This window comes from Candidatus Binataceae bacterium, from assembly GCA_035650475.1.
Taxonomy (GTDB): domain Bacteria; phylum Desulfobacterota; class Binatia; order Binatales; family Binataceae; genus JAKAVN01.
Genome location: DASRHP010000012.1, coordinates 111,814 through 167,905, shown reverse-complemented (window position 1 = coordinate 167,905; position 56,092 = coordinate 111,814). Strand labels below are relative to the sequence as shown.

General features: G+C 66.9%; 52 protein-coding genes and 1 pseudogene (2 of these 53 running past the window's edge). 14 read left to right on the top strand and 39 right to left on the bottom strand.

What is annotated here, in order from left to right; genetic code table 11:
- A protein-coding gene (locus tag VFB33_12330) for a hypothetical protein (protein HZO82471.1) crosses the window boundary here: on the top strand, nucleotides 1-456 show its 3' portion. Its footprint begins 147 nt before the window's first position; the window shows 456 of its 603 coding nt (coding positions 148-603); the start codon falls outside the window, past its left edge; the stop codon is at nucleotides 454-456.
- A gap of 18 nt (nucleotides 457-474) precedes the next feature.
- Here VFB33_12330 and VFB33_12325 read toward each other — a convergent pair whose 3' ends face one another.
- Nucleotides 475-1,296 carry an enoyl-CoA hydratase-related protein gene (locus VFB33_12325; GenBank protein ID HZO82470.1) on the bottom strand — a complete coding sequence of 274 codons (822 nt, stop codon included), beginning with the start codon at nucleotides 1,294-1,296 and terminating at the stop codon, nucleotides 475-477.
- Between the two features lie 154 nt (nucleotides 1,297-1,450).
- On the opposite strand from VFB33_12325, the gene ggt reads away from it, so the two are divergent.
- The 3 genes from ggt to VFB33_12310 are packed head-to-tail and all read left to right on the top strand — an operon-like array spanning nucleotide 1,451 to nucleotide 5,964.
- Nucleotides 1,451-3,154: a gamma-glutamyltransferase gene (gene ggt / locus VFB33_12320; GenBank protein ID HZO82469.1), complete on the top strand. Its 1,704-nt coding sequence runs from the start codon at nucleotides 1,451-1,453 to the stop codon at nucleotides 3,152-3,154.
- A gap of 55 nt (nucleotides 3,155-3,209) precedes the next feature.
- Complete coding sequence (locus VFB33_12315) at nucleotides 3,210-4,964, top strand: glycosyltransferase family 39 protein (protein HZO82468.1); 1,755 nt, start codon at nucleotides 3,210-3,212, stop codon at nucleotides 4,962-4,964.
- On the top strand, nucleotides 4,954-5,964 hold the full coding sequence (locus tag VFB33_12310; protein HZO82467.1) for a lysylphosphatidylglycerol synthase transmembrane domain-containing protein: 1,011 nt from the start codon (nucleotides 4,954-4,956) through the stop codon (nucleotides 5,962-5,964). The genes VFB33_12315 and VFB33_12310 overlap by 11 nt, the downstream gene beginning before the upstream one ends.
- Nucleotides 5,965-6,009: 45 nt before the next feature.
- Here the strand turns inward: VFB33_12310 and VFB33_12305 are convergent, their stop codons facing one another.
- The 4 genes from VFB33_12305 to VFB33_12290 are packed head-to-tail and all read right to left on the bottom strand — an operon-like array spanning nucleotide 6,010 to nucleotide 11,985.
- Nucleotides 6,010-9,285 (bottom strand): efflux RND transporter permease subunit, encoded by a 3,276-nt coding sequence (locus VFB33_12305; GenBank protein ID HZO82466.1) that lies wholly within the window; start codon nucleotides 9,283-9,285, stop codon nucleotides 6,010-6,012.
- Complete coding sequence (locus tag VFB33_12300; protein ID HZO82465.1) at nucleotides 9,282-10,379, bottom strand: efflux RND transporter periplasmic adaptor subunit; 1,098 nt, start codon at nucleotides 10,377-10,379, stop codon at nucleotides 9,282-9,284. Before VFB33_12300 ends, VFB33_12305 begins: the two co-directional genes overlap by 4 nt.
- Nucleotides 10,380-10,381: 2 nt before the next feature.
- The gene (locus tag VFB33_12295; GenBank protein HZO82464.1) at nucleotides 10,382-11,740 is read right to left on the bottom strand and encodes a TolC family protein; all 1,359 of its coding nucleotides are present in this window, start codon (nucleotides 11,738-11,740) and stop codon (nucleotides 10,382-10,384) included.
- Between the two features lie 11 nt (nucleotides 11,741-11,751).
- On the bottom strand, nucleotides 11,752-11,985 hold the full coding sequence (locus VFB33_12290; protein ID HZO82463.1) for a DUF2892 domain-containing protein: 234 nt from the start codon (nucleotides 11,983-11,985) through the stop codon (nucleotides 11,752-11,754).
- 429 nt (nucleotides 11,986-12,414) lie between these two features.
- On the opposite strand from VFB33_12290, the gene VFB33_12285 reads away from it, so the two are divergent.
- Entirely contained in the window at nucleotides 12,415-12,660 is a 246-nt protein-coding gene (locus tag VFB33_12285; GenBank protein ID HZO82462.1) for a hypothetical protein, read from the top strand.
- Between the two features lie 41 nt (nucleotides 12,661-12,701).
- Here the strand turns inward: VFB33_12285 and VFB33_12280 are convergent, their stop codons facing one another.
- From VFB33_12280 to VFB33_12225, 12 genes are all read right to left on the bottom strand, one after another.
- Nucleotides 12,702-13,508 carry a Crp/Fnr family transcriptional regulator gene (locus VFB33_12280; protein ID HZO82461.1) on the bottom strand — a complete coding sequence of 269 codons (807 nt, stop codon included), beginning with the start codon at nucleotides 13,506-13,508 and terminating at the stop codon, nucleotides 12,702-12,704.
- A 760-nt stretch (nucleotides 13,509-14,268) separates the two neighbouring features.
- Nucleotides 14,269-15,693: a pyridoxal-dependent decarboxylase gene (locus VFB33_12275; protein ID HZO82460.1), complete on the bottom strand. Its 1,425-nt coding sequence runs from the start codon at nucleotides 15,691-15,693 to the stop codon at nucleotides 14,269-14,271.
- A gap of 69 nt (nucleotides 15,694-15,762) precedes the next feature.
- The gene (locus VFB33_12270) at nucleotides 15,763-16,248 is read right to left on the bottom strand and encodes a cytochrome c (protein ID HZO82459.1); all 486 of its coding nucleotides are present in this window, start codon (nucleotides 16,246-16,248) and stop codon (nucleotides 15,763-15,765) included.
- A 14-nt stretch (nucleotides 16,249-16,262) separates the two neighbouring features.
- A complete protein-coding gene (locus tag VFB33_12265; GenBank protein HZO82458.1) occupies nucleotides 16,263-16,688 on the bottom strand; it encodes a cytochrome c in 426 nt (141 codons plus the stop codon).
- Between the two features lie 56 nt (nucleotides 16,689-16,744).
- Nucleotides 16,745-17,272 (bottom strand): methylamine dehydrogenase (amicyanin) small subunit, encoded by a 528-nt coding sequence (mauA, locus tag VFB33_12260; GenBank protein HZO82457.1) that lies wholly within the window; start codon nucleotides 17,270-17,272, stop codon nucleotides 16,745-16,747.
- Nucleotides 17,272-17,946, bottom strand: a complete 675-nt coding sequence (mauD, locus tag VFB33_12255) for a methylamine dehydrogenase accessory protein MauD (protein ID HZO82456.1) — start codon at nucleotides 17,944-17,946, stop codon at nucleotides 17,272-17,274. The genes mauA and mauD overlap by 1 nt, the downstream gene beginning before the upstream one ends.
- Nucleotides 17,939-18,487: a MauE/DoxX family redox-associated membrane protein gene (locus VFB33_12250; protein ID HZO82455.1), complete on the bottom strand. Its 549-nt coding sequence runs from the start codon at nucleotides 18,485-18,487 to the stop codon at nucleotides 17,939-17,941. Before VFB33_12250 ends, mauD begins: the two co-directional genes overlap by 8 nt.
- A 4-nt stretch (nucleotides 18,488-18,491) precedes the next feature.
- Entirely contained in the window at nucleotides 18,492-19,631 is a 1,140-nt protein-coding gene (locus tag VFB33_12245) for an amine dehydrogenase large subunit (GenBank protein ID HZO82454.1), read from the bottom strand.
- A 109-nt stretch (nucleotides 19,632-19,740) separates the two neighbouring features.
- Nucleotides 19,741-21,615 carry a DUF1302 family protein gene (locus VFB33_12240; protein ID HZO82453.1) on the bottom strand — a complete coding sequence of 625 codons (1,875 nt, stop codon included), beginning with the start codon at nucleotides 21,613-21,615 and terminating at the stop codon, nucleotides 19,741-19,743.
- A 96-nt stretch (nucleotides 21,616-21,711) separates the two neighbouring features.
- On the bottom strand, nucleotides 21,712-24,117 hold the full coding sequence (locus VFB33_12235) for an MMPL family transporter (GenBank protein HZO82452.1): 2,406 nt from the start codon (nucleotides 24,115-24,117) through the stop codon (nucleotides 21,712-21,714).
- Entirely contained in the window at nucleotides 24,114-25,235 is a 1,122-nt protein-coding gene (locus tag VFB33_12230; protein HZO82451.1) for a YCF48-related protein, read from the bottom strand. The genes VFB33_12235 and VFB33_12230 overlap by 4 nt, the downstream gene beginning before the upstream one ends.
- Before the next feature lie 85 nt (nucleotides 25,236-25,320).
- On the bottom strand, nucleotides 25,321-26,691 hold the full coding sequence (locus VFB33_12225; GenBank protein HZO82450.1) for a DUF1329 domain-containing protein: 1,371 nt from the start codon (nucleotides 26,689-26,691) through the stop codon (nucleotides 25,321-25,323).
- A gap of 392 nt (nucleotides 26,692-27,083) precedes the next feature.
- Here VFB33_12225 and VFB33_12220 point away from each other — a divergent pair, with 392 nt between their 5' ends.
- The 3 genes from VFB33_12220 (at nucleotide 27,084) to VFB33_12210 (ending at nucleotide 28,930) form a co-directional block, all read left to right on the top strand.
- Nucleotides 27,084-27,749, top strand: coding sequence for a hypothetical protein (locus VFB33_12220; protein ID HZO82449.1), 666 nt, complete (start codon nucleotides 27,084-27,086; stop codon nucleotides 27,747-27,749).
- Nucleotides 27,746-28,375 (top strand): hypothetical protein, encoded by a 630-nt coding sequence (locus VFB33_12215; GenBank protein ID HZO82448.1) that lies wholly within the window; start codon nucleotides 27,746-27,748, stop codon nucleotides 28,373-28,375. The genes VFB33_12220 and VFB33_12215 overlap by 4 nt, the downstream gene beginning before the upstream one ends.
- A 78-nt stretch (nucleotides 28,376-28,453) precedes the next feature.
- On the top strand, nucleotides 28,454-28,930 hold the full coding sequence (locus tag VFB33_12210) for a hypothetical protein (protein HZO82447.1): 477 nt from the start codon (nucleotides 28,454-28,456) through the stop codon (nucleotides 28,928-28,930).
- Here VFB33_12210 and VFB33_12205 read toward each other — a convergent pair.
- The 6 genes from VFB33_12205 to VFB33_12180 form a co-directional block, all read right to left on the bottom strand.
- Entirely contained in the window at nucleotides 28,927-29,676 is a 750-nt protein-coding gene (locus tag VFB33_12205; GenBank protein HZO82446.1) for an iron-sulfur cluster assembly protein, read from the bottom strand. The two genes, VFB33_12210 and VFB33_12205, sit on opposite strands and share 4 nt — an antisense overlap.
- Nucleotides 29,677-29,693: 17 nt before the next feature.
- Nucleotides 29,694-30,707, bottom strand: coding sequence for an amidohydrolase family protein (locus VFB33_12200; protein HZO82445.1), 1,014 nt, complete (start codon nucleotides 30,705-30,707; stop codon nucleotides 29,694-29,696).
- Nucleotides 30,708-30,767: 60 nt separating this feature from the next.
- Nucleotides 30,768-31,808: an NAD(P)-dependent alcohol dehydrogenase gene (locus VFB33_12195; GenBank protein ID HZO82444.1), complete on the bottom strand. Its 1,041-nt coding sequence runs from the start codon at nucleotides 31,806-31,808 to the stop codon at nucleotides 30,768-30,770.
- 132 nt (nucleotides 31,809-31,940) lie between these two features.
- Nucleotides 31,941-33,251 (bottom strand): MFS transporter, encoded by a 1,311-nt coding sequence (locus VFB33_12190; GenBank protein ID HZO82443.1) that lies wholly within the window; start codon nucleotides 33,249-33,251, stop codon nucleotides 31,941-31,943.
- Nucleotides 33,252-33,342: 91 nt separating this feature from the next.
- Nucleotides 33,343-34,422 (bottom strand): LLM class flavin-dependent oxidoreductase, encoded by a 1,080-nt coding sequence (locus tag VFB33_12185; GenBank protein ID HZO82442.1) that lies wholly within the window; start codon nucleotides 34,420-34,422, stop codon nucleotides 33,343-33,345.
- 134 nt (nucleotides 34,423-34,556) lie between these two features.
- Nucleotides 34,557-35,342 (bottom strand): class I SAM-dependent methyltransferase, encoded by a 786-nt coding sequence (locus tag VFB33_12180; protein ID HZO82441.1) that lies wholly within the window; start codon nucleotides 35,340-35,342, stop codon nucleotides 34,557-34,559.
- Between the two features lie 132 nt (nucleotides 35,343-35,474).
- Between VFB33_12180 and VFB33_12175 the strand changes: the two genes are divergently transcribed.
- On the top strand, nucleotides 35,475-36,476 hold the full coding sequence (locus tag VFB33_12175) for an ATP-binding cassette domain-containing protein (GenBank protein ID HZO82440.1): 1,002 nt from the start codon (nucleotides 35,475-35,477) through the stop codon (nucleotides 36,474-36,476).
- Entirely contained in the window at nucleotides 36,476-37,267 is a 792-nt protein-coding gene (locus VFB33_12170; GenBank protein ID HZO82439.1) for an ABC transporter permease, read from the top strand. The genes VFB33_12175 and VFB33_12170 overlap by 1 nt, the downstream gene beginning before the upstream one ends.
- A gap of 18 nt (nucleotides 37,268-37,285) precedes the next feature.
- On the opposite strand, the gene VFB33_12165 is transcribed toward VFB33_12170, so the two are convergent.
- From VFB33_12165 to argS, 14 genes are all read right to left on the bottom strand, one after another.
- Nucleotides 37,286-37,939, bottom strand: a complete 654-nt coding sequence (locus VFB33_12165; protein ID HZO82438.1) for an NUDIX domain-containing protein — start codon at nucleotides 37,937-37,939, stop codon at nucleotides 37,286-37,288.
- A 22-nt stretch (nucleotides 37,940-37,961) separates the two neighbouring features.
- Nucleotides 37,962-39,035, bottom strand: coding sequence for a phosphotransferase family protein (locus VFB33_12160; GenBank protein ID HZO82437.1), 1,074 nt, complete (start codon nucleotides 39,033-39,035; stop codon nucleotides 37,962-37,964).
- A 138-nt stretch (nucleotides 39,036-39,173) separates the two neighbouring features.
- Complete coding sequence (lptD, locus tag VFB33_12155) at nucleotides 39,174-41,558, bottom strand: LPS assembly protein LptD (GenBank protein ID HZO82436.1); 2,385 nt, start codon at nucleotides 41,556-41,558, stop codon at nucleotides 39,174-39,176.
- Nucleotides 41,559-41,580: 22 nt separating this feature from the next.
- The gene (locus tag VFB33_12150) at nucleotides 41,581-42,891 is read right to left on the bottom strand and encodes a folylpolyglutamate synthase/dihydrofolate synthase family protein (GenBank protein ID HZO82435.1); all 1,311 of its coding nucleotides are present in this window, start codon (nucleotides 42,889-42,891) and stop codon (nucleotides 41,581-41,583) included.
- A 109-nt stretch (nucleotides 42,892-43,000) separates the two neighbouring features.
- Nucleotides 43,001-43,867, bottom strand: a complete 867-nt coding sequence (gene accD, locus VFB33_12145) for an acetyl-CoA carboxylase, carboxyltransferase subunit beta (GenBank protein HZO82434.1) — start codon at nucleotides 43,865-43,867, stop codon at nucleotides 43,001-43,003.
- 32 nt (nucleotides 43,868-43,899) lie between these two features.
- Nucleotides 43,900-44,793: a tryptophan synthase subunit alpha gene (gene trpA, locus VFB33_12140; GenBank protein HZO82433.1), complete on the bottom strand. Its 894-nt coding sequence runs from the start codon at nucleotides 44,791-44,793 to the stop codon at nucleotides 43,900-43,902.
- Between the two features lie 10 nt (nucleotides 44,794-44,803).
- Entirely contained in the window at nucleotides 44,804-45,997 is a 1,194-nt protein-coding gene (gene trpB, locus VFB33_12135) for a tryptophan synthase subunit beta (GenBank protein ID HZO82432.1), read from the bottom strand.
- Nucleotides 45,978-46,589, bottom strand: a complete 612-nt coding sequence (locus VFB33_12130) for a phosphoribosylanthranilate isomerase (GenBank protein HZO82431.1) — start codon at nucleotides 46,587-46,589, stop codon at nucleotides 45,978-45,980. Before VFB33_12130 ends, trpB begins: the two co-directional genes overlap by 20 nt.
- 12 nt (nucleotides 46,590-46,601) lie before the next feature.
- Entirely contained in the window at nucleotides 46,602-47,435 is an 834-nt protein-coding gene (gene trpC / locus VFB33_12125; protein HZO82430.1) for an indole-3-glycerol phosphate synthase TrpC, read from the bottom strand.
- Nucleotides 47,432-48,481: an anthranilate phosphoribosyltransferase gene (trpD, locus tag VFB33_12120; GenBank protein HZO82429.1), complete on the bottom strand. Its 1,050-nt coding sequence runs from the start codon at nucleotides 48,479-48,481 to the stop codon at nucleotides 47,432-47,434. Before trpD ends, trpC begins: the two co-directional genes overlap by 4 nt.
- Entirely contained in the window at nucleotides 48,478-49,056 is a 579-nt protein-coding gene (locus tag VFB33_12115; GenBank protein HZO82428.1) for an aminodeoxychorismate/anthranilate synthase component II, read from the bottom strand. The genes trpD and VFB33_12115 overlap by 4 nt, the downstream gene beginning before the upstream one ends.
- Nucleotides 49,057-49,061: 5 nt before the next feature.
- Nucleotides 49,062-50,564 carry an anthranilate synthase component I gene (gene trpE, locus VFB33_12110; protein ID HZO82427.1) on the bottom strand — a complete coding sequence of 501 codons (1,503 nt, stop codon included), beginning with the start codon at nucleotides 50,562-50,564 and terminating at the stop codon, nucleotides 49,062-49,064.
- A 235-nt stretch (nucleotides 50,565-50,799) separates the two neighbouring features.
- Entirely contained in the window at nucleotides 50,800-51,660 is an 861-nt protein-coding gene (locus VFB33_12105; protein ID HZO82426.1) for an SPOR domain-containing protein, read from the bottom strand.
- A 9-nt stretch (nucleotides 51,661-51,669) separates the two neighbouring features.
- Nucleotides 51,670-53,334, bottom strand: a complete 1,665-nt coding sequence (argS, locus tag VFB33_12100) for an arginine--tRNA ligase (protein HZO82425.1) — start codon at nucleotides 53,332-53,334, stop codon at nucleotides 51,670-51,672.
- Between the two features lie 326 nt (nucleotides 53,335-53,660).
- Between argS and VFB33_12095 the strand changes: the two genes are divergently transcribed.
- From VFB33_12095 to VFB33_12085, 3 genes are all read left to right on the top strand, one after another.
- Complete coding sequence (locus VFB33_12095) at nucleotides 53,661-54,014, top strand: EthD domain-containing protein (GenBank protein ID HZO82424.1); 354 nt, start codon at nucleotides 53,661-53,663, stop codon at nucleotides 54,012-54,014.
- 50 nt (nucleotides 54,015-54,064) lie between these two features.
- The gene (locus tag VFB33_12090; GenBank protein HZO82423.1) at nucleotides 54,065-54,349 is read left to right on the top strand and encodes an SDR family NAD(P)-dependent oxidoreductase; all 285 of its coding nucleotides are present in this window, start codon (nucleotides 54,065-54,067) and stop codon (nucleotides 54,347-54,349) included.
- A 70-nt stretch (nucleotides 54,350-54,419) separates the two neighbouring features.
- Nucleotides 54,420-54,899: a VOC family protein gene (locus VFB33_12085; GenBank protein ID HZO82422.1), complete on the top strand. Its 480-nt coding sequence runs from the start codon at nucleotides 54,420-54,422 to the stop codon at nucleotides 54,897-54,899.
- A gap of 9 nt (nucleotides 54,900-54,908) precedes the next feature.
- Here VFB33_12085 and VFB33_12080 read toward each other — a convergent pair whose 3' ends face one another.
- Nucleotides 54,909-55,214 (bottom strand): glutathione binding-like protein, encoded by a 306-nt coding sequence (locus VFB33_12080; GenBank protein ID HZO82421.1) that lies wholly within the window; start codon nucleotides 55,212-55,214, stop codon nucleotides 54,909-54,911.
- Nucleotides 55,215-55,292: 78 nt separating this feature from the next.
- A pseudogene (locus VFB33_12075) lies at nucleotides 55,293-55,481 on the bottom strand (glutathione S-transferase N-terminal domain-containing protein).
- 183 nt (nucleotides 55,482-55,664) lie between these two features.
- Between VFB33_12075 and VFB33_12070 the strand changes: the two are divergent.
- On the top strand, nucleotides 55,665-56,092 hold the 5' portion of the coding sequence (locus VFB33_12070) for a hypothetical protein (GenBank protein ID HZO82420.1). 22 nt of this gene lie beyond the right edge of the window; 428 of the gene's 450 nt are visible here — the first part of the coding sequence; its start codon is at nucleotides 55,665-55,667; the stop codon falls past the right edge of the window.

The following is a 56,092-nucleotide window of genomic DNA, read 5'->3' as shown; positions in this document are numbered from 1 at the left end:
TGTGCGCGCTGCGGCGCGATGTATATGCGCAAGACCTGGCGCCACGACCACAACCTGACCGAGGACATGCTCGAGCGCCGGCGCTGGGGTTTCTGCCCCGCCTGCGAGCAGGTCAGCCGCCTTGAAGCGCAGGGCCGGCTGATAATCCGCGGCGCCGCCGCAGCCGCCCATCGCGACCTGATCCGCCGCCGGATCGAAAACGCCGCCCGCTACGGAATGAAGACCCAGCCCGAGCGGCGAATCGTCTCGATCGACACCATCGAGTCCGACGGCGAGGCGCTCGAGGTGCTGACCACCTCGCAGAAGCTGACCCATCGGATCGCCCACGAGCTCAAGAAGCTCTTCGGCGGACGGACCTCGTACAACTGGAGCGACGATGGCACACTGTTCGCCACCTGGGAGCTGGAGCAGCTCAAGGGCAGGAAGGCGAAGAAGCCCGCGGCCGCTGCCCGCTGACGGTGCGGCGCGCGCGCGCTAGCGTCCGGTGAAGCGCGGCGCGCGCTTTTCCTGGAAGGCGCGGATGCCTTCCTTGAAGTCGTCCGAGTGCGTCATCACCCCGATCGACTCGTTCTCCTCGACGATCGCGGTGGTCAAATCGGTCAGCAGGTGATGGTAGATCAGCCGCTTGGCGTGGGCGACGCCCAGCGGGGAGCAGCTCGTCGCGATCTCGCCCGCCATCTCCAGCGCCGTCGGCATCAGTTGCTCGTGCGGGACAACTTTGTTGACCAACCCGATGCGCAGCGCCTCCTCGGCGTCGAGCAGGCGGCCGGTGACCGCCAGTTCAAGCGCGTTGGCCAGGCCCACGATCCGCGGCAGCATCCAGCTCGCGCCGTGCTCGATCGCCAGCCCGCGGCGCACGAAGATGAGCCCCATGCGCGCGCGCTCGGAGGCGATCCGGAGGTCGTGATAGAGCGCGGTGGTGAAGCCCATCCCCACGCACGCGCCGTTGATCGCGCCGATCACCGGCTTGTGCAACCCCACGATCCATGAGAAGCGCTGGCGGAAGTCGGTGCGCGTCTCGCCGGTGCCGGCGACCTCGCCCGAGACCGCCGCGCCGGCCGTCTCGCTGCCCTCGGCGATGCGATTGAGCGCGCCCATATCGGCGCCCGCGCAGTACGCCTTGCCCGCGCCGGTGACCACGATCGCGCCGACGTTGTCGTCGCGGTCAGAATCGAGCATCGCTTCGCGCAGCTCGGCTTCCATCCGGCCAGTCCACGCGTTGAGCCGGGCCGGGCGATTGAGCGTGATCACCGCGACCCGGTTGGCTTTCTCATAGATTATCTCTTCGAAACTCATCGGCTTGTCCTCCGCCGGCGATGCGGCCGGGACCGATCAAAGCACTTCATGCGAGCGAAATCTAACGCGCCGAGCGAGGCGCGCGCTTTGCCGATCGCGCCGCCCTGCGCGCTCAGCTTTCCTTGCGTAGATGACGCTGTTAGAAAGGCGGAGCATGTCGTCCGCAAACGTCCGCTCCGTCGCCGCGACCAGACGCCGCGTGCGCGCGTTGATGCTCGGCGCGCTGCCGCTTGTATTCGTTCTCTTCGCGCCCGCCGCGCGGCCCGCGCGCGCCGCCCGGGCGCGCCACGCGATGGTGGTGGCGGAGAGCGCGCTCGCCGCGCATGCCGGGGTCGAAATCCTCGCCCGCGGCGGCAACGCGATCGACGCCGCCGTCGCCACCGAACTCGCCGTCGGCGTCACCAACGCCGCCTCGTGCGGGATCGGCGGCGGCGGCTTCATGCTGATTTACATCGCCAAGACTCACCGCTTCTACGCGCTCGACTACCGCGAGCGCGCCCCGATGGCGGCCAGCGCCGCGATGTACGTGCGCAACGGCAAGGCCGACGAGGAGCTGGCGCGCACCGGGCCGCTGGCCGTCGCCGTCCCAGGCGAAATCTACGGCCTGGACGCGGCGCTGAGGCGCTTCGGCACGATGAATTTCTCGACCGTCGCGGCGCCCGCGATCCGGCTCGCCGAGCGGGGCTTCCCCGCCTCGCCGCTTATCGTGCGCGACGTAACCCGCGTAGCGCCGGTGATCGCCAAGGACCCCGGGCTCAAGGCGACCTTCATGAACGCCGCCGGCGAACCGCCCAAGGTTGGCGACATGTTGCGCGAAAGGGCACTCGGCGCGACGCTGCGCTCGCTCGGCGACGATCCGGTGGCGCATTTCTATCACGGCAGGGTGGCGCGCGAGCTCGTCGCGTGGATGAAGGAACACGGCGGGATCATCACGGCCGACGACCTCGCGCGCTACCGGCCGGTATGGCGCACGCCGCTCCACCGCGGCTACCGCGGCTACGACGTCTGGACCATGCCGCCACCCGCGTCGGGCGGGGTCGTGCTCGAGATGCTGGGGATGCTCGGCGCGGCGCCGCTCGCCGGGCTGGGGCTCAACTCACCGCCCTACCTCGCGCGGCTGGTCGAAGTGATGCGCGAGGGCTTCATCGATCGCGCGCACTACGCCGACCCCGCATTCGTCCATGTGCCCATCGACGAGCTGCTCTCGCAACGCCATATCGACGCAGCGCTCCAGCGCGCGCTGCATCGCGGCGCCCAGCCGCATCTGGCGCCCGCCTCCGATCACGGCACCTCCAACCTGCTGGTCGCCGACAAGGACGGCAACGTGGTCGTCGCGACCACCACGATCAATACCATCTTCGGGGCCAAGGTGATGGTCGCAAAGCTCGGCCTCGTCCTCAACGACGAGATGGACGACTTCGCCACCGCGCCGGGCGTCGCCAACGTGTTCAAGCTGATCGGGGTCAAGGCTAACGAGATCGCGCCCGGCAAGCGTCCGCTCTCGAGCATGTCGCCGACGATCGTGACGCGTGGCGAGCGGCCGGTGCTCGCGCTGGGTGGATCGGGCGGCCCGACCATCATCACCGGCGTGCTCCAGGTCGCCCTCGACGTGCTCGACTTTCACCTCGCGCCGACGGCGGCCGTCGCCGCGCCGCGCGTGCACCACCAAGCGTCGCCCGCAACCGTGTTGGTCGAATCCGCGATGCCGGAGGCGACACGCCAGGCGCTCGCGCAGATGGGCTATCGGCTCAAGGTCCTGCCCCAACTGTACAGCGCGGTGGGTGTGATCACGCTCGCGCCCGGCGAAATGCACGGAGCCTTCGATCCGCGCAAGGGCGGCGGCGCCGAAGGGATGTAGGCGGCGCCGCGCAATGGGCTGCGCGGCCACGCGCCCCACGGTACACTTGAGCCCCGTGTCCGAGCCCGCGACCATCGAGACCGCCTCACCCGCGCCCGCTGCGCCGTTTTGGCACGGAGCGCCCGCGACGCTGTGGCACTCGCCGCTAATCCAGGCGCTCGCGTTGGTCACGCTGGCGGCGGCGATTTTCTTCTTCCATCTCGGCAGCTACGGCCTGTGGGAGCCCGACGAGGCGCGCTACGCCGAGATCGCGCGCGAGATGCTCGCCGGGGGCGGATGGGTCGTGCCGCATCTCAACTACGTCCCCTACGTCGAAAAGCCGCCGCTGCTCTATTGGACGGGGGCGCTGTGGATGGCGCTGCTTGGAGTCAACGAGTTCGCCGCGCGCCTGACGCCGGCGCTCGCGGCGATTTTCGGCGTGATCGCGACCTGGGGCTTCGTGCGGCGCACGATGGGTGCGGCGCGCGCGTTCCTGGCCGGCGCGATCCTCGCCACCTCGGCGCTGTACGCGGTGATGGCGCAAGTGCTTACGACTGACATGCTGCTGAGCGCGACGGTCACGGCGGCGATGTTCGCGCTGTACCTGCATTGGCGCGAGGGCGGCCGATGGTGCTGGCTGGGATATGGCGCGATCGCGGCGGGAGTTCTGACCAAAGGCCCGGTCGCCATCGCGATTCCCGTGCTCGCGTTCGCCACCTTCCTGTGGTGGGAGGGCGAGCTGCGCGGCGCGCTCGGCCGTTTCCACGCTCTGTCGGGCGGCGCGATGGTGGCGGCGCTCGTCGCCCCGTGGTTCGCCGTGACGGCGGTGCGCGAGCCCGGCTTTATCGACTTCTATTTCGTCGGCGAGCATCTGCGACGCTTCTTCCAGCCCAGCTACAGCCACGGCGAGCCGTTCTATTACTACCTCCCGGTGGTGTTGGCCGGGATGATGCCGTGGACACTGTTCGTTCCATTCATCGCGTGGCGCGAGCTGCCGCGCACGCCGGTCGGCCGCTTTTGTATCGTGTCTGCCGCGGTCGTGCTCGGGTTGTTTTCGGCGGCAAGCGCCAAGCTCATCCCGTACATCCTGCCCGCGATGGCACCGATCGCGGTGCTGCTCGCCGACGGAATTGTAACGCGTATCTTCGCGAACGACTCCGCCGCCGCACCCGCGTCGGAGCGCGCACCGGCGGCGCGAGCGCCGCGCTCGTTTGTTGCGGTGGGCGCGGCGTTGATCGTCCTGGGAACCGCCGCGATCGGCGCTGGATTGCTGGCGCCGATCTTCAAGAGCCCCTACGTCGCGCTCGCACGCCCCGCGCTCTATGCACTGGGCCTCGTCGGAGTCGCCGGCGGCGCGCTGGTCGGCGAGTTGTTCCAGCACCTGCGAGCCGAAGCCGGGTTGGCGGCACTCGTGCTCGTGGCCGCGTTGGGGCTCGGCGCCGGCAGCTACGCCCGCCTGGAAGCGGAGCCGTTACGCTCGTACGCCGCGCTCGCGCGCAAGGTTGCCGCGCACGCTCCCGACGCGACGCTGATCTGCTATCCGCGCTACGTCCAGGCATTGGCGTTTTACACTCATCGCCGCGTGATCCTGGTCGGCGCGCAGACCGAGCTCGCCTTCGGCGCCGCGCACGCCGCCGATGCGGACCGCTTTTTCTTCCATAACGAGAACGACGTGCTGCGCTTGTGGAATATGCCGGGCCCGGTGGTGCTGGTGATCGACGAGCGCGAGCTGCACCGGCTGCGCGAACGGCTCGGCGACTACGTGATGATCGGCGCCGAATGGCACAAGCGCGCGATTCTCAAAATCGCGGAGCCGCGCTATGCAAGCTGAACCCGCCGCCGGTCAGGCGCGAACTTCGCCCGGCGCGCCCACACCTGATCTCGCGGGAGCGCCGCCGCGCGCCAAGCAGCGACGCCATCCCGTGTTCGGCTTCGCGCTGCGCATCGGCGCGGGCGCCGCCATCGTCGCGCTGCTGCTTTGGCACTACGACGCGCGCCCGATCCTGCATCAGCTCGCGCGCGAGCGGCTCGGTTTCTTCTGCGCCGCGATCGCGCTGTACGTCGGCGGGCAGGTGATGTCGACTTTCCGATGGCAGCTGCTGGGCTCGCTGCTCGCCATCCCGTCGCCGTTCATCGAATACCTCGCCTACTACTTCATCGGGATGTTCACCAATGTATTCGTGCCCGGACTGGTCGGCGGCGACGCGCTGCGCGCGCTCTATCTCGGCCGGCGCCATCAGCGCCTCGGTGAGGCGGTCGCCTCCGTGATCGCCGACCGCGGAGTTGGGATGGTGGGACTGTTCTGGCTATCGGCAGCGGCCGCGGCCGGGCTGAGCGCCGCGGTGCCGCCCGCCGTGCGCGGGCCCACGATCGCGGTCGGAGTGCTTGCGCTCGTCGGCTACGCCGCCCTGCCGCTCGTCGCAAAGCTGGCCCGGCGCATGCCCGAGCGAATCGCGGCGGTCGCGCTGACGGTCGAGCCGTATCTCGGCCGGCCGATGGCGATGCTGCCGGCTGTAGGGTTGTCGGTCGCGCTCCAGCTCTCGCTTGCGGTTTGCCAATGGCTGCTCGCGCGCGGGCTGGGGCTCGACGCGCCGCTTGCGCTGTTCGTGCTCTGCGTACCGATTGCCAACGTCTTCGCAAGTCTCCCGCTGACCCTCAACGGGCTCGGCCTGCGCGAGACCGCCTACCTGATGCTGTTCGCAAAGGCGGGGCTCGGCCATTCCGATGCGATTGCGCTGGGGCTGCTATGGTTCGCGGCGACCGCGCTCGGCAACCTGACCGGGGTGATCGCCTTCGTCCTGACCGAAACGCCGCCGCTGCGCGCAAGCTGAGGACTCGTCGGTTCGACGGGAGGCGCTCGACGGGCGCCCGCGGTGTCAACCGTCTGCGCCGGCGGCGCCTTGGCCGGGCGCGCCGCGCCGATGATAGACGAGGTAGTAGAGTAGCGGCACGACGATCAGCGTGAACGCGGTCGAGGCGAAGATTCCGAAGATGAATGACCATGCGAGCCCGGAGAAGATCGGATCGAGCGTGATCACCGCCGAACCGAGCATCGCGGCGCCCGCGGTCAGCGCGATCGGCCGCAGGCGGATCGCGCCGGCCTCCAGGATCGCCTCCTCCAAGCTGAGCCCGCGCGCAAGGCCGTGATGGATGAAGTCGATGAGGATGATCGAATTGCGCACGACGATTCCGGCCAGCGCGATCATCCCGATCATAGCGGTCGCGGTGAAAAACGTGGGATCCGGGTAGCCCGCCACCGGCCGGTTGGTGAGCAGGTCGAGGATGAAGAAGCCGGGCATGATCCCGACCATGGTCAGCGGAATCGCAGCCATGATGATGAGCGGCATGGCGAGCGACTCGGTCTGCGCAACCAGCAGCACGTAGATGAAGAACAGCGCGGCGCCGAAGGCGATTCCAAGATCGCGAAAGACGGTCAGCGTGATGTTCCATTCGCCCTCGCCGCTCCACTCGATGGTGTAGCCGGCCGGCAGCAGCGACGCGGTGTGGCGCTGGAGCCACAGGACTTCGTTGACCGGGCTCACCCCCGCCGTGTCCGCCATCACCATCGCGACCGGCCGCAAATCCTTGCGGTAGATCGGCTGCTCCTCGAGCGTGCGGCGCAGCCCGCCGAGTTCGCCCAGCGGCACCATCGCGCCGTCCGCGCCACGCACCCTGATCGCGGCGAGGCTTTCGAGGCTGGAGCGCGCCGCGCGCGGCATGCGCAGTTCGATCGCCAGCGGATTGCGCTCGGTCGCAGTATGGACGGTCGCGACGGCGTCACCGCCGAGCATCAGGCCGAGCGTCCGCGCGACCGTCGCGGTGCTGACCCCGTGGAGCGCGGCCTTCTCGCGGTCGAGCACGAACAGCACGCGCGGCTGCGCGGCGACCGAAAAGTCGTCGGTATCGACCAGGCCGCCGGTGCGAGCGAAGATGCGGCGCAGCGCGCGGCCGTAGGCGATAAGCTGCGCGTATTCGGCCTCGGGCGGACCGTAGATCTCGGCGACGATGGTTTCGAGCACGGGCGGCCCCGGGGGCATCTCGACGATCTTCAGCTTGGCGCCGTGTTCGCGCGCGATCGCCTCCAGCGGCGGCCGGATTCTAAGCGCGATCTGATGCGAGGACTGCGCGCGCTCGCCCTTGGGCGCCAGGTTGACGCGGATATCGGCCTGCCACGGCGCCCGCCGCAAGTAGTAGTGGCGCACCATCCCATTGAAATCGAACGGCGACGGTTCGCCGCTGTAAGACTCGAAGCTGGTGACTTCGGGCACGCGCGCGAGCAGCGCGTCGAAGTCGCGCACCGCGGCGTCGGTCGCCTCCAGCGGCGTCCCCTCGGGCATGTCGATCACCAGTTGGAGCTCGTTCTTGTTGTCGAACGGCAGCATCTTGACCGGCACCAGACCGGACACCACCAGCAGGATCGAGAGGGCGAACGCGCCGCCCATCGCGAACAGGAACAGCCGCGCGCGCCGGCGACTTTCGAGCAGCGGGCGCAGGATGGCGCCGTACCATCGGCGGACCGTCGCACCCTCGTCGGCGCGCTGCTGGCCGTCACCGCCGGGCGCGTATTCGCGGCGCAGCAGGCGATAGGCGGCCCATGGCGTGATGGTGAAGGCGACAACCAGCGACATCAGCATCGCCAGCGGCACGTTGAACGGCATCGGCCGCATGTACGGCCCCATCATCCCGGTCACGAACAGCATCGGGATGAACGACGCGATTACGGTGAAGGTCGCCAGGATGGTCGGCGGGCGGACCTCGTCAACCGCGATCAGCGTCGCCTCGCGCGGGGGATGGTCTCCGAGGCGGAAATGGCGATGGATATTCTCCACGTCGACGATCGGGTCGTCCACTAGCAGGCCCAATGACAGGATCAGCGCGAACAGTGTAACCCGATTGATGGTGTAGCCGGCGAGCAGGTTGCCAACCAGCGTGATCGCCAGCGTGATCGGCACCGCAATCGCCACGATCAAGGCCTCGCGCACGCCCAGCGAAAAGGCCAGCAACCCGACAATGATCGCAACCGCGATCATCAGCTCGCGCACCAGCTCGTTGACCTTCTCGTCGGCGGTCTCGCCGTAGTTGCGGGTCACCAGCACACCGACGTCCGAGGGGATGGCCACGCCCTTGAGCGCCTCGACCCTGGCGATCAAGCCCTCGGCGACGGCAACCGCGTTGGTGCCGTGGCGCTTGGCAAACGCTAGCGTGACCGCCGGGTAAAGCCGTCGCGGCTCGCCGACCGACGTCAGCTTCAACTGGCCGCGTTCGGTGAGCAGCCGCTCGCGCGCGGGGCCGAAACCGATCGCGGTATACGCAGCGGGCTCGGCGGGGCCGTCCATAACCTGCGCAACCTCCCGCAGATAGACCGGATGGCCGTTGCGCACCGCGACCACCAGGTTGGCGACCTCGCGCGAGCTGGTGAGGAACGGACCACTGTCGAGCACGTACTCGCGGTTGCCATGCGCAAAGCTGCCGGCGCGCAGATTGGCATCGGCGCCGCGCAGCGCCCGCGCGATCTCGAGCGGAGCCAGCCCGTGGCCGGCCAGCCGCTCGGGGTCGAGCAAGACCCGGACCTGGCGCGGCCGCCCGCCCACCACGAACGAGCGCCCGGTGTCCGGCACCTCTTGCATCCGATGGAGAATCTCGTCGGCGACGCGGCGCAGCGCGGCATCGCTGTGAGTCGCGCTCCACAGCGTCACGGTCAGAATCGGCACGTCGTCGATCCCCACCGGCTTGACGATCCATCCGCTCACGCCGGGCGGCACCGCGTCGCGGTTGGATTCCAGTTTGTTATAGATCTGGACGAGGCTGCGGATCTTGTCGTAGCCGACGCGAAACCGGACCGTGACCAGCGCCATCCCCGGCCGCGAGACCGAGTAGAGGTGGCGCACGCCCTCCATCTCCCACAGGCGCTTCTCAAGGTTGCTGGTAACGAGGTTTTCGACCTCGGCCGCGCTCGCCCCCGGCATCTGCACGATGATGTCGGCCAGCGGCACCGAGATCTGCGGGTCCTCCTCGCGCGGCGTGACCCACAGCGCGACCACCCCCGCCGCCAGCGAGGCCAATAGCAGCAGCATCGAAAGGTTCGAGCCCAGGAACAGATCGACGAAGCGCGCCGTCAGCCCGAGCTTCTCCGCACCGCCGCTCGTGTTCATCGGACCGCCGCTTGGGTGTGATCGAGGATGACACGGTCGCCCTCGTGCAATCCGGCCAACACCTCGACGCGCGCGCCGAGCCCGCGCCCGAGCGAAACCATCCGGGTCTGGATCGTCCCGTCAGCATCGACCCGAACGGTGTCGAGCTGGCCGATCCGCTCAACCGCCGCGCGCGGCACCGTGAGCAGCGTCTGGCTGCCCGCGGCGAACGACGCCCGTGCGAACATCCCGGGGCGCAGATGGCCTCTGCCGGCCAGCGGGGCGCGCACCAGGAAGCTGCGGCTGGCTGGGTCGGCCGCGGGAACGATTTCGCTCACCTGCGCATGATAGACAGCGCGGGCGGCGTCGACCCTGACGTCAAGCGGCGTACCGACCGCCAAATAGCGCGCGAGATCCTCGGGCACTGCCAGTTCCACGCGCAGCGCATTGTTGTCGTATAGCCGCACCAGCGGTTTGCCCACGAGGGCCATGTCGCCCGGCTCGACCAACCGCTCGACGACCACGCCCTCGACCGGCGAGCGCACAACGGTGTAGACAAGCGCCGCGCGCGCCGCGCTGACGGCGGCCGCGGCCTGCGCGGCCCTGCCCGCGGCGCTTCGGTAGGCGGCTTCGGCCGCGTCGCGCTCGTGCGCGGTAACTGAACCGCGGCTGAAAAGCGCCGCGAAACGCTGGTGATCGGCGGTGGCGCGCGCCAGTTCGGCCCTGGCCGCCGCAAGCTCGCCCTCGGCCTGCGCGACTTTGGCGCGGAGCTCCGCGGCGTCGAGCGCAACCAGTATTTGGCCCCGGCCTACGCGGTCGCCGGCGCGAACTTTCACTTCGGTCACGCGCGCGGCCACGCGGCTTGCGGCTTCAACCGGCATCCGCGACTGGACCGAACCGACCACCTCGTGGCGCAGCGTTATCCGCTCGCGCGTCACCGTGCCGAGCGGCCGGTTGGGCGTCTGGTCGGCTTGTCGGCTGAGCAATCCCGGCTGAAGCTTGCCGCCTTGGACCACGCGCAGCGCGATCCACAGCAGGGCAAGGCAGGCCGCGGCTGTCGCGGCCAACCACCAGCGGCGGCGGCTGAAGCGCACGATAGCCAGCCGATTCGTCATCGTCAGCGTTCCGTCGCTCTTTGCGGCTCGGCGCCGACGGCGAGGTTGAGCGCGGCGCGATCGACCGCCACTGCGACCCGCGCGCTCACGAGCCGAAGGTCGGCCTCCTCACGCGTCGTCTGCGCATCGAGCACCGCAACGTTGGTGGCGAGCCCAGAGGCATAGCGGTCTTCGAGGATCTTGAGCGCGGAGTCGGCATACGCGGTATTGCGCCTGGCCACCTCTAGGGCTTTCGTCGCCGCGGCAAGCCTGCGCCATGCGCTTTCGACCTCGAGCGCCACCGCATGGCGCAGCTCCTGGCCGAGCACTCGCGCACGTGCAAGCCTGTCCTCGGCCGCGTCGACTTTCGAACGCGTGGCCATCCCGTGGAACAGGTTAAGCCGTCCGGTGACGAGCAGTGCGCCGTTGTTGCCCGCGCGCAGCAGGCGTTCGGAGTCGTTTTCGTACACGCCAGCGACTTCGATCGTGGGCAGATAGTCGGAACGCGCAACCGTCACCGCCTCGTCGGCCTCCTTGACGCGGGCGTCGACAACCTTGATCTCCGGCCGGCGCGCAAGCGCCTGCTTGACCAGGGCATCGAGCGGGCTGGCGGCCTGGGCGACGGCCTGCAGCTCGACGGGATTGCGAAGCGGCGCTATCCGCTCGTCCTCGTCGCCCAGCGCATGCGCGAGGGCGGCCCATCCAACGTGCATCTCGCTTTCGGCTTCGATTCGCTGCTCTTCGAGGCTGCCGACCATCACCCGCGTCCGCAGGACGTCAGAATTGACCGCCATCCCGTGGCCGAATAGGTCCTCGGCCTGCCTGAGATGGGCCCGCGCAGCGGCGAGCGCGCGGTCAACCATGGCGATCCGCTGCTCGGCGAGCACTGCCGCGTAGTAGGCCTCGACGACGGCGAATTCCACGCGCTGACGGGCCTCAATCGCCTGCCAGCGCATGGCGTCGGCGACAAACCCTGCCCCGCGGTAGGCGGCGAGCAGGCGACCGCCGGCAAACAGCGGAAACGACAGCCGCACCTGGCTCTGAAAGTTTGCCAGGAAACCCGGATGGTTGAGCCGGCTGGGCGCGAAGTCGGCCTGGGCGAACTCCTGCTGGAGCAGAAGGTCGGAAAAGGCCTGGACCGGATTGTCGGTGTACGAGAGGTTCTCGCCCGCATCGAGCCGCGGCAGCATCGCGCCCCGCGCAACACCGGCGTCCGCCTGCGCTGCCGCATGGTCGAGCACGGCGGCCATCAGGGTGCGGTTTTTACGCAGCGCGATCGCGATCGACTCGTCCAGCGAGAGCCTGCGCGGAACGCTGTCGGCGGCAAGCGCCGCGGTGCACAGGGCTCCGAGCAGGGCAAGCACCATCGTCTGCCGCAGCATCACGCGCTCGCTCAGGAGGCGGCGCCGGCCGGTCGCGACGGCGGGCCGGCGGGCGCCGGCACGCCCACGCCGAGCTTGCGCAGGATATCCTCCATCAGGCACCAGCGCGTCAGGGCCGACTGGAACAGGTTGAGACCGACGAACAGCGTGAACCACAGCCACAGGCGGCTGTGAAAATAGCTCAGCGCCACGCTGGCAACGATGAAGCTGCCCGCGATCAGCCGAATCCAGCGTTCAACGGACATATGCAGGCCTCCAGGGGCTGCGTTCTCCCGCGATAGCGCGACGCGCCCCTTGCGAAATGTGCAACTGAGGGGCCACGGAAAAGAATGGCGCTCCGTTACCCGCCGACAGCAACGGTGGCGCCGGCGGATGCAGAGTTGGCCCCAAAGGTCACAACTTTTCCGGTCTTAATCACCGCCTCGCCTCTCACAGCGGGAGGACCACTCGACGTGTATGCGACGCGTACGCGCGAAGCGGTTCCGCCGCCTATGCGTCGCGCGAGGAAGGGTTGTCTGCGGCGGTCGCTCTTTGCGTATCAAGGCAGAGCAGGTGGTTGTCTCAAGATGCACGCCCTCGGGGGAATATGCGAATTGCGCTGCAGCATGCGGGCGTTTGATGCGGGTATACGTCTTGCGTCATCAAGCGTGCGGCTGCGATCTGCGCAACGTGTGATGGCGAACGATTACCCCAGGCGGGCCTTTTCCAGGCCTTCACGGGCGAAGAGCGGAAGCCCGACCCGCGCGCTCGCCGCACGGCCGCTCGCGCCCGGTCTCTTTCCCCTGCTGCGTTATGCGGTGGAATACGGGCTGACCATCCTGGTCGTGACCCTCTTTATCGCCCTCCTGATGCACATGCTGGCCGGCACTCTTCTGCGCCTGATCACGGTGCCGGGCTGGCCCGGCCGCGCCGCGCTGTAAAACTTTTACGGCGCAAAGCCTTGTCGGGTCAGTGCTCCGGTTTAGGACGAAAGACGCGCCGGACGAAGGGCGGAACGATCCAGCTTGTGCATCGGACTGCGCCTGCCGGCCGTTTCCGCCTCCGCGCGCGGCAGTTGGAAGCTCGGCTTGTCGAGTCCCTGATGGCCGAGCAGGATGTAATGCTTGCCTTCACGCGCGAGTACAGTGTTCTCGATCATTTCGGCGATAAGCCTGCTCACCATCGGGCGCGAGCTGCCGATCATGTCGGCCCAATCGTCGTGGCCCAATTCCAGGGTGAGCATCGTGCCGCGGGCGTCACGCACGCCAAAGCGCGAGGCGACCTCGGCGAGCTTGGCTTCCAGCCGTTCACGGTAGGACAGGGTCATGAGCGAGGCGTAGTGATGGACGGTGGCAGCCCAGAAGCTGTTGAGCCGCTCGAACAAACTGACCAGCAAGCTATGGTCGGCAGCTTCGATCAGCTTGAGGATTCGCTGACGCGTAATTAGAGCCACAGCGCAGTTGGTCAAGGCCTGGGCTTCGAATGCTTGGCAATGGCGGCCGCGAGCGTCGAGCAAATCGACGTAACCGATGAGGTCGCCGGGTCCCGCCAGCTCGACCATGAATCTGCGACCGTCGGGCTGCGTACAATGGACCTTGACCACGCCGTTGATGATCAACATCAGGACGTCGGCCGGCGCACCCTGAAGAAACAGCCGAAACCGTTTCGCATAGCGCGCGATAAGGTTGTCGCCGATGAGTTCATCGACGAACTCCGCGGGCAGGCCGGCTTGCCTGATCCGCCACAGCGCACGGTTGCCTTCTTCGGTCAACGAATTGAGTACGGCCATGACGATCCCCCCGGCAGAGTGGCGCCGCCTGCCTACCTGCCTGCAAATGGCCCGGCCTTTGACGATCCGCTCGCGTTGCCCGGGCCGGGCGCCTTACCAATGACTGGGTTCACCCCCTCAGCCTCAACTTCCTGGCCTCGTGGGCTATGGCGGACGGCTTCGCTGAGGAACGCCGTAGCGAACTAAGCCCTCTTGCCCCGTATTAAGCGATAGCGGCCGACTGTCAATATGCCCTGTCTTAATTACTTGAAATCGTCAGATTAGTTCCCTATTGACTCATTTTTCGCCATCCGGCATGGGCTTGAATCTTAAATAATCCGCTGCTTTACAGGGGTGACGTTTATCTCTAACCCGATAGGATTAGGGCGAGCGCTCAAAGGGCTCGAGCGGTGCGAACGAGTCAAGTAAGTCGCACTGCCATGCTCGAATACTCGGATTAATGCTATACGCTCCAATTTTGCCGCGGCGCCGGCTTTGCAGAGAAGCTCTCGCCTAATCTCTGTTCAACTCTCCGAACCCTGGTTGAGTAACCAGATCGAGCATCGCAAAACCATCCGGAACGTCCGAAACAGCCCGGATGAAGCTGTAGAACCTAACGGTTCGCGCGAATTCTGAAGACGCTCTTGGTTCATTTTCATCGAACTAGACCTCGTTTCGCCTATGATTTCACCAAATAGGCAAAGATCGCGGCTATTCCTCACCATAATTTCCCCTGACTTTCCCAACCGCTGTTAAACCGGAGCCGTAACCAGCGCGGCTTTCAAACGACGGCGCGGGCGGTGCGCAGCACGAGCGCCCAGGTCTCGCGCACATCCTCGCGCGTGGTGCGCGCGTTGCCGATCGCGAACCGGATCGCGAGCCGCCCGCCGAGCCGCGTGGTCGAGAGATAGGCGAAGCCGCTGCGGTTGATCTCTTCGACCACCCGCTGATTGTGCTCGTCAAGCGCGGCGTCGCCGTCGCCCTTCAATCGTTCCGGCAGGTGGCGGAAGCAGACCACCGAGAGCGGATGCGGCGCGAGTAGCTCGAAATCGCCCGCCGCCTCGATCCATTGCGCCAGCTCCTGCGTCCACGCGACGTGGTTGCGCAGATGCTCGACGATACGGCGTCTGCCGTAGGCGCGCAGCACGAACCATAGTTTCAGCCCGCGAAAGCGCCGGCCGAGCTGAACTCCGTAGTCCATGTAATTGCGCACATCGCTCTCGGGCGTCTCGAGGTAGGCGGGGACGAGGCTGAAAGCGCGGCGCAGCAAGGCCTCGTGGGGCGTGTAAAGCACCGACAGATCGATCGGCACGAACATCCACTTGTGCGGATTGACGACCACCGAATCGGCCCCCGCCGTGCCGTCCAGCAGCCATCGCAGCTCCGGCACAATTGCCGCCGGGCCGGCATAGGCGGCGTCCACGTGCATCCATACGCGATGCGTGCGGCAGACCGCTGCGATCGCCGGAACCGGATCGACCGAGGTGGTCGAGGTCGTGCCGACCGTCGCCACAACCGCCATCGGCAGAAATCCGCGCGTGCGGTCTTCGACCAGCGCGCGGTCGAGCACCGCCGGATCCATCCTGAAAGCCCTATCGGTTGCGACCTTGACTACATTGTCACGTCCGACGCCGAGCAGGATCGCGTCCTTCTCGATGTGCGAATGGGTCTGGTCGGTGCAGTAGACGCGCAGCCGCGGCAGCTCGCGCCCGGCGATGCCGGCGTTGCGTACGTCGAGGTCGAGAGCCTCCCGAGCGGCGGCAAGCGCATGCAGGCCTGAAACGCTGGCGGTGTCATAGACGACGCCGAAGAAGTTGCGCGGCAGGCCAAGCGCGTCGCGCAGCCATCCGAGTGCGACCTCTTCGATCTCGGTCGCCGCCGGCGACGTCCGCCACAGCATCCCGTTGACGTTGAGCGCCGCCGCCAGCAGTTCGGCCAACACCGCCGGCTCAGAGCCGGTGATCGCAAAGTAGGCGAAGAAGCGCGGATGGTTCCAGTGCGTGATACCGGGCAGGACTACGCGCTCGAAGTCGTCGAGCAGGGCGTCGAAATCCTCGCCCTCCTCGGGCATCGCGGCCGGCAGCATCGCGGCGACCTCGCCCGGGCGGACCCGCGAGAGCACCGGATAGTCGCGCGTATGCTCGAAGTAGCGAGCCACCCAGGCACAGGCACGCCCGAGAGCAGCGGCAAATTTGGCTTCGTCCATGGCCCGATACTGACGCGCGCGCGGGCTTGGCTTCAACCGCGCCGCCTGCGCCCGGCCGTAAACGTGGCGCTACGGCTCGGCGGGCGTGGCAGCCGCGGGCTCGCCGGAAATGCGATCGTCGGGGACCTCGATTCCCTTGGCTTTCAACTCTCTGACCAGCGCGTCACGGGTCTCGACCACGCGAATCAACTGATGGGTGCGGTAGCGCGCGACCTCATCGGCCGTGTAGGGCTTGAAGTCCTCGGGCAGTTCGTCCTTGTTGAAGGTAACGAGCAGCCAGTTCAACACCTTGGCGATTTCGGCGTCGTTCATCGCCGCCGTCGCCACGCCCGGCACCTGAACGAGATAGGCGCGTCCCCCAGGCACGTGAAGGAAATCGCCCATCGAATGCGCCAAGCGCGGCACCGTACCCGGAATCCCCTCGGCATGCGGCTTATGGCAACCCCAGCAGTTGAGCGTGTACAACTCAGCGGGCGAACCGCCGGCGAATACGGGAGCCCCGACGGCGAGCATTGCGAGCACGGCGACAGCGGCGGCGCGCGCGCGGGGCTTCATCGAATCCTGCACGGTCACCTCGCCGCCTTGGCGCCGAGCGCCTTGAGCAGCGCGTCTCGCTGCGCATGGAGCTGCTCTGAGGAGAACTGTTTGGCGCGTTCGGCGTGCACCTCAGCGGCGGTAATCGGCTTGAAGTCCTTGGGCAGCAGTTTGGCGTTGAGCCCGGTCAGCACATAGTCGAGCACATCGGCCATCTGCTGGTCGTTGAACTGCGGCCAAGGAGGCATATCGCCCTCGAAGCTTTCGCTGCCGACCTGGATTTTGCCGCCCATCCCGTTGGAGAGCACATGGATGAGGTAGGCGCGGCCACCCTTGAGCGTCACGTAGCGGCCGACCGAGCCGGCCAGCGGCGGATACACCCCCGCAACGCCGTTGCCGTCGGCTTGATGGCATACCGCGCAGTTGCTGACGAAGATGCCCTGCCCGTCGGCGCGCGCCACGCTCGCGACCGCCGTCGTCGCGAGCGCCGCAAGCGCAACGAGCCATGCGCGGCGGTTCAGGTCTTGAGCCCGAGTTTGACCGCGGTCGTGCAGTTGACGACGTAGCTTGAAGGCTTGGTTCCGAAGCACCAGACGACTCCGTTGTCCAGTTGGGTGCGGTAGATGGGCATGTCGCCCTTGTTATTGTTGCAGTAGCAGCGCCCGCAGACGTCTTTGCCGCAGCAATCGCGGTAGCCGATGATGTACTCCTTGCCGTCGGCGGGATCTTTGCAGGTGCCGACCCACGACGTAGGCGACATAATCGTGCCGGCGGGGCATTCGGTATGGCTGCCGCCGCAGCAATCGCACAGGTTGCCGTCAAACCCGCAGTAGCGCCAGTAATCGCAGGTCAATGGATCGTCGGTACGGCCGGTGCCGCTCGGCGCCATCGTCATCTGCGCATGGGCGTCGCCGACCACGCGGTCGACCGGCAGCAGCGGCAGCACCGCCGCGCCCAGCATCAGCTTGCCCATGCAGGCAAGGAAACCGCGGCGAGAGGTGCGCTGGGCAACGCTGCGGCTCAGCCGTTCCATCAGGGCGTCCATCACTTGCCTCCTCGCTCGCTTGCGATGGCAAGCGGCTGCGCCTCGGCGCCGGGCACCGCCTTCGCTTCGTCTCCGACGTCCTGCATCGCGGTCTTGATGTACTGCTGGATCGACGGCACTCCCATCTGCTTGGCCTCGATAAGGCTTTCGAGGTGCTCGCGCGTGTTGATAAGCCCCTTGGCGCGGATGACGCCCTCCTCGTCGATCAGCACGGCGTAGGGCAGCTTGCCGATCCGGTAAGTCATCCCAACATCCGCCGAGAGCACGTAGGGGAAGGCTTCGAGGTGCTGCGCGCGGATAAACCGCTCGTGCTCGGTGGGCTCGCCATCACTGGTCAGGACCACGTCGAGCCACGGCGCCTCGGCCTGGGCGATCGATTTGACGACCGGCAGCAGCTTCTTGCACACCGGGCAGGTCGGCGAGAGAAAAAACAGGAGCGTGCTCCGTGCACGCGCGCCGCCGATCTTGAGCGGCGCACGGCGGCGCAAATCGGTCACGTCGAAGATTGGAGCGTGCTCGCCCTCCTTGGGGCCGCGATCGAGCGTGAGCGCGCCCATCGGGGCGATCCGCTCGTGCAGCACTCCGACCTGGCGCAGCAGCGCGAGCATCATCAGCGCCATCGCCAGCGTCAGCACCCACAGCAGGATCTGCGATATCACCAGAGCTTCAAGCATTGAGCGCCCTCAGCCCGCGAAGCCCGGGAGCATTCGCGATCAGGTAGTTGGCCGCGACGTAGAGCACTACCACGGTCGCCGCGGTAAAGCCCACCGTGGCGCCGTCGAGCAGTCCGAGCGCGCGCCCGTCCGCGGGCATCAGCGCAATCGCAAGCAGCGCGAACAGGGCGCCGTTGCGCGCGAGCAGCCACCAGCTCAGGCGCTGGCGCAGCGCCGGGCCGAAGCATCCGCAATCGATATCCGTCCGTCCGCGGGCGAGGTTGATTGCGACCGCGGCGGTGAACGCGCCGAGCAGCGCGACCAGCGCGAGCGCCGCGCGCGCCCGGCAGGCCGGCAGCAGCAGGCCGAACGCGGCCGTGCATTCGACCAGCGGAACCGCCCATGCGAACGGAAACTCCAGCCATTGCGGGAGAATACGGTAATTGGACGCCGCGGAGCGAAACGCTGCGAGGTCGTAGAGTTTCAGCGCACCCGAGGCGGCGAAGATCGCCGCCGCCGCGGTGGCCGCCGCCCATCCCAGCACCGGATCGACCTTCAACATCGACTTACAGCCCGAAAATCTCGAATGGCACGCCGGCAAGGTCCTTGATCGCGCCTAGGTACCTGCCGCCAATCGCCGAGAACTCCTGCATCATCGCCGGCTGCGACGTGAGCGTGAAAAGCACCGGCGCGCCGTCCTGGCTGACCAAAATGGAGTTGGCCGCCACCGGCAGCGCGATCCGGTCAACGCGCTTGTGCTCGCGCACGTTGAATACCCATACTTCGCTGCCCGGGTCCTTGTGCGACCATTCGCCGCCCCGATGCATCAGGACGTATAGGAGTCCGCCCCTGCCGTAACCCCAGATCGGCTGCCACCCTCCCGGCAGCCAGCCCTGCTTCCTGTCGGCGTCGCTCAGCAGCGACCACGGCTGGCCGGGCCGCGCGGGGCTCGCCGCAAGATCCACCGGGTAAGCCATCCCGTGGTAGCTGACGAAGCAGGCTTCCTTGCCAATCCTGGCGGGCACCCCGAAGACGGGATCCTTCTCGACGTCGAAGAACGGCCTGGCCGTGCGCTTCTGCGAAGTCATCTTCGCGTTGTCGTCGAACTGGGTGGTCATCACCGAACCGTCGCCGCAGAGCGAGGCGAACTGGCGCGGCCCGCTGACCAGGATCTCGGCGCATCCGGGAATCGCGATCTCGCCGGCAAGCTTGCGGCTTTGCGTATCAACCACGCTCACCGAGGTCGCCGGTGTCATGTTCGCGATCAGGACGAAGCGCCCGTCCGGCGTCACCCCCATCGAGGAGCTGTCGGGAATCGAAAGCTGGCGCTTGGCGGGGATGGCGGCTTCGGCGGCGGGGGCGAGCTTGCGCGCGTCGTACACAGTGAGCACGTCGGTTCGGTCGCCCCGCGCGCCGCGCGAATAGTAAGTATCGGCCATATAGATCTGCTTATGGTCGGGCGCCACCGCGAACGCGCTTACTAATCCACCCGTTAGCTGGCCCAGCACTTTGCGCGAATCGCCGTCGATCGCGACCACGCTCGTCACCTCGAGCGTGCCGCTAAATGGCGCCATCACGAATATCCAGTGCGGTCCCGCCGGCGGCAGTTCACGCACCTTGACGCCTTCTTCGGGCGGTGCCTGTGCAAACAGACGCGCGCCGCCGCACAGAAGGAGGAGCGCAAGGATCGTCGCTGCACGTTTCATCATCTGGATTCTCCCGCTGGATTCTCCCCCGCGCGGGGCGCGCCGGGCGGGCGGCGCACGCCGCCGGCCGACGCGCGCTGCCGTCTGCAAGTCCCGCGCTCCCTCCGCCTCAGGTACGCCCCTTGACCAACGAAAAGTTGTACTGGAACTGCATCAGCAGGATGCTTTTGCCCTTGAAGATGCCGCCGGCGAACGAATTGAACCTGTCGTTGCCGAGGATGCCGATATACTCCAGCGTGGTGAAGTACTTGTTGGTCCACGGCGGCGTCAGCGTGAGCGTCGGGAACAGCAGCGTGGTGTTGCCCGACGGGTTCCAGATCATCGTATAGGTCGGCAGGATTGCGCCCCACCACCAGTTGGTATTGACGCTGAACAGGATTTGCTCTTCGTTATGGCGCCAGCGCTCGGCGTAGAAGGTATATACAAGGTTCCTGCCGTAACCGAGGATCGAAAAGTTGTTCCACTCGAGGTTGGCCGACAAGGTACCGGTCTTGGTCAACCACGGCACGTACAAGCCGTCGAGATCGAGTGCGACCAGCGTGTTGATGGTGTTCTTGTCAACCACCCCGTTGGGTACTCCCAGGTCGGTGGTATTGAGCGGCGTCCTGTCCTGCCATATTGCCTCGGTTCGGAGCACCAGCGGGACGCTGGAGAGAAGCTCGCCCGGCAGATAGAGCGGCCGGTTCATCGTGATGCCGACATCGTTGAACTGCGGAAAGAAGACGCGCAGAACCTGTCCGGTGGCCTGGCTCCCGTCGACGTAGAAGGGCGCGCCGGGAGTGCCGGCCTCGTTGAACTGATGGCCATGCCAGTAGATGGCTGTGATCTCCGAGTTCCACAGCAGCGTGTGCAGCCGGAAACCTTCGACTGAATTGCCCAGGGTGTCACCCGGCAGGTGATAGCCAAAAAACGGTGGCGCTGGGTTGAACAGTTGCGGAAAGGCGAACATGCGTGCCTGGTTCTGGGTCAGGCTCGGGATGCCCAGAAAGCCCGGAGCAACCAGCGGATAGGGCTGAGTCTGGAAGCGCGCCTCGGACACCAGCGTGAACGGTGGAAGCAGCGAAACCGAGCCGCCGACGTCGTGCTGGCCGTCGTAGAAATTGCTGTGCGCAAAGGGCGCATAGCCGGGGCAGAGGGTTGGATTACACATGTTCGGGTAATCCATCTGCGTGTACATCGGCTGCCATGCCGGCGCCCACACGCCTTCGACAAAGTTCGAGGTCAGCGGCCCCAAGCGCGGCAACGAGAGAATCGGGTGCACCATGTACAGCGGCAGGCGCGACTGTTCGAGGTTGGCGAAGCCGAAATTCCAGGTGAAATCCTGCGGGTTGATAACGTCGCCGACGCGGAAGGCGAGCGACTCGCCCCAGGTCACTATCTGGCGGCCCAGAAACAGCGTCAGCGGCCCCATCGTGCTCTTCCAGTAGGCGTCGCGCACCGTGTACTGGTTGTAGAAGTCCTCCATATCGACCATGCCGGCGTCCTTCTCGAAGGGGTACGACGGCTCGTACACGCCCCACCAGCGGATGAAGAAGCGGTTGTTGCCGTTGAGCACGTAGTTGATGTCGAGTTGGAGCCAGTTGCGCTCGGTGGCCAGCGAATTCTTGCTCTTCTGGTAGCGGATGGCGCTGGAGTTGACCCACATCCCGGTGGTGTTGCTCACAAAGCCCGAAACCGACAGTCCCTGGAGCGGCCCCGGCGTCTCGCTCACGTCGACGAACGGAGCGTTACTGCCGACGAAGGGGCTCTTGTACCACGGCGTGCCCGCCTGCTGCGCGCCGGCCGCCTGCGCTAGCAGGCTGCCGCTGCCGGTCTGGGCGAGCACATCACCTTCGGTCTGCGCCGCGGAGGAATTGTCCGCCGACAGCGAGACGCTGCCGCCCGCTTGCGCCTGGGCGGGCCTCACGCCGAAGCCGAGCCAGGCCAGCACCGCGATCGCCACCACCGCCGAAGCCAGTCCACAACGTTCCCCCTGTGGTTTCATACGACCTCCCGAAAGCTGGCGGCCGCAGCCGCGCCGTGCCCGCCTTTGCGCCGGGGCGCTCCGCATCGGCGCCTGCAAGACGGGCGGTGGCGCCTGTCAGCTCGAAACCGCGGCCATCGTTTCCTTGCGTCGCTCTTCCTCCGTAAGCCCGCCGAAGACAAAGCGTGGGCGCGCCCACGCGACGTATGCCGGCAATATGAGCAATCCCACGAGCAGGTTGGTGAACATCAGGATGATCAGCAGAACGCTCATTTCGTTGTGGAACAGCACCGGCGAGAACACCCACGGCGCGAGTCCGCCCACGATCACCGAGAAAGTCGCGAGCACCGCTGCGCCGGTGCCCCGGAGCGCGGTGGTTATGGCTTCCTCGAGGCTGCGCCCCGCGGCGACCTCGTCGCACACCCGCGAAATCGTATAGATTCCATAATCAACGCCGAGGCCGATACCGAGCGAGATGACCGGGATGGTGTCGATCGTGATGCCGATATCGGCAATGCGCATGTAAATGAAAGCGGCGAAATTGGCCGCGATACACGAGATCACGAACAAAACGCCTGCCACCAGTGAGCGATAGGTAACCGCGCAGAACAGAAACACCACTCCAAGCACGAACGTGATATTGATGAAGTCGAGTTGATAGAGAACGTCGTTCGCGGCCGCGTAGAGACCGGCAATCCCGCCGAGGTATAGAATCTCGACTTTCTTAAGCGCAGGATCCCATTTCGCGCGCCGGGCCACGAACTCGCGCAGGTTCGTCTGGAGATCGGCCAGGGTCTGGTACGTATGGTCGGTGAGCAGCACCCGAAGAATAGCGTCGTTCTTGTTCATGTTGAGCCATAGATCCGCCTCACCGGGCGCGGTGCCCTGCACGAACAGGAAGAACAGGCCCAGGGCGTCGTCGGTGGTACGCGGAATAGCCAGATATTTCGGATTGCCGTAATGAAACATCTGGTTGTACGGCTCGATCACATCGGGCGCCACCGAGATTACACTGGTCACCTGCGGATCGTTCAATAGATAGCGTGCGAGGTCGCGCTGCAGACGAATCACGTCGGGCGAAAGCATGTCGGGCTCGTAGGACGACCTGACCACCTGGCTCCCGCTCGCACGCACGATGACCCACCCTTCATCGAGCGGAAAGACCTGGCGGACGGCGTTGATGTCGCGATTGACCTTGGCGTTGTGCCGATACAGCGGGGTGCCCGGCTCAGAGTACCCGATCTTAGCCCGCACGCCGGAGATGAAACCCACCACGATCACCACGCCCACGGCTATCAGCGCGCCCTCGCGGGCCCATCCGGGCGTAATCGGGAAATTGACCAGTTTGTCGGTAATCTGTTCCTTCCAGCGCGTCAGTGCGGAGCGCACCGCCGCCCTGTGCTTGAGCGGCTTCGGCGTCGGCAGGTAGCTCATCATGATCGGCTGAAAGATGAAAACCATCGTGAGGCTGCCGCCGAGCCATACCGCACCCGAAGAGGCCACGTGCTGGAGCGAGGGGATGCCGCCGAAGGAAATGAACACGATGCCCGCGATGTCGGCCAGGATCGACAGCAGTCCGGGCGGCAGCATCAGCGTGGTGGTCGCTTCGCAGGCGGCATACTTGTCGTAGTTGCGCTCCTCGAGTTCGTCGTAGTAGCGCCCCTGCCACTGGATGCCGTGGCTCATGTCGCGCGCGGTCAGGATGAAGCGAATGACCAGCATCACCGGGTCGAACTCGTAGCCTTCCCATCCGATGAAGCCGAGGCCCCAGATCGTGGAAAGCAGCCCGGTTACGATCGGCGCCCACCAGGTGCTGCGTCCGCGAAAGTAGCCGTACAGAAGTAGAATCATCAGGCCGTCGGAGATGAAGAAGATCGCGACGAGCATCGGCAGATAGTAATAGCCATAGCCGCGAATGATTGGCTCGCCGGCGGCGTAGATGACGGTGTTGGCGTCCTGGTACTTGTTGATGATTGCCTGAATCTTGTAGAAGGCCTCGCGGTAGTCGAGCCGGCCTTCGTAGAACGACGCAATAATCGCCGCGCTCTTGTTGTCGGCGCTCACCAGGTTCTGCATTTCCTGGCGATGGATGAAGACCTGGCGCTTGATCTCCGCGATTGCCTCGGGCGACTTCGGCACGTCGGGATACATGTAGGTCTTGGAAACCAGGTTGCCGGGCAGCGCCACCGCGTAGGTGACGCGGAACGAGGCGAGCGAGCGGATTGACTGGTGATTGACCGCCGGCAGCAGATCGACGTCGAAGGTGATGTCCTGGATCTTGCGCAGGGTCTGGTAGTTGAAGATGTCGCCGTGCTTGACGTGCACCATCAGGGTGAGCCGCTGGGCGCCGCCGTAGCGCTCGAAGCGATGGTAGAGAAGGACGTACGGATGATTCTTGGGAAAGAAATCGACGAAGCTGGTTCCGATAGTGAGCTTGCTCGCCTGGTAGCCGAACCAGCCGGTGACCAGGAGCAGGATTATTCCGATAACCGCGCGGTGGCGCAGGATGAATTGGCCGATCACTTTCCGCTCACCAGTTGCCAATGCGCGCCGCCGTCGGCGGTGCGCAGTATGGTTCCGCTAAGTCCCACCGCGATCCCGGTCTGCCCGTGAAAGGCGATGTCAGAGAGGCTGAAAACGGTGGGCTCCTGCACGGTCGTCTGCGCGCCCGCGCCGTCGGTACCGAGCGCCATCCGCAGCAGCATCCCACCATCACCGGTGGCCCAAAGCTCCGCCGGCGCGAGGCCCGCCTGCCCGTCGTAGGCGACGCTGTACACCGGCTCACTAATGGGCGCCTTCAACTGCTGCCAGCTCTTGCCGCCGTCCGAGGTGCTGAACAGAGTTCCGCCCTGGCCGGCGGCCACGCCGTGCAGGAGGTCGGAGAATCCGATCGCGAACAGCGCAGGCAGACGGAAGTTCGAACGGGTACCGCCCATCTGCGGAACCCAGGTCCGGCCGCCGTCAACGGTATGGAGGATGGTAGCGAACTCGCCCACCGCCCAACCGTTTTGCGCATCCGCGAAGGCTATGTCGAAAAAGATGAGCCCGCCCTTGATCCTCTGCGCCTGCCAGTGTTCACCGCCATCGTCGGTGCGCATCATCACGCCGTTGGTGCCGGTCGCATAGGCGTGTCGCGGATCGGCGGCCGCGATTCGAAAGAGATTCTCGCTGGTCCCGCTCTGCTGGGGACGCCACGTTTCGCCGCCGTCTGCGGTGTGCAGGATGAGTCCGCCCTCGCCGGAGATCCACCCGGCACGGCCGTCGGCGGCGAACCGGATGCTGTAGAGGTCGAACCAGGAGAGATCGCCGCGCTCGGCGAGCTTGCTGCGCGTCCAGTGCCCGCCGCCGTCGGTGGAAGTAAGCAAGGCGCCCTGGGCGCCGACGACGTAGCACTTGCCGGAAGGCAGAAACGCCACGCTGTAGAACGAATCCCAGGGAGTCAGCAGCGCGGCGCCCCGGCCGCCGATTGACAGCGCGTTGAGGCTCTTCGCGGACGGCGTGAAGACGGCTGCGACCAGAAACAGGATCGCCGCGGCCAGGATGCCGCTGCGGACGCCTCGCTGCCCGGGCCACCCGCCGGGGCTGCGCCCGGCCCGTGGACCTTCGTCTAAGCCCGGGCCGTCGGACGATTGCGCGGCCATCGCAACGCTCCCCCTGTCATCGTCTCCCCCCCGGGTCATGGTCCCCTAAGCGCGGACGGCAAACTCGCGACGGAGCCTCGACCGCCTATTGAACAATCTTCATCAACCCCTCGGGGCTCGCGTAGCGGCTGATATCCATGTAGCCCTTCGGTTCGCACTCGTTGTCCACGCATACGTGCAAACCGATGAACACGGTGGCGTGCTGGTCCTGAAAATTCACCACATAGCCGGTGTTCGGCCCGGTGATCGTTACTTCCTGCCCGTCAATACCCAGACCTGGAATGATCGCGGGGTAGGCAAACACTACGATCCACTTGTACAGCCGGCCGGCGCGGTCCCAAACCTCGGTGTGATCGGGGAAGTAATTCTCCTTGTCGAGGTACAGCAGCCGCTTGCCATAGCAGTACCCCCGCGAGAGCGCGGGAAGCCGTGTCATCTGCACCATGTACGTATCGCGCACTTCCCATTGCCCCGAGCCGGGATTGGGAAACGGCACAATCCCCTTGAAACCGAAATAGTAATACCGGGGATCCAGCGAGGTGGGCGTGCCACAGGTATCGAAACTCGCCGGCGCTCCATGCATCAGGGTCAGGACCTTCTTTTCCCCGATATACACATTGTCGAACAGGTTGCCCATGCGCGGGGCACCCTCCTGCGCGTCCTCATAGACGAAGTCGGTCCCGAAGATTGGTGCGCAGCGGGCGGCCTGGGAGACGCGCAGCGAACGGCGCAGGCTCGGAATGTACTCGTACAACTCGTCGAGCTTGGTCGGATCGTTCGACGTCAGGTCCAGCGAGGCGAAGTATTTGCCCTGCTCGGGCGCGGTCTGCTGGAAGTATGCCGCGAAGAAATACCCATTGTTACCAGGCACGTCGCGCGGGAAACCGGGCTCGCTGAGATGGGTCAACTGGGAAAAAACGATGTCGGAGTCGGCGGTGCGGGTGAAGTTCGCGTACTGGTCAAGCGTGTAGGAGCAGTTGGGAGCCTCCTCGACGCGGGGCGCCGGCCGGTAATAGTTGTTGTAATACATCTTGGACCCGACCTCGTCCTTAGGACCGGCAAACGGGTCGGCAAAGGGGAAGCCTGCGACATAGCCCTCCGGGACGTAACCACCGTCGGACGTCTTCACCAGCTTGGTCTGAGTGCCGTAGCGCTCGGTATCTTCGCGGAACGGCTTGGGCGGATAGATGTGGCGCGTCGGGCCTACGTCGATCTCGATGCCCTTGGGCATGTGCCAGAACATGTCGCCCTTGAACAGGTGAATCATGCTCTCGGGCATGAACTGCTGGTACTTCTGCCAGTTGTCCTGGGTGATCTTGGTCCCGATCGGAATCCCGTTCTCGAAGCCTTTGTCGGCTTGCCACGGGGCGGGCTGTGCTTGAGCCGGCAGGGGCAGCGCCCCGAACAACAAGACAACCCCGAGCAGAGCTGCGCTGGCGCTTAAGCGGTGGAGCATGGCTTTTAGACCCCCTCCCCGTGCCGCATCCGAGGCCACGGGCATCGTACAGGCGCGACAAACATTCGATCGCGCATCCCTCTGCGACCTCCCGGCCGATGTTCAGGAGCGGACGCTGGCCTGGCCCAAGCCCAGAAGCAACCAGCGTTTTCCTGCCCGACGCACCGGCCGCTTGCCGTCGCCGAAACTCCCGCTCAATAGCTTATTTAGCCGCGGTTGCCAAGCGGGGGGATGGATATCGTGAAGCTCGCAAAGGAGAGGCTTGTATTCTGCAAACGCCGGATGGCGGTGCGGGCAAATTGATGCTCGAATGCTCAGCATTTGACGGAGCAGCGCGAAGGCGCCAAAACCGGCATCTATCCGTCAGCACACGGGACGGACGCACCTCGGTGATGAGACGCATTACAACCGGTGTTCGACCGCGGGCCTCCGCCACCATCGCGCGTCGCGCCGTGACGCTGGCGTCGATGGTCGTGGTGATTGCCGCCGGAACCTACCGCGCATCGGGCGCCGATGGCGCGGCACCTACGGCATCCCAACCGGCGGGCGTCGCCTACCGGCCCGCACCGCCGAAATACATCGGCAGCGTTTACTGCTATGCGTGCCATCAGGAGCTGGCGCTGGACTTCGCGCGCACCAAGATGGGCGAGTTGTTTCTCGTCAAACCGCAAAACGACCTCGAGCGCAGGGGGTGCGAGGGATGCCACGGTCCCGGCAGCGCGCATGCCGAATCGGGCGGCGGGCTAGGCGTGGGCAACCTGATTGAGTTTCGTATCGACCGCGGACAGTCGATCGAGCGCGCCAACCAAGCCTGCCTGGAGTGTCACGACGAAGCTTTCTGGCATGGCGAGACCCACGGGATGCGACGGATGGCGTGTTTCGATTGCCACCTGGTGATGATCCCCACCAGTGCCGCCTTCCAGCTCACGCCGCACGCTGCGCTCGAAGGCTGGAACCAGTCGCGCACCTGGCGTGACGCCGCGCTTTTGGGCGTGCTGGCCGGAATCGTATTCGGCGGATGGCGCCGGATGCGCGCGCGGAGGCGGCGCAAGCGATGACCGGAAGCAAAATGGACCTTCTCGTCTTCGCACGCGGGCCGGGTTTGCACTGGGCGCTGGTTATCATGGTGTTCGGCATCTGCTGGCGGGTCGCCGTCTACGCGCTCGCGCGCTCCGAGCGCGACCTCTACTGGGCGCGCAAGCAATTCTGGCTCGGACGTGGACACTGGCAGATCGAAAGCTACGTCATGCATGTCGGGCTGCTGATCGTGCTGTTCGGCTTTGTCCCGCACATCCAGCTCGTGCGTGACCTGACGGGTATCGGATGGCCGGGGCTGCCGATTGGACTGGTCTGGTTCGCGGGCGCGCTCACGATCGCCGCAATGGTGGCCGTACTGATCCATCGTCCGCCCGACGAGGAGCCGCGCACGCTGCGCGCGCGGCTCGACGAATACTTCAGCTGGCTGGTTGTGCTTGCGCCGCTGCTCACCGGGCTGCTCGCCTTCCCCCATCTCGGCGGCGCTTCGCTCACCCCGCCATGGGCCGCCCTGCTCACCGCGCATCTGCTGAGCGCGGAGTTGTTGATGGTCTGGCTGCCGTTCGGGCGGCTCGCCCATCTGGCGCTGATGCCGCTGCTACGCGGCGCGGCCCGCGCGCTCGCATTGATGGGGATCGAAGCGAACTGACGTCTGATCGTCTAATCCAGAAGGTTGCTGCCCCGGCCGTCGGGACGGACTGACGCTCCGTTGAAGCTGGCTGGCAAAATGGCGGTCCCGATTGTGTGCGCGGCGATGGCGACGCTGTTCGTCGTCGGCTGCGGGGCCGCGGAGATGCGAAGCCTGCAGCCCCCGGCGGCGCCGGCGGCCTCCGCCCGCGGCACAAGCGGCTTCTGGCAGGGAACCTCGACCGCCGGATGCCAGCCGCTCCAGCCCGAGGCCCGCCGCTGCAACGCGACAGTTAAAATCACGCTGCACATAGTGCAGCAGGGCTCGGCCCTCAGCGGAACCTACACGTGCGCGGCGGGCACGATGGTCTGCCGCGAGAGCAATACGAGCGGCGTGATCGCGAACGGCAGGGAGCGCGAAGGCGGCGGCATCGGCCTGCGCGTGATGATGCCTGACGGCTCAAGCTGCCTGTTCAACGGACGGCGCGCGGACGACGCGATGGCGGGAACCTACTTCTGCATGCAGGGCGGCGGATACATCGAGCAGGGCCGCTTCAGCGTCGAGCGCGCATACTAGCGTGAGACCGTCCGCTCGGTTCGCGCGCGCAGCAGCCCGCGGCAGAGCTCGGCGTTGAATTCGATGTTGAGAGTGACGCGGCGCAGCCCGGCAAGGTAGCCGGCAAGTTCCTCGGAGCAAAGCGCGCGCCCGTCGCTCCGCACCAGCGCGGGCGCCGCCTCCGTGCGACCGTCGCGCCGCGCGCGGCGCGCTTCGAGATAAAGTTCGCGCAGGCGCGCGCCGTCGGCGTCAGTCAGCGGCAGGGCCGCCAGTTCGCCGATGCTCATCGCGGCCAGCTCAGCGGGCACGCACCCGCGCGCGAGCAGATAGCGCCCGAGCCGCTCCTGGCGGCGCATGAACGCCTTGGCGCGAAAGATCGCGCGCAGCTCGTCGAGGTCGCCCCCCGGTTGGTCTGCAAACGCGGCGGCGAACGAATGGCCCTGGCTCACTGCGCGGCCGATTTCGCCTCCGCAGTAGTGGTCGGCCAGCTCAACGGCGATGGCGCGTACCCAGGGAAGCTCGGCCAAGCGCTGGCGCACGTCAGCCGCTATCATAAAAGCGAAATTCGCGGCGCACCAATAGGTCGGCAGGCGCAGCCGAACCCGCACCCGCCCGTCCGTGCCGGCCTCGACGGCTTCGACGAAGCCCAGCTCAGTAATCGGCTCGTCGAGCTCGGGGTCGAGTACGGCCGCAAGCTGTGCCCGCAGCGCCGCCAGCCGCGCATCGCGCTGCGCATCAGGGCCGGCCGCGATTATCGATTCGTCCATGGCAAGGGCCGTGCCCCTCAACTCCGGCGTTCGCCGGCGTGCAGCTTGCTGCGATGCGCCTCGATATCGATGCCATAGAGGCGAGCCGCGTTTCCGCCCAGGATTTTGCGCTTGCCCTCCAGCGTGAGGTTGCGCCCGGTCTCCTTGAGCAGGTCATCCGGCATCTCGAACGCCATGAACTCCTCGACGATCCACTTCGGATTCCAAATCGCGTAGTCGCTGCCAAACAGCAGACGATCCTCGCCGAGCCAGAACAGCAGCTCCGCCATGATCTGGGCGAAGTAGCGCGGCCGCGCATGGACGAACGCGATCGCCACCGCCAGCCCGCCGTAAACGTTGGGCTCCTGGCTCGCGATCCAGCAGAAGTCGTCGAGCCGCGGCAGCCCGACGTGATCGACGATGAAGTTGAGCGCGGGAAAGTTGGTCGCCGCCTCGTCGATGTCGGCAACGTCGAAAGCGTCGCGGCTGAGCGGATGGATGGTCGGCCCCTTGTGCACGTGAATGTTGGTCACCCCCAGCGCCTGGCATTTCTCCAGGTAGCGCTCGGCCCACGGATCGCTCAGCTTGTAGCCACGCGAGGCGCCGCGCCATTCCGCCGTGTACAGCTTGACGCCCTTGATGCGGTACTTCTCGACCAGTTCGTGCAGATAGTCGAGCCCGGCTTCGCCGTCGCGCGGATCGAAGGCGCCGTTGAGGATGAAGCGCTCCGGGTAGAGCTCCTTCATCCGCGCGTTCTGCTCGGTGGTGTTGAAGCCCTCGCGGTAGAAATCCGTGAGGTAGGTCGGCTGGCAAATTGCGAGGTCGTCGGGACCGGCAACAAACAGGTCGTCATGCATCGTCTGCGGATCGTACTTGCGGAACTTCTCGGCCGGCCACAGGTACGGCTCGGGCGTCAGCGCCTTGTGAAAGTCATAGAAGCAGTTGATGAACTCGGCGCCGTGGACGTTAAGCTGATTGGCTTCGCTTCCGTCCCACAGATGGACGTGGGCGTCGATGACGAAAATCTCCTCGCCGTTGGCTGTGCGAATCACCGGCTCCTCCTCGTTCCTGACTCGCAATCCGTCGCTCGCTCGCGCTTTGCGCCGAGTCGGTCACGGGATAAGCACGGCGCGTCCCTTGACCCGGCCGGCGGCGAGGTCGTGCAGCGCGGCGTTGGCCTCGCTCAGCCTGTATTCTTTCGTCGCCAGCTTGACCCGGCCGCGCTCCGCCAACGCCATTAGCTCAACCAGGTCGGAGTAGGTGCCAACCAGGTTGCCGACGATCGTCTTTTCGCCCGCGATGAGATCCATCGTGGGCACTTCCAGCTTGCCGCCGTAGCCGACGACGTAATAACAGCCGCCGTTCGCGGTCATGCGCAGGCCGTTGCCGACCGCGTCGCCCTCGCCCACGAAGTCCAGCACCGCCTGCGCGCCGGCACCGCCGGTAAGCCGCATCACCGCCTCGACCTCGTTACCGTCGGCGCGCAGCAGATGATCGGCGCCGCACTCGCGCGCCAGATCGAGCGCAAGCTCCGAGCGATCGACCGCCACAATCGCCGCCGCGCAGAGCGCGCGCAGGACCTGGACGCCAATGTGGCCGAGGCCGCCCACGCCGATCACGACCGCCCAGTCGCCGGGCAACAAATGGCGCGCCGCCTTCTTCGCCGCGTGATAGGCGGTGATGCCCGCATCGGCGTGGGGAGCGACGTCCTTGGGTGCCAACGTGCGCGGCAGCTTGATCAGCGCGCGAACGTTGGTCTTCAACAGCTCCGCATAGCCGCCGTTGGAATCGAGCCCCGGAAAGCTCCCGCCGCCGTGCATGTCATTACCGCGGCGCGCCGCCAGCGAGTCGCCGGCGCTGGCGAGCGGATGGCAGATGACCGGGTCGCCGCGCTTGAACGTCTCCACCGCGTTGCCGACCTCCTCGACCCATCCGGCGTTCTCGTGCCCCATCACGTAGGGAAGCTTGACCTGGATTCTGGACCGCCACAGCCCCTCGACCACGTGCAGGTCGGTGCGGCAGACGCCGGCGCCACCGATGCGTACGATGACGTCGGTGGGCTTTTCGATCTTTGGCTCCGGGATGTTCTCGTAGCGGACGAATTCGGGCCGTTTCAGCGCTTCGTCGTACTCGTGCAGGACCGCAGCTTTCATCGCAACCACCTTCCGCTCGCAACAGGACGTGGACCGCGACGCGCGGGCGCGACGGACAGCGAGCGCCTAGCCCCGCGCGGCTGCGGCCACCTGCCGTTTACACCCCGCATGCGGCGAGGGTCAACCGCGCGGCTATAGCGCCAGTTCTTCGAGTGTTTTGCCGCGAGTCTCGGGGGCGAACAGCACGATCAGCACCGCGCCGATCAGCGGGCCGAGTGCGCAGGTCGCCGCCGCGTTGCCCAGCCCGCCCAGATGCATCGAGAGTACGCCCACCGTCACCGGGCTGATGAACCATGCGAGCTGGCCAAGGGTCTGGATGGTGCTGCTGTACCCGGCGGCGCGAATCTCGGTGGGAAAAAGCTCAGCGGCAAATGCCGCGGTCGCGGTGCGCGCCCCCTGATAGGCAAACATCGTGGCCATGAACGCGCCCAGGATCATGTGATGATGGGTGGACTGGAACAGCGCCGCCATCGACGCCGCCGCGCCGAGGTAAAACAGGCTGGTTGTGATCCGGCGACCGATCAGGTCGAGCAGGTAGCCGCACAGGATCGTCCCCACCGTCGCCATCAGGTAGGCGGCGATGATCGCCGTCCCCACCTGCGGCGAAGTCCACTGATGGTCGCGTTTGGCGAAGAGGCTGAAGTAGGTGATCGTCGGGCCACCGACGAAGCCCACGCTGTTGGCCAGAATTGCGACCAGAATCAGCCGCCCGCGATAAGGGCCGCGGAAGAGCCGGATGTGCTCGCGCACCCGCTCGCCAAAGCTTTCGTGCTGCGGCCGGCTCTCGCGCATCGCGAGGAAGCGCGCGGTCTCGCGCACGTAGCGCCTGAGGAAAGCCACCAGCGCCAGCGGCGCGACGCCGAGCAGATACATCCCGCGCCAACCCCACGCCGACTCCGCCACCTGGCCATAGAGCGACCCCGCTATCGCGACGCCGACGAAAGCCGCCATGTGAAAGCCGGCGATCGCGCGCCCCCGCAGATCGTCGGGAAATTCCTCGCTGATGATCACGATCGCCATCCCGAACTCGGAGGCCAAAAAGACCTGCGAGCAGGTCTGGAACGCGGTGAACGTGAGCAGGCCGCGCGACAGCCCGGTCAGCAGCGTGAACAGGCCGTAGAGCAGCACCGTGACCGAGATGATCGGCTTGCGCCCGAAGCGGTCGGAGGCCGCCACCACCACGAACGACATAATGGTGCCGAAGCGCACGATCGACGCGATCACCCCAATCGCTTCGTTGCCCAAATGGAAGGTCGCGGCGATGTCGGGCGTGCAAAGATGGAAGATAGTGATGTCGTAGCCTTCGAAGATGGTCGCCGGGATGAGCAGACCGAGTAGTCGCCACATGTAGGCGCGCGAGGGCGGAATAAAGCCCGCCGACGCGCCCGGCCTGGGCCCGCCGGCGTTGGCGGCCGGCTGCGACTGCGCCCGCGCCTCATCCATCAGCGACGCCCCGCCCCTGCGCGGCCGTCGCGCCGCCCGACGCGCGCCGCGTCCGCCGCGCAACCATCGCAACTCGCGCCTTGCCCGTCTCTCATGCGCGGGCCGTGCGCACTCTGCCCTGCGCCGCAGCGCCTGCGGAATGCGGCGCGAACTGCGGCATCACTTTGCTTGCGAACAATTCGAGCGAGCGCTCCGACTGCTCCTGGCTCAGGCTGCCCCACGCAAACGACAGGATCAGGTAATTGCATCCGCTCTCTTCGAAGAACCGGCCGACCGCGTCGGCGACCGCACCCGGCGAGCCGACGATCGCTGCCTCGTGCCGGCAGGCGAGGTCAAGGTCGTCGGTGAAGTGCGTCTCGACCGTGTAGAAGTCGCGCCACAGCTTCTGGAGATTGTTGTAATAAGCCTTGTAGGCCGGCCGCGCCTGAACCATCGCGGCGCTGTCGTCCGGCCCGACGTAAACGTGGCGTACCGCGCCTATTTTGGGCTCGGCAACCTGCGGATTGATGCTCTCAGGGCGGCGATGGTGTTCGCTCCAGGCGCCGCGGAAGGCCGCGGCCGATTTGCTCAGCAGCGCAGCCGTCCCGACACCGACCAGATTCATGCCGCGCCGCCCGGCATAGACGACGTGCTCGGGATTGGAGCTGGCGTACCAGAACGGCGGATTGGGCGTCTGCTTGGGCCGCAATTCCATCGGGAAGCCGCGTACGTTGTAGTGTTCGCCGCGATGGGCGATGCGCTCGTTGCGCAGCGCGGCGACGATCACGTCGAGCGCCTCCTCGAAAATCTCGCGCGACTCCAGGAACGGAACGTTGAAGTACGCCAGCTCAAAGGGCGACACACCGCGGCCGACCCCGACTTCCATCCGCCCGCCGCTTAGCTGGTCGAGCATGCAGATTTCTTCGGCGAGGCGGATCGGGTTGTACAGCGGCAGCAGGTAAACCAGCGGGCCGAAATGGATGCGCCGGGTACGCTGCGCCACCGCGCCGAGAAAGATTCCCGGCGACGGCGCCATCCCCAGCGGCGTCCCGTGATGCTCGGCGACGTGATAGCAATAGAAACCCGCTTGCTCGGCGAGCTCGAGCAGGCGCAGGCGTCCCTCGTAAAGCTCGCCGAGGTCATGATCGCGGCGCTCAATATGATCGAAAATTCCGAAAGCGAACTCCGCCATCGATTCGTCCCCCGTTGCGCCGCATCCTGCGCGCCTGCCCGCTCGGCAGCCGTCGGCGACGGCAGCCGTTTGTTAAATAGCATGCGCATTGGATAGCAACCACACGGTATATCCCGCTCACGTGAGATCAGGCGTCAGCGCTCTCCGGCGCCATCCTGCTCGCGCACGGCCGTCACCACCATCCGTTTGCCGAAAAGCAGCGCGGGCGAAAAGACGTGGCGCCGGATCTCGGCCGTCAGCACGGCTGGCGCCACGGTGCGACGATGCTGATTCGCCTTGCGCCGAAAGGCGAAAACCGATAGCCGCGACGCCCCATACATCAGCGGAACCATCCAGGCCAGCGCGAGTGATGAGGGGCTGAAGCGATCGGTGTGAACCTCGATCGCGCCAAACCCCGCCAGACGCATCAGGTAACGCAGCCGGAAGTAGTCGATGAGAAAGACGTGGCCGTGGTAGTAACGGCCGCCCGCGCGCCCGCGCAGGGTCTCGACTTCGTTGACCAGTCCGCGGCGCATCGTGCGCTGCCCCGTCAGCAGCATGCTCATCCGCGCGCCGAGATGCATCACGTTGGGCGTGGTCAGCACCAGGCGGCCGCCCGGGCGCAGCACGCGAGCGCACTCGCGGATAAAGCCGGCCTGATTTTCGAGATGTTCGATGCCTTCGCGAGAAAGCACCGTGTCGAAGGCGGCGGTGCGAAACGGCAGCGGCGCGTTGCAATCGGCGCGCGCCCATCCCGTCGCGGCAGAGGCGCCGCTCCGCGGCGGCGCGAACAGATCGGCGCCGACCACCTCGAACCCCATCCGTGCAAGCCGCGCCGCCTCGACGCCGTCGCCGGCGGGAATGTCGAGCAGGCGCCCGCGGCATTCCATCCGCTCGAACAAGGCGAAAAGATCGATCCGCGCGCGCCGCTTCCCGCTCACAAGGCAAAAGGCTTTAGCCGAGCCGCCGCGTGGGCGCAATCGCGCTCCAAAATCCGCGGCGCGGCCGATTGCGGGCGGCGCTGGCGCGCGGAATAATTGGCGGGCAAGTCGTCTGAAGATCGCCTCATTGCGATGACCGTCACATCGGCATCCACAACCGCGCCGGTCGCGCGCGCGCAGGACAAATCGGCGCAGGCCGCGATCAAAGCCAGCGGTCTGGATTTCAGTTACGGCGAGCGCGAGGCGCTGCGCGCGGTCGGGTTCACGATCGCGCGCGGCGAGATCTTCGGCTTTCTGGGGCCCAACGGCGGCGGCAAAAGCACGCTCTTCCGCCTGCTCTCGACGCTGGTGCCGATGCAATCGGGCAACGCGCACATCCTCGGCTACGACCTGCGCTCGGCGGCGCAACCGCTGCGGCGCAAGCTCGGTGTGGTCTTCCAGAGCCCCAGCCTCGACGGCAAGCTGACCGTGGCCGAGAACCTGGCCCATCACGGGCATCTTTACGGAATCCGCGGCGCGCGGCTGCGCGAGCGCACGCGCGCGATGCTCGAACATCTAGGCATCGAGGCGCGCGCGCGCGACCTGGTCGAGACGCTGTCGGGCGGGCTGCGCCGGCGGGTCGAGCTGGCCAAGTCGTTGCTGCACGAGCCCGAGCTGCTGCTGCTCGACGAACCGAGCACGGGGCTCGACCCCGCGGCGCGACGCGAATTCTTCAACCTGCTCGCGCAACTGCGCGAGAGCGACGGCGTCACCATCGTTCTGACCACGCACTACATAGAGGAGGCCGAGCGCTGCGATCGTATTGGCATCCTCGACCAGGGCCGGCTGGTGGCGCAGGCGCCGCCGGGCGAGCTCAAGCAAAAGGTCGGCGGCGACGTGATCATCATCAGCACGCCCGTGCCCGACGCGCTGCAGCAGGCTTTGGCGCGGGAGCTCAAGCTGCGCGCGGCGCTGGTGGACGGCACGCTGCGGATCGAGCGGCCGCGCGGGCACGAACTGGTGGCGCGGCTGGTCGATCAGTTCGGCGATCAGATCGAATCCGTCACCTTCGGCCGGCCGACCTTGGAGGACGTCTTCGTCCATCTGACCGGCCGCCGCTTCGTCGCCGGGCCGCGCGCCGAGGAGGGCCGCTGATGGGCGCGGTCGCTCTGCAACTGTGGACGCTGTGGCAGCGCGAGATTATCCGCTTTGCGCGCCAGCGCAGCGTGATCGTCGGCTCCTTCGTCCAGCCGCTCATCTTCTGGGTGCTTATCGGATGGGGCTTCCGCGCCTCATTCCGGCCCAGCGGGATGGCCACCGGGACCGATTACGTCGAGTACTTTTACCCCGGCGTGATCATGCTGGTGCTGCTGTTCACCGCGATCTTCGCGACGATCGCCATCGTTGACGACCGCCGCCAGGGTTTCTTGCAGGGCGTGCTGGTTGCGCCGATCGCGCGCGACACGGTGGTCGCGGGCCAGGCGCTGGGCGGCACCACGCTGGCGCTGTTCCAGGGATGCGTGTTCCTGGTGCTCGCGCCGCTGGCCGGGATCCGTCTCGGCGCAGCCGCCGTATGCGCCTCGATCGCGGTGATGGCGCTGATCGCGTTCGCCTTCAACTGCATCGGCCTGCTCATCGCATGGCGCATCGAATCGACCCGTGGCTTCCATCTGATTATGAACTCGATCCTGGTGCCAATCTGGTTTCTGTCGGGCGCATTTTTCCCCGCCGCCGGCGCGCCGGCATGGCTGCGCTGGGTGATGTGGCTAAATCCGCTGAGCTACGGGATGGCGGCGCTCAGGCGAGCGCTTTATCTGGGCGAGCCGCACGCGCTGGGCGCGCTGCCCGGCGCCGCGGCCTCGGTCGGGATCACGATCGTGTTCGCGGCAGTCGCGATGTGGCTGGCCGCGCGGGTTGCCCAGCGCAGCCAGGCCACCGCGGCTTGAGACCGTGCGGCGTGCCGCTCAATCCAGCGGGTCGAAATAGGTCTCGCGGCGGCCTTCGAAGTGGAATTCGCGCGCAAGCGCGATCCATTTTCGGTCGACGCCGTGCAGCGGCTCGGGCAGGCGCTCGAGCGGGAAGAAGCCCGCTTCCAGCGCTTCCAGCGGATTGGGTCTGAGCTCGCCGCCCTCGATCCGGCAGTAAAAGAGATGGGAGTAGATGTGGCGATGGACCGAGCCGGCCTTGCGGCTGTCGATCACCGCCATCAGACGAAGCGGGCGCACCACCAGACCGGTCTCCTCGAGCGCTTCCTTGGCGGCGTTCTCGGCCAGCGACGCGCCGACCTCGCAGAAGCCTGTCGGATACCACCAGCGCCCGTTGGTGCGCCGGATCATCAGGAGCTCGCCGCGCTCGTCGAATGCGATCACACCACATCCGCAGGCCGCGGTGACATAGCCGTCATAGCCTTCACGCACCTCCGCACGCCATCGCCGCCGCAGCTCCTCCGCCTCGCCGTCGCCGGCGCCGTCGAGCGCCGCGCGCATGGCCGCCGCCTCGCGCAGCATCTCCTCGTAGCGCTCGGCGTCGAAGCCGTGCGGGCTGAAGGCGAGCCCCGTACGCGCGACCGCGGCTGTGCGTTCGACAAAATGCGAAAGCGCGGCGAGCAGGCGGCTCATTGGACACAACCGGGCGGCGGGCTCAGCGCGCAGCGCGGCAGATCTCCCATGCGACCTGCGCGATCCCCGGCACGCGCGTGTCATAGGTCGCGAACATCGGGTCGTCGGCCTGCCCGCGCAGGTAGCGTGAGTAGCTGCCTTCCAGGATGATCGCCAGCTTGAAGAGCGAGAACACTTCGTAAAACGTGAAGTCGGTCATCGCGCGGCCCGCCTGCTCGCGGTATAGCTCGGCCATCTCGGCCCGGCTCAGATAGCCCGGCGCGACCTCCATGCTCGAAACCACCGCGCGGCGCTCCTCGCTGTCGCGCTGGTCGCTCCAGTAGGTGAGCATCCACCCGAGGTCGGCGAGCGGATCGCCGATGGTGGACATCTCCCAGTCGAACAGCGCGATGACCCGCGGGCGCGCGCCGCTGGGATCCCACATCACGTTGTCGAGCTTGAAATCGCCATGCACGATCGTGGGTGGCGGCGAGGCCGGAAAGTGCTGCTTGAGCCAGTCGCGTATCTCCGCCATCAGCGGCAGCGGGCGCGTCAGCGGCAGGGTCCGGTCGAGCTGGTCGATCCAGCGGCGCAGCTGGCGCTCGAGATAGCCGTCGGGGCGGCCGAAGCCTTCCAGGCCGACCGCGCGCCAGTCCACTGTCTGGAGCGCAACCAGAAGGTCGATGATGCCCTCGCTGATCGCGCGCCGGCGCTCCGGCGTGTCGGCGAAGCTCTTCTCGGCCGACGGGATGAGCCCGGAGCGGATCACGCTGCCGCGCATGTACTCCATCAGGTAGAACGGCGCGCCGATGTAAGCGGAGTCGTCGCAGGCGGCGTACACCCGCGGGATCGGCACTGGCGTGGGCTGGAGCGCCTTGAGTACGCGGTACTCGCGCAGCACGTCGTGCGCGGTGGGGAGCAACGGTCCGCGCGGCGGGCGGCGCAGCGCCCATGAATGGCCCTCAAAGTGGATCAGGTGAACTTCGTTGGAGTGGCCGAAGGAGATGTTCTCGCAGCGCAGGTCGTCGGCGTCGCCGAGCTTCTGATCGCGCAGGAAGCGGCGCAGCCCTTCGACGTCGATCGTGGCCGAGGGCCCGGTCTTTTCGTGTGTTTCCATCTTTGCTTCATTGCGGGCGCCGCCGTCGGCGGCACGCCGGTCTGACGATATGGCTATAACGTTCGGAGCGAAGCCGCCGCAAGAGCGTACCTCGGCGCCGGCGCCGGCGCGGCCGCCGGGGTTGCTTCGAACGGGCGGCTAGTAGAGGCCGGGCAGCGGTCCGACCGGATGCTGGAAGGGGCTGCGGCCGAAGGGGTTCTGGCCCACCGAGCCGATCCCGCCCAGCGTCACCATGAACTGGACAGCCGTCTCGTCGGGGTTGGTCGACTTGGTCACACCGACGTCAACCGCCCAGCAGTTGCACGGCGACTTGACGCGCACACCGTACTCGGCCGAGAGCAGCTTGCCGTGAACGATGTCATAGGAGGGAGCGACGAAGACGCCGAGCCGGTCGAACAGATCGTAGTAGGCGCGCAAGGTAAAAAACTCGAAAAAGTTCGAGTTGACGCCCGGTTCCAGCGCGCTCGGGCCGGGCGCGATATAGTTGTAGGAGATCTGGAGGAAAGAACCCATCAGTGCGCGGCCCATGTAGAGGCTCGGCGCGGCCGCCGAGCCGGGCGGCTGCAAGGTCAGATAGACGCTGGAGTAGCTGATCCGGTTTTCGCGCGGGTCGTAGCCCAGTTGCGAGCCGATCGACGACGACACCCCGGGCGGCGTCACGAAGGCGGTCGCCTGAAGATCGGACCAGCGCGAGCCGCCCTTGGCGACCGCGTGACTGGTGTCGTAGGCCTGCAGGAGCTGGAATTCGGCGATCTGCCGGACCATCCCGGCCTTCGGACCGACGCCTGCCGCGGCGACCGGCTGCTCTTCGTCGCTTTCTCCCGCGCTGGTGTCGTTAGTGAAAACCTGCGGCGCGGAACGGATAAAGATCCGCGAGGTCGCGCCATAGGTCAGAAGGCTGCGCCCGTTTATCCGATCGATCTCGTCGAACAGCGGCAGGTCGTTCTGGTCGATGTTCGGAACAAAGTTGTAATAAACGAAGGGCTCGATCGTGTGCTTAAGCTTGCTGATCGATTTCCAGTTGACGTCGTAGATTCTCTCGATAATGGTGCTGGCGCCGAAATTGGCGTAGGGCAGCTCACGCGAGAACATCCCGCCCTGCTCCAGCACCCCGCGCGACAGCGCATTGTTGTACTTCAATCCCTGGGTGCCCACCGGAGTGACCGCGATCTCGTGACCCGAGACGTCGTACACCGTCTCGTGCATCCCGAGCCCGCCCCATCCGTAGAGGTAGTCGCCCAGCCGCCACGGTACCGTCAGTTGTGGGTTGAGATCGAGCCGCGTGCCGGTTACGCCCTCGGAGCGCCAAAAGTTGTCCGCCTGCAAGTTGTAGTCGGCATACGCGAAGCCGCCAAACAGCTCCTTGCGCCCGCTCACCAGCAGCTCAGGCAGCGTCTGTAGGGCGAATTCCTGGGGCTGGATGAGGTCCTGGTTCCACACTCCGCCCAGGCGTGCGAAGCCGTTTTCGAAGCTGTCGATGACCCCGAAGTCGGCCGGCGCGTTGCGCATCGTGTTGTAGCTGTTGCCGAAGCCGCGCGAGAGCGTCCAGATATTCATCTCGCGCAGGTAGAGGCTGTCGCTGACCGAGATGGCGTCGGCGTAGGCGGTGAGCTCGGGCGTCAGATGCTGGCGCAGGGTGCCGATGATGTCGTAGCGATTGATCGGGATGTGGGGGTCGGCGATCTGGTTGTCGATAACGTCGCCGACTCGGCTCGCTTGCGAGCGCAGGCTCTCGTCCATGAACGCGCCGTCCACTCGCAGGTAGTCGTCGTCGCCGTTCTGCAGGCGGTATTCGGCAAGTGCGCCGACGCGCATCTTGGTCTCCACGTCGGAGGCGATCGTGAAGTCGGAGCTCTTGTCGATCGCCCAGTAGAACGGCTGCACGTACTGGAAGCCGCGCAGCCCCGAGGTCCCGACCCGCGGGCTCAGAAACCCGCTGCTGCGCGAGGTATCGGTCGGGAATATCGCGTAGGGCAGCGGAATCACCGGATGGCCCAACACGTCGAAATGCGCGTTGCGCGCTACGCCCTTGTCGCCGACGTGCACGTCGATGTCGGCCCCGGAGATCGACCAGTCCGGAGTATCGCCGCCGCAGCCGCAGGTCGTAAAGAAGCCGTCGGTCACCTTGTAGCGCTGGCCGAGCAACTTGTAGATCTTCTTACCGCTCAGCCGGTAGGTGTGGTTCGAGGCAATCAGCTTGCCGTCGGTCAGCTCGGCGGTCTCGTTGGCGTAATCGACCTTGGCCTCGGAACCGAACAGATCGCCGAGAGGATCATTGAGGTGGACGTTGCCGTAGGCGGCTGCGCGATGCTGGCGGCGTAGGAGCTCAATGCGGTCGGCGCTCAGCGTGCTCGCCGCCTGGGTGACCACGGCGTCGCCGGTCGCCACGAAGGTATCGGTCTTGTAATCGTACTCGAACCGGCGCGCGGTGACGTCGACCGGGCCGTGATGGGCCTGGAGGATAAGCGAGGTCTGGTTTTGAGCGCGCGCCGCGGACGCAGCGAGCGCACCCGCTGCGAACATCGCAGCCGCCAGGCCCAGCGCTTTAGATTGCAGCTTCAGGAAACAACCCCCGCCTGCCCTGCCGCCTGAGAAAATAGGGATAGACTTCGCCCACCAGGTAGACCGAGCCGGTCACCAGTATAACGTCGTCGGGGCCGCTCTCGCCCATTACCCGCTCCAGCGCGCGCAACGGCTCGCGGATTACGCGCGCGGGAACCTGCGCGGCGAACAGCGGCAGCAGGTTTTCCGGCTCCAGCGGACGCTTGGGCTGAACCCGCGTCAGGGTCGCGTCGCGCACGCGCGGTGCGAGCATCGCCGCCATTTTCGCCCACTGCTTGTCCTCGAGACAGCCGAAGATCAGGCGCGGCCTGACCGCCGGTCCGAGCTCCATCGCGACCGTTTCGAGCAGGGCGCTGATGCTGAGTTCGTTGTGCGCGCAATCCAGGATGACCTGCGGCCGGCGCGATACCACGTCGAACCGCCCCGGCCAGCGCACCGCATTGAGCCCCTGCCGTATCGCCCCCTCCTCCAACCGCCAACCCAGCGCCCGAAGGGCCTCGAGCGCCGCCAAGGCGATGGCGGCGTTCTCGTGCTGAAATGGCCCGGCTACCCCCAGCTCAACTTGCTCAAGGTTAAGCCCCAGACCGGAATAGTCAAGCCGATGAGCAGGGGAATGTGAACAATAAGTAAAGTCGCGCTCGATAAGCCGGACAGCGCTGCGGCGCTGGGTGGCGATCGAAGTCAACACGGTCCGCGCCTCGGGGTCGCGCGCGCCGATCACCACCGGCACGCCGGGCTTGATGATCCCGCCCTTCTCCGCCGCGATTGCCGAGATGGTATAGCCGAGACGGTCCATATGGTCGAACCCGATCGGCGTTATCACGCTCACCAGCGGCGTCACGACGTTGGTCGAGTCGAGCCGCCCGCCAAGCCCGGTCTCGATAACCGCAATATCGACCCCGGCCTCGGCGAAGTACAGGAACATCAGGGCAACCGTGAACTCGAAGAAGGTCAGCGCCAGCCCCGCGCGTTCGTAAATCACACGCAGCCGCTCGATATACTCGAGCATCATCCGCGCGGGCATCTCGGCGCCGTCGATTCGCGTGCGCTCGGTCAGCTGGACCAGGTGCGGCTTGGTGTAAAGCCCGACTCGCAGCCCCGCGGCACGCAGCACCGCGTCGAGCATCGCGGCCACCGAGCCTTTGCCCTTGGTGCCCGCGATATGGACCGCGCGCAGGCGGCGGTGGGGATCGCCGATCAGCGCCAACGCCTGGTCCATCCGCTCGAGCTTGTAGATCTCGCCCCGCCCTTCGAGCGAGTAGAGCCACTCCAGCGTCCGGGACATCCGTTCCATCGCGGCTGAATTCTAGCCCGAAGCGCGCGCGGAAGCCTAAAGGTAATGTGACCGCTTAATGGCTCCCGATCTTACGCCGCCCTGCGTCCGGCTGCCGGAGCGCTGAACGCTAGGCCGCCGTGCTCCGGCGGCGGCGCGGGCGCGCGGTGAGCATCGTCAGCAACCGGGCGAGCGTCGCGCGCATCTCCGCGCGCGGCACGATCGCGTCGAGCATCCCGTGCGCAAGCAGAAACTCGGCGCGCTGGAACCCCTCGGGTAGCACCTGGTTGGTGGTCTGCTCAATTACCCGCCGCCCGGCAAAGCCGATCAGGGCGCCCGGCTCGGACAGGTTGAGGTCACCGAGCATCGCAAACGACGCCGCCACCCCGCCCGTGGTCGGGTCGCACATCACCGAAAAATAGGGCAGGCAAGCGTCGCGCAAGCGACCCAGCGCGCCCGCCACCTTTGCCATCTGCATCAGCGAGAGCGCACCCTCCTGCATCCGCGCGCCCCCGGAGGCGCAAAAGATCACCACCGGCAGGCCCCGCGCGAGCGCGTGCTCGACGAGCCGAAAAAGTTTCTCCCCCACCGCCGTGCCCATGCTCCCGCCCATGAAGTTGAAGTCCATCACCCCAAGCGCGAGCGCCTGGCCCTCGATCTTGCCCACGCCGGTGACGACGGCGTCGTTGCGCCCGCAGGCGCGCTGGGCCTGCGCGAGCCGCTCCGGATAGGGCTTGGAATCGCGAAACTGGAGCGGATCGCCGGCCGCTATCTCGGCGAAGAGCTCGCGCCAAGTGCCGCGGTCGAGCGTGATCGCCAGCCGCTGCTCGACCGTGAGGCGATGATGGAAGCCGCACTTGAGGCAGACGTTGAGATTACGCTCGACCTCCTTGCGAAACGCGATCTCGCGGCATCCGGGACATTTGATCCACAAATCTTCCGCGGCTGCCGCGGCCTGGGCTGCGCTTGGCTGCTCGCTATGCGTCCGTTCGCCCATCGTTCAACCCTCCGCCGCCATCGGCCCCTAGCTCAGCCTTGCGCCGCGGCCTCGGCGCGGGCGCGCGCCGCGCGCATCGCGGCCTTCATCGCACCTACCAGTTCGCCCACCGCCGCGGGGAGCCCGGAGCCGGCGCCCTCGCGCTCGATTATCAACGAAAGCGCGCTGCCAACCACCACCGCGTCAGCGAAGACGGCAACCGCCGCCGCCTGTTCGGGTGTCGAGATTCCAAATCCGACGCCCACCGGGAGTTTGGTCATGGCGCGCAGCGCGCGCACGCGTTCCTCGAGATCGACCGCGAGGCTGGTCCGAGCGCCGGTCACTCCGGTGACCGAGACGTAATAGAGAAAGCCGCTGCCCACGCGAGCGGTCCGCCGGGCACGGTCGGCGGGCGTGGTCGGCGCGAGCAGATAGATCAGGTCGAGCCCATGAGCGTGGGCCGGGCGCGCCAGTTCGCCCGCCTCCTCGGGTGGCAAATCGACGACCAGCAACCCGTCAACGCCGGCGCGCGCGGCATCGACGCACAGCCGCTCGCATCCGTAGCGCAGGATCGGATTGTAGTAGCCGTACAGGATGATCGGAATTTCGGTTTCGCGCCGCAGCTCGCCGACCGTTGCCAGGATCGCGGTCAGCGACGCTCCCGAGGCAAGCCCGCGCGCGATCGCGCGCTGGTTGGCGGGGCCGTCGGCGGTAGGATCCGAGAACGGCACACCGAGCTCGATAAGGTCGGCGCCGCGCGCCTGAAACTCGCGCACCAGCGCGCGCGTCGCGTCGAGGCTGGGGTCGCCGGCGACGATGAAGGGCACCAGCGCGGCCTCGTTGCGCGTGCGCAGCTCGGCGAACTTGCGCGCGATCCGCCCGCGCCCGATTGCGGACGCTTTGGGCATGGTGCCCGCGGCGCCTTCGCTCGTCGCTCGCTCGCTCATCGTATCGCCCTCACGGCGTCACGCCCAATGCGCGCGCGACGGTCTGCATATCCTTGTCGCCGCGCCCGGAGAGGTTGACCACTATAACCCGGTCTTTCGCCATCGTCGGCGCGACCCGCGCCGCGTAAGCAACCGCGTGCGCGCTTTCCAGCGCCGGGATGATGCCCTCGCTCTCGGCGAGCAGGCGCAGGGCTTCGAGCGCCTCGGCGTCGGTCACTGTGAAGTATTGCGCGCGGCCGACCTCCTTGAGCCATGCGTGCTCGGGGCCGACGCCCGGGTAATCCAAGCCGGCGGCGATCGAGTGGGTTTCGCGAACCTGCCCGAGCTCGTCCTGCAACAGGTAGGTACGATTGCCGTGCAGCACACCGACGCTGCCGGCATTCAGCGTCGCGGCGTGCGCCGCTCCGTTGAGCCCGAGCCCGCCGGCTTCGACGCCGTACATGCGCACCTGGTGGTCGCGGATAAACGGGTAGAAAAGCCCGATCGCGTTGGAGCCGCCGTTGACGCACGCGACCAGTGCGTCGGGCAGCCGACCCTCGTATTGGAGAATCTGACGGCGTGCCTCGCGCCCGATCACCGACTGGAAGTCGCGCACGATCATCGGGTACGGATGCGGCCCGGCGGCGGTGCCGATCAGGTAGTAGGTGTCGCGCACGGTCGCGATCCAGTCGCGCAGCGCCTCGTTGAGCGCGTCCTTGAGGCTGCGGCTGCCGGCGTCCACCGCGGTGACCTTGGCCCCGAGCAGTTTCATCCGAAAGACGTTGAGCGACTGGCGCTCGACGTCGAGGCTGCCCATGAAGACCTCGCACTGGCGCTGGAAGAGCGCCGCCATCGTGGCGGTTGCCACGCCATGCTGGCCGGCGCCGGTCTCGGCCGTGATCCGCGACTTGCCCATCCGCACGGCGAGCAGCGCCTGGCCGAGCGTGTTGTTCACCTTGTGCGCGCCGGTGTGGCAGAGATCTTCACGTTTCAGATAAATTTTCGCGCCGCCCAACCGGGTGGTCAGATTGGCCGCAAAATAAAGCGGCGTCGGACGTCCCACGTACTCGCGCGAGTAGCGCTGCAAATCGGCGCGGAAGGCCGGGTCGCGCCGCGCGACCCGGTAAGCGCGTTCCAGCTCGACCAGCGCAGGCATCAGGGTCTCGGCGACATAACGACCGCCGAACTCGCCGAAGTGCCCGTGCCTATCTGGAAGATTTTGCATTCGCGACAAAGCTCCTGAGTTTATCCGGATCCTTGACCCCCGGCGCAGACTCGACGCCGCTGGCAACATCCACCGCGTACGGCCTGAGCGCGGCCGCCTCGGCGACGTTGTCCGGCGTGAGCCCGCCCGAAATGAATACCCGCTTGAGATCGAGGCCGTGCAGGCTCTGAAGCGGGCGCGCGCGGCCGGTCCCGCCGTAGAGGGCGGGATGGAACGTGTCTACTAGAACATAATCGGCCTTGACCGAAGCGAGCGCGGGCGGCTCGGAGCTGCCGCGCAGTCTGAGCGCGCGGATCACCGGCACCGGCCATCCCGCAAGCGCGTCGTCGTCCTCGTCGCCGTGGAATTGCAAAAGGTCGAGCCCCAGTGCGTCGAGCCGTTCCCGGATGTAGGCCCGCTCGGCGTTGACGAAAACGCCGACCAACCGCGCGCGCCGGCCGACTGCGTCAACGACCTGCGCGGCGCGCTCGATCGGGAGGCATCGCGGGCTCGGCGGATAGAAGTTGATTCCGATCATGTCGGCGCCGAGGCTCGCCGCCATGTCGGCGTCTTCGGGCAGCGTGACGCCGCAAATCTTGACCCGTACCCCCATCGCGCCCCTGCCCTAGCTCTCGCGGTCCGCGCGATGGTCGAGCGCCGCGCACAGCTCGGCGAGCCGCGCGCGCGGATTGCCGCCGCGCAGCAGGCTCTCGCCGATCAGGAAAGCGCGCGCGCCGGCGCGGTCGAGGCGGCGAATATCGGCCGGCGCGTTGATTCCGCTCTCGGCAACCACCAGCGCGCCGCCCCGATAGTCCGCCAGCAGGCGCTCGGTAACGGCCAGGTCGGTGACAAAAGTATGAAGGTCGCGGTTGTTGATTCCAATGAGTTCGGCGCCGACGCGCTCGGCAGTGCGCATTTCACCCGCATTGTGAACCTCAACCAGGGCTTGAAGACCGAGCTCGCGCGCAAGCTGGTAAAGCGTCCGCAACTCGTCCTCTTTCAGCATCGCGGCGATTAGAAGCACGCAGTCCGCGCCGGCCGCACGCGCTTCATGGAGCTGGTAAGGATCAAAGATGAAATCCTTGCGCAGCAGCGGCAGCTTCACGGCGGCGCGCACCGTCCGCAAATCTTCGAGCGATCCTTTAAAATGCCGATCGGTCAGAACAGAGATGGCCGCGGCGCCGCTCGCCTCGTAGTCGGCTGCGACGGCCGCCGGATCGAGGCCGGTCAGAATATCGCCCTTGCTCGGCGAGGCGCGCTTTATCTCCGCGATTACCGCCGGCCGGCGCGCGCGCAGCGCGGCCAGGAAATCGCGCGGCGCGGACGCGCGATGCGCCTGCGACTGGAGCGCGGCGAGCGGAACGGCGGCGCGCCGGGCGTCGAGTTCGGCGCGCTTGGCGGCGAAGATGCGGTCAAGAATCGAGCCCCCGCCCGAATTTGAAGTTGCACTTGAGGTCATGCCGGCTCCCCCTGGCTCGCCCGGCGCATCCGCTCGACCACGTCCAGCGCGCGGCCCGAGGCGAGTATCGCGCGCGCCAGCGCCACGCCCTCCTCCAGCGACGCTGCACGGCCGCCGACGTAAATCGCCGCCGCCGCATTGAGCGCGAGCACATCTTGCGCCGCCCCTGGCGCGCCGGCAAGCGTGCGCCGCAAAACCTCGGTCGCCGCCTCAGGATCGGCCGCCGCAAGCGCGGCCGCGTCGCCCGGCTCGATTCCCAACTGCTGCGGGCGCATCTCGTACTCGTGGATCGCAGTACCGCGCACTTCGGCGACGCGCGTCGGCCCCGCCAGCGACAGCTCGTCGAGCCCGTCGGCTCCGTGCACCACCATCGCGTGCTCGACGCCGAGCGCGGCCAGCGCCTCTGCCATCAGGCGGACCAGCCGCGGCTCTGCCACGCCCATCAACTGGCGGCGCGGGCGCGCCGGATTGCTCAGCGGCGCAATCAGGTTGAACAGCGTGCGCACGCCGAGCGCCCGACGCAGGCCGGCGAGGCGAGCGAGCGCCGGATGGTACGCCGGGGCGAAGATGAAGCAGCATCCGGCCGCGCGCAGGCATCGCCGCAGCCCCTCGGGATCGAGATCGATCCTGACTCCCATCCGTTCGAGGACGTCAGCCGCGCCGACGCGCCCGCTTATTGCGCGATTGCCATGCTTGGCGACCGGCACACCCGCCGCCGCCGCGACCAGCGCCGCGCCGGTCGAGATGTTGAACGTGCCGGCGCCGTCGCCGCCGGTGCCCGCGGTATCGAGTACCGCGCCGCCGTCAAGCTCGAGCGCGCGCGCCCGCGCCCGCATCGCGCGCGCCCCGCCGGTCAGCTCGCCCGCGGCCTCGCCCTTGAGCTTGAGCGCGACGAGGAATCCGGCCACCAGCGCCTCGGGAGCGGCGCCGTCGAGCACCTCGGCCATCGCGGACTCAGCCTCGGTCGCGCGCAGGGAGCGGCCGGCGAGCACGGCGGCAAACGCCGAGCGCAGATCGTTGACGGCGCCGCTGTCCCGATGGTTCAAGCGGCCACCATCCTGAGGAAGTTGCCGAGCAGATGCTTGCCCTCGGCGGTGCCGATCGACTCGGGGTGGAACTGGATGCCCTCGATGGGGAGCGTGCGATGGCGCAGGCCCATCACCTCGCCCTCGGCAGTGTGCGCGCTAACCTCGAGGCAGGCCGGAATCGAGCCGGCGGCGACGAGCAGCGAATGGTAGCGCATCGCCTCGAACGGATTGGGCAGCCCGGCGAAGATCGTCGCGCCGTCGTGCAGGATCGGCGAGCTCTTGCCGTGCATCAGGCGCGCCGCGCGCACCACTTTGCCGCCGAAGGCTTCGCCCACGCATTGGTGGCCGAGGCAGACGCCCAGGATCGGCAACTCGCCCGCCATCTCGCGCAGCAGCGTTACCGAAACGCCGGCCTCTTTGGGCGTGCAGGGGCCGGGCGAGATCACGACCGCGTCGGGCTTGAGCGCGCGCACGCCGGCGACGTCGATCGCGTCGTTGCGGCGCACTTCGACCTCCGCCCCGAGCTCGCCCAGGTACTGCACGAGGTTGTAGGTGAATGAGTCGTAGTTGTCGATCATCAGGATCCGCGCCATCGCCATCATCTGTCCCGCGCGGCGCTCTCGAAATCACGCGCCGCGCTAAGCGCGCGCACCATCGCACGCGCCTTGTTGACCGACTCCTCGTACTCGGAGGCGGGGTCGGAGTCGGCGACCACGCCGCCGCCGGCCTGGATATAGACGCGGCCGCCTTTGACAAGGATCGTGCGCAGCGCGATCGCGGTGTCGGTGTTGCCGGTATAGCTGAAGTAGCCGACCGCGCCGGCATACACGCCGCGGCGCACCGGCTCCAGCTCGTCGATTATCTCCATCGCGCGGATCTTGGGCGCGCCCGACACCGTGCCCTGCGGAAAGGTGGCGCGAAAGGCGTCGTAGGCGTCGCAGCCGTCGCGCAGCGTGCCGCGCACGTTGGAGACGATATGCATCACGTGCGAGTAGCGCTCGACCACCATCAGCTCGGTGACCTCGACCGAACCGATCCGGGCGACCCGCCCGACGTCGTTGCGCCCGAGATCGACCAGCATCACGTGCTCCGCGCGTTCCTTGGGGTCGGCGAGCAACTCGCACTCCAGCCTGCGGTCTTCGGCCTCGGTCGCGCCACGCCGCCGGGTGCCGGCAATCGGCCGCAGCGTGATCTCGCGCCCCTCCACCCGCACCATCACCTCGGGCGACGCGCCGACGAGCGTGTGGTCGTCCAGCCGCAAGTAGAACATGTAGGGCGACGGATTGATGGTGCGCAGGCTGCGGTAGAGGTTAAACGGATGGGCGGTGAGCGGCGCCTCGAAACGCTGCGAGGGCACTACTTGGATAACGTCGCCCGCGGCGACGTACTCCTTGGCCGCCTCGACCATCGCCATGTAGCCCTCCCGGGTCTGGTTAGAAACGATATTGATCTCGCCGTTGGCGGCGGCGCCCTCCAGACGCGGCACCCGCGCTGGCTCGCGCAGCCGCGCCGCCAGCTCGTCGATCTTGGCCGTCGCCGCGTTGTAGGCCGTGCGCGTCGAGGGGTAGTCCTCCAGCGAAACATTGGCCACGATCTTCAGCGTCTGCCGCACGTTGTCGAAGATCAGAACCGTGTCGGTCAGCATCATGTAGAGGTCGGGCGTGCCGAGATCGTCGCGCGTGTTTGCGGGCAGGCGCTCAAAGTGGCGCACGATGTCGTAGGCGAGGAAGCCCACTGCGCCGCCGAAGAAGCGCGGCAGCGCGGGCGTCTCGGGTGCGCGGAACCGCCGCATCTCCTCGCGCAGGCCGTCGAGCGGGTTGGCCACCGAGCGCACCTCGACACTGCGCCCCGGGCGCACGAGGTCAAGCCGCGTGCTGCGCCCGCGCAGCACCATTGCTGGCTCCGCGCCGAGGAAGGTGTAACGCCCCCATTTCTCGCCGCCCTGCACGCTCTCGAGCAGAAAGGCGTAGTCGCCGCGCGCGACCTTGAGGAAGGCGCCCACCGGCGTCTCGAGATCGGCGGCAATCTCGCGCCAGACCGGAATCAGGTTGAAGCCGCGCGCGGCGATGGCTTCGAACTCGCGCTGACTCGGCTCTAGCATTGAACCTCTCCCCACCTGTTTGCGGCGCGCGATGCGTGCGATCCGAAGCGGTCCAAAACAAAGGGGCCGCCGGACGACTCGCCCGCGGCCCCTTAAAAAACCTTCTCGACTCGTGAAACTACGACCCCGGGGCACAGGCGGGCGCGACGGTGCGCCAGCACCAACGCCAGTCCGCCTTATGCTTGAGGGCCATCGATTGCATTGCGTCTAAGTAAGCCAGCCCGCCGGCCGCTTGTCAATCCGAGGAATCGTCGGCGCCGGAATCGGCGCCGACGCCCGCATCCAGAGCGCCCGCATTCGCCGCGCCGCTCGCGGCCGCTCCGGCCGCGCTCGCGCGCTTGACGTAGCGAGCGGTGTAGGCAGCACGCAATTGCGATTGCGCGGCGCGTGCGTCTTCCTGGCTCGGATAGGGGCCGACTTCGACTTTGTACCACGTCCCACCGTTGATCAGGGTGGGAATGATGTGCGGCGTATAGCCGAGCGCGAGCAGCCGCGACGCCATCTTGTCCGCGCCCGAGCGATCCATCGCCGCATCGATCACGATGTTGTAGCCACGCGGATGCGACTCGGCGGCTGACGCGCCGGCGCGCTCCTCGCGAGCGCGCGCGCCCGCGCGTTCGGCTGCGGCCGAAACGGCGGCCGCCGCGGTCTCAGCCTGCGCCGGCGCTGCCGGACGAGGCGGCGGCGCGGAGGCGAGCGCGGGACGCGGCGGCGCCGGATGCTCGGCGGCCGCGGGCTTTTCGGCCTGCGGCTTCGGCATTGCGGCGGGCGGCGGCGCGGCCGACGCTACCGCGGCGCGCGCGGCCGGCGCAGTTGCAGAGGGCGCGACAGCGCCAGCGGCCTGCGCTTGCGTCGGTTGCGCAGCCGCCGGTACAGCCGCGGCGGGCGCCACCGCCGCGGTCTGATTCGCCGGCGCTGGGGCGGCCTCGGGCGCAGCCGGCGGCAACGGATAGGTGGTGGCGAGCTGGTCCTGGTTGAGCGCGCTCTGCGCCATCTCGCGCCCCGAGATCATCCCCAGGAAGAAAACCGCTGCGGACAGTCCCAACAGCCCCAGCAGGATTACGAATCCGCCACCCGGACCAATTTCAAAGCGCATGCGTCGTTCTCACATCCGGTCGGGAGCGCTCACGCCGAGCAGCTCGAGCCCGTTTGCAATTCCCTCCTTGAGCAGGCGCGCGAGGAACAGCCGCGCGACGCTCAGCTCGCGCTGGTTTCCGATTATACGATTCGTCGGCTTGTTGTAGTAGCGGTGGAAATCGCCTGCCAGTTCGAGCAGATAGAAGGGCACGCGATGCGGTTCGAGGTTCTCGACCGCCTCGCGCACCACGTCGGGCAGGCCGGCTAGCTTGCGCGCCAGCCCGAGCTCCTCCTCGGAAAACAGGTCGAGAGCGATCCGCGCGACGTCTGCGGGGAGCGTGAGGCCGGCCTTTTCGGCCTCGCGAAACACGCTGGCCAGCCGGGCGTGGGCGTATTGCACGTAGAACACCGGGTTCTCCGGCGCTTGGCGCTTGGCGAGGTCGAGGTCGAAGTCGAGATGGCTGTCGCTTTTGCGAAAGAGGAAGAAGAAGCGCACCACGTCAGCGCCGACCTCGTCGATGAGCTCATCGAGCGTGACATAAGTCGCCTTGCGCGTGGACATCTTGACCTTCTCGCCGCCGCGCGTGAGCGTCACGAACTGGTAGATGATCGCGCGCACCGGCGAAACGTCATAGCCCAGCGCGCGCACCGCCGCGAGCACGCCTTCGTGTTCGGCGATATGGTCGGCGCCGAAGACGTCGATCACCAGGTCGAAGCCGCGCTTGAGCTTCTCGATATGATAGGCGATGTCGGGCGTGCGGTAGGTCGGCTCGCGCTCCGGCCCCGAGCGGATCAGCACGCGATCCTTGGGCAGCCCCAGCGGCTCGCCGCGCAGCCACACGGCGCCGTCGTACTCGGCAATCAGCCCGCGCGCGCGCAGCCCCTCGATCACCGCCTCCACCTGGCCGCCACGGATGAGGTCGAGCTCGTTGGTAAAGACGTCGAAGCCGATCCCGAGGCGCGCGCAGGTGCGGCGGATGTCGGCGAAGATCGCTTCCTCGGCGGCCGCGCGGAAAACCTCGAGCTGTTCGGAATCGGCGAGCGCCGCGCCGTGGCGCGCGACCAGCGCGGCGGCAATCTCGCGGATATACTCGCCCTGGTAGCCGTCCTCGGGCATCGGTGCGTCCCGCCCGAGCGCTTGGAGATAGCGCGCGCGCACCGACTCGCCCAACAGCCGCATCTGACGCCCGCCGTTGTTGAAGTAGTATTCGCGGGTGACCGCGAAGCCCGTCGCCTCGTGCATCCGCGCGATCGTGTCGCCGAGCACGGCGTTGCGCCCGTGGCCGACGGTGAGCGGCCCGGTCGGATTGGCGGAGAGAAACTCGACCTGGACCTTGCGTCCGGCGCCGATCTGCGGACGCCAGAAGCGCCGGCCCTCGGCGGCGGCGCGGCGCAGTTCGCCGTGCCAGAACGCGGGCGCCATCCGGAAGTTGATGAACCCGGCGCCGGCGACCCTCGCTTCCGCGACCTCGGGCGGCAGTTCGAGATGCTCGCGGATTATTTCAGCGATCGCGCGCGGCGGCTTGCGCTCGCCCCGCGCCATCACCAGCGCGACGTTGCTTGCGATGTCGCCGTGGGACGGATCGCGCGGCGCTTCGACCGCCGGTGCCGGCGGTGGCGCGCTCGCAAGCTTGCCCGCATCGCGCGCGCGCGCGATCGCAGCGCTCAGGATGGATACGATCAGGTCTTTCATCACGTAGCTTGGACAACGGCTCCGCGACATCTAGCGCCGCGCAAACTTAACCTCCTCAATCTGCGTCCTTTCGAAGGCGACGCCGTCAAAGCTGACTACCCCTCCTGTAAAGGAGGGGGCGGGGATTAGGTCACGCGCCCTGCGCAGTGACCTCCAATCAGCTAATCGTGCCAGATGGGGCGCGTCAGTTGTAGAGGGTGCGCGCCCCGGCGGCGCCCCTTGAGCATCGCAGGTGTGATAAGTACAGCATGCGCTCGCGGGCGCTTCCGCTCCGCTGCCCGGCGGAGGAGGTGGCGCAGCGCCTAACAACTGCGGAGGTTATCGCGATGGTCAAGGTGTCGGTGATGCTCAAGCGCAAGCCGGGGATGAGCGAGCAGGAGTTCCATCACTACTGGAAGAACGTGCACGGGCCGCTGGTTCTGGGCGTGACTGAACTGATGCGCCACTTCCGCAAGTACGTCCAGTGTCATAGCGTGGCCGGCGCGCTCGGCGACACGCCCGGCGCAGGCTCGGGCTTCGATGGCATCGCCGAGCTATGGGCCGACAACCTCGACGAGGTCCGCCGTGCCTTTGCCGAGCCGCGTTACCTCGAAGTGGTGCGCGCCGACGAGCACAAGTTCCTCGACCTTCCCAATTGCCAGTTCATGGTGACCGAAGAGGTGCCGATGATGGCGCGGTAGGCCGAGCACCCAGACGTCGATTTACCGCGCGGAGGCTTGCGAAGGACGACATGGATCTCGAACTGGGCGGCAAGGTCGCGATCGTAACCGGCGCCAGCAAGGGAATCGGCCGCGCCACGGCGCTTGCGCTGAGCGGCGAAGGCGCGGCGGTCGTGGTCTGCGCGCGCGGCGCGGCGGCGCTAAAACAGACCGCGGCCAAGGCGCGCCGGCGCGCAGGCGCCAGGGTGGTCGCCGTGCCGGCCGATCTGACGCGGGCCGCGGCGATCAACGAGGTGGTCGCGGCTTCATCCACGGCGCCAACGTCACCATCGACGGCGGCACCACGCGCGGCCTGATGGGCTGAACGCACACCCTGCCGCGCAGCGCCGCTTAGAGGACTCATCACCCGCAGGACGGACGCAAAGCATGGCCAAGGGACCGATCGGAACGCTCGACCACATCGCATTGGCGGTCAGAAGCATCGCCGAGGCACGCAAGTTTTACGAAGGCGCGCTCGGCGCAACCTGCATGTACGAACATTCCAACGAGGAGGCCGGCTTCAGGTACGCCGAGTTCGACCTCGGCGGAACGGTGATCGAGCTGCTCGAACCGCTGCGCGCAGACTCCTTTCTGCACCGCTTCCTCGAGCAGCGCGGCGAAGGCTTCCATCACATGACCTTCAAGGTACCCGACGCGCGCGAGCGCATCGCAGAGCTCAAGGCCGCAGGCGTGCGGATTGTTGACGAGAAGACGCACTCGCCCGTCTCCTATGAGGCGTTCATCTCGCCGCGCTCATCGCACGGCGTGCTGATCCAGCTCGGCTCTGGCTTCCCTACCCTGTCGCTCGACCCGGAATGGGAAAAGGTGGTGCCGTCACTGCATCTGGACAGATACGGCCGCAAGTGAGCGGCGCACCTAATCCAGCGGCCAGCTCGCCGTGAAGCTCGGCCGCGCCTTCATCCGCTCCCACCACGCGCGCAGGTTCGGAAACTCGGCGCCAATGGCGTAGCCGGCCCGTTCGTAGGCGTGCAAGTGCGGCACGAACGAGATGTCGGCGAGGCTGAGCATTCCCCCGGCGAAGTACTGCCGCCCACCAAGCTCGCGGTCGAGCCAGACAAAATGCTTGAGCATCTCCTGCTCGCCCTCAGCGATCTTCGCGCGGTCGCGCTCGGGCTCGGGTTTGCGCATCTGCCAGACGATCTTGTACAGCGACGGTGCCATGTAGGCGTCCGAATAATCTTCGAAAGCACGCGCCCGCGCGCGCATCGCGGGGTCGTGCGGCAGCAGCGGCGGCCTGGGATACTTGTCTTCGAGATACTCACCGACGATGGTCGAGTCGTGGACGATAACCCCCTCATCAATCAAGGCCGGCACCTTGCCGACCGGGTTGATTGCGAGATACTCGGGTTTCTTATGCTCGCCCGCGGGCAGATCGAGCCAGGTGGTTTCCCATTGGAGCCCTTTTTCCAAAAGGGCGATGCGCGTCTTGCGCGCCCAGGGTCAGGGCTTGTAGTCGAACATCTTGAGCATCGTGGGCCCTCCGTCCGCCCACGATGCTAGTGAGGCGCGCGCGCCAGCGTCAAGCCGCGCGCGCGCCGCGAGCTGATCAAAATGGCTTCGCGCAAGGCTCCATCCGCAAAGAGCACCGCTGCGCCAGGAGCGGCGTGGAAGATGCCGCCGCTGATCAAGGTGTACGAGGCGCTCGGAGCGCTCGGCGACGGCCGCGTGCGCGAGGCGGGCGGCGGCGGGGCCGAGGTCGTGTCGTCCGATCGCAGCAAGACCTATCGCGTCGAGGTGTCGGCCGACGGGCGCGAGGTCAGCTCCAACGACAACGCGTCGTACTGGCAGGGGTATCTGGGCTACCCGGGAATCGCCGTGCTGCTTGCGCGCGGATTTCTGAACGCCCGCAATGAGACGATCCGCGCGCTTAGCGGCATCCCCTGGAAGCAAATCAATCGCAGGTTCAGGAACGACTACGCGCGCGCGACGGCCGAGGTCGCGCGCATCGTGGCCGAACGCGGCGGCGACTTCGCTAAGATCCGGGCCGAGGCCGAGTCAATTCTCGGCGCCCTGCGCGAGTTAGGCCCGCGCCGCGGCGT

Coding starts and splice junctions, on each gene's coding strand:
- VFB33_12325 (HZO82470.1), bottom strand. CDS start 1,296: ATGAGTTTCGAAGAGATAATCTATGAGAAAGCCAACCGGGTCGCGGTG.
- ggt (HZO82469.1), top strand. CDS start 1,451: ATGTCGTCCGCAAACGTCCGCTCCGTCGCCGCGACCAGACGCCGCGTG.
- VFB33_12310 (HZO82467.1), top strand. CDS start 4,954: ATGCAAGCTGAACCCGCCGCCGGTCAGGCGCGAACTTCGCCCGGCGCG.
- VFB33_12305 (HZO82466.1), bottom strand. CDS start 9,285: ATGAACACGAGCGGCGGTGCGGAGAAGCTCGGGCTGACGGCGCGCTTC.
- VFB33_12300 (HZO82465.1), bottom strand. CDS start 10,379: ATGACGAATCGGCTGGCTATCGTGCGCTTCAGCCGCCGCCGCTGGTGG.
- VFB33_12295 (HZO82464.1), bottom strand. CDS start 11,740: ATGCTGCGGCAGACGATGGTGCTTGCCCTGCTCGGAGCCCTGTGCACC.
- VFB33_12290 (HZO82463.1), bottom strand. CDS start 11,985: ATGTCCGTTGAACGCTGGATTCGGCTGATCGCGGGCAGCTTCATCGTT.
- VFB33_12285 (HZO82462.1), top strand. CDS start 12,415: ATGGCGAACGATTACCCCAGGCGGGCCTTTTCCAGGCCTTCACGGGCG.
- VFB33_12280 (HZO82461.1), bottom strand. CDS start 13,508: ATGGCCGTACTCAATTCGTTGACCGAAGAAGGCAACCGTGCGCTGTGG.
- VFB33_12275 (HZO82460.1), bottom strand. CDS start 15,693: ATGGACGAAGCCAAATTTGCCGCTGCTCTCGGGCGTGCCTGTGCCTGG.
- VFB33_12270 (HZO82459.1), bottom strand. CDS start 16,248: ATGAAGCCCCGCGCGCGCGCCGCCGCTGTCGCCGTGCTCGCAATGCTC.
- mauA (HZO82457.1), bottom strand. CDS start 17,272: ATGGACGCCCTGATGGAACGGCTGAGCCGCAGCGTTGCCCAGCGCACC.
- mauD (HZO82456.1), bottom strand. CDS start 17,946: ATGCTTGAAGCTCTGGTGATATCGCAGATCCTGCTGTGGGTGCTGACG.
- VFB33_12250 (HZO82455.1), bottom strand. CDS start 18,487: ATGTTGAAGGTCGATCCGGTGCTGGGATGGGCGGCGGCCACCGCGGCG.
- VFB33_12245 (HZO82454.1), bottom strand. CDS start 19,631: ATGAAACGTGCAGCGACGATCCTTGCGCTCCTCCTTCTGTGCGGCGGC.
- VFB33_12240 (HZO82453.1), bottom strand. CDS start 21,615: ATGAAACCACAGGGGGAACGTTGTGGACTGGCTTCGGCGGTGGTGGCG.
- VFB33_12230 (HZO82451.1), bottom strand. CDS start 25,235: ATGGCCGCGCAATCGTCCGACGGCCCGGGCTTAGACGAAGGTCCACGG.
- VFB33_12225 (HZO82450.1), bottom strand. CDS start 26,691: ATGCTCCACCGCTTAAGCGCCAGCGCAGCTCTGCTCGGGGTTGTCTTG.
- VFB33_12220 (HZO82449.1), top strand. CDS start 27,084: ATGAGACGCATTACAACCGGTGTTCGACCGCGGGCCTCCGCCACCATC.
- VFB33_12215 (HZO82448.1), top strand. CDS start 27,746: ATGACCGGAAGCAAAATGGACCTTCTCGTCTTCGCACGCGGGCCGGGT.
- VFB33_12210 (HZO82447.1), top strand. CDS start 28,454: ATGGCGGTCCCGATTGTGTGCGCGGCGATGGCGACGCTGTTCGTCGTC.
- VFB33_12205 (HZO82446.1), bottom strand. CDS start 29,676: ATGGACGAATCGATAATCGCGGCCGGCCCTGATGCGCAGCGCGATGCG.
- VFB33_12195 (HZO82444.1), bottom strand. CDS start 31,808: ATGAAAGCTGCGGTCCTGCACGAGTACGACGAAGCGCTGAAACGGCCC.
- VFB33_12190 (HZO82443.1), bottom strand. CDS start 33,251: ATGGATGAGGCGCGGGCGCAGTCGCAGCCGGCCGCCAACGCCGGCGGG.
- VFB33_12185 (HZO82442.1), bottom strand. CDS start 34,422: ATGGCGGAGTTCGCTTTCGGAATTTTCGATCATATTGAGCGCCGCGAT.
- VFB33_12175 (HZO82440.1), top strand. CDS start 35,475: ATGACCGTCACATCGGCATCCACAACCGCGCCGGTCGCGCGCGCGCAG.
- VFB33_12170 (HZO82439.1), top strand. CDS start 36,476: ATGGGCGCGGTCGCTCTGCAACTGTGGACGCTGTGGCAGCGCGAGATT.
- VFB33_12165 (HZO82438.1), bottom strand. CDS start 37,939: ATGAGCCGCCTGCTCGCCGCGCTTTCGCATTTTGTCGAACGCACAGCC.
- VFB33_12160 (HZO82437.1), bottom strand. CDS start 39,035: ATGGAAACACACGAAAAGACCGGGCCCTCGGCCACGATCGACGTCGAA.
- lptD (HZO82436.1), bottom strand. CDS start 41,558: ATGTTCGCAGCGGGTGCGCTCGCTGCGTCCGCGGCGCGCGCTCAAAAC.
- VFB33_12150 (HZO82435.1), bottom strand. CDS start 42,891: ATGGAACGGATGTCCCGGACGCTGGAGTGGCTCTACTCGCTCGAAGGG.
- accD (HZO82434.1), bottom strand. CDS start 43,867: ATGGGCGAACGGACGCATAGCGAGCAGCCAAGCGCAGCCCAGGCCGCG.
- trpA (HZO82433.1), bottom strand. CDS start 44,793: ATGAGCGAGCGAGCGACGAGCGAAGGCGCCGCGGGCACCATGCCCAAA.
- trpB (HZO82432.1), bottom strand. CDS start 45,997: ATGCAAAATCTTCCAGATAGGCACGGGCACTTCGGCGAGTTCGGCGGT.
- VFB33_12130 (HZO82431.1), bottom strand. CDS start 46,589: ATGGGGGTACGGGTCAAGATTTGCGGCGTCACGCTGCCCGAAGACGCC.
- trpC (HZO82430.1), bottom strand. CDS start 47,435: ATGACCTCAAGTGCAACTTCAAATTCGGGCGGGGGCTCGATTCTTGAC.
- VFB33_12115 (HZO82428.1), bottom strand. CDS start 49,056: ATGGCGCGGATCCTGATGATCGACAACTACGACTCATTCACCTACAAC.
- trpE (HZO82427.1), bottom strand. CDS start 50,564: ATGCTAGAGCCGAGTCAGCGCGAGTTCGAAGCCATCGCCGCGCGCGGC.
- VFB33_12105 (HZO82426.1), bottom strand. CDS start 51,660: ATGCGCTTTGAAATTGGTCCGGGTGGCGGATTCGTAATCCTGCTGGGG.
- argS (HZO82425.1), bottom strand. CDS start 53,334: ATGAAAGACCTGATCGTATCCATCCTGAGCGCTGCGATCGCGCGCGCG.
- VFB33_12095 (HZO82424.1), top strand. CDS start 53,661: ATGGTCAAGGTGTCGGTGATGCTCAAGCGCAAGCCGGGGATGAGCGAG.
- VFB33_12090 (HZO82423.1), top strand. CDS start 54,065: ATGGATCTCGAACTGGGCGGCAAGGTCGCGATCGTAACCGGCGCCAGC.
- VFB33_12085 (HZO82422.1), top strand. CDS start 54,420: ATGGCCAAGGGACCGATCGGAACGCTCGACCACATCGCATTGGCGGTC.
- VFB33_12080 (HZO82421.1), bottom strand. CDS start 55,214: ATGGCACCGTCGCTGTACAAGATCGTCTGGCAGATGCGCAAACCCGAG.